The organism is Actinoplanes sp. HUAS TT8 (assembly GCF_051380535.1).
In the GTDB taxonomy this organism is placed as follows: domain Bacteria; phylum Actinomycetota; class Actinomycetes; order Mycobacteriales; family Micromonosporaceae; genus Actinoplanes.
In genome coordinates, this window is the sequence record NZ_CP195646.1 from 3,659,921 (window position 1) to 3,713,697 (window position 53,777).

A 53,777-nucleotide genomic window follows, 5' to 3' on the forward strand; every position below is an offset into this window, starting at 1 on the left:
TGTCCGGCAGCGCGGCCAGGATCAGCGCGGTGAACAGGGCCGCGGCCCCGGCGACCATCGCCTGGACGAGGATGTCGATGCCCAGCGCGATCGCCCGCGAGCCGAGCCGGGCCGGCCGCAGTTCGAGCGCCACGGCCTCGGCGGTGACCAGCTCCGCGGCGGTCGTCGCGTCGGAGGCCGCGCCCGGGCCGGTGGCCGTCACCGGGGCCGGGGCCGCGGCGGGAGTGGTCACCGGATCCACGGGAGCAGCGTTCACCCGGACAGTGAACACCACCGGGGCCGAGCCGCATACACCGCGTCCACTACGCTTCCGGGCAACGGATTCGGCGGGGGCAGAACGATGATGGATCTCGACGCGTATCTCGCGGAGCGCGGTGGCGAGTGGCACCGCCTGGAGGTGCTGGCCAACCGGCCCAACCTGCTCAGCCCGGCCGAGATCGACGAGCTCGTGGTCCTCTACCAGCGGGCCGCCACCCACCTGTCGGTGCTGCGCACCCGCAACCCCGACCCGGTGATGCTGGCCGATCTGTCCCGCCTGGTCCTGGCCGGCCGGGCCGCGGTCACCCGCAGCAGCGGCGGCTTCTCGTGGCGGCCGCTCGGCGAGTTCTTCGCGTACCGGTTGCCCGCCGCGCTCTACCGGACCCGCCGCTGGTGGGGCACCCTGGCCGTGCTGCTGGTCACGGCCACCGCGGTCCTGGTCTGGTACATGGCCTCGCACCCCGAGGTGCTGTCGCTGTTCGTCGACGACGCGGACATCGACAAGGTCGTCAACCAGGAGTTCGTGGGGTACTACAGCGAGTACCGGGCGCAGAACTTCGCGCTGCAGGTGTGGACGAACAACGCCCTGCTCACCGCCCAGTGCCTGGCCTCCGGTGTGCTGATCCTGCCGGTCTTCTACCTGCTCTGGTCGAACATGCTGAACACCGCGGTGGTCGGCGGCATCATGGTCAGCCGCGACGCCGGCGGCACCTTCCTCACCTACCTGGCCCCGCACGGCCTGCTGGAGATCACCTGCCTGTTCGTCGGGGCCGGGGTCGGGCTGCGGATCGGCTGGTCGTGGATCGCCCCGGGCCCGTTGCAGACGCGGCGTCAGGCGCTGGTCGCCTGGGTCCGCGAGGGCATGGTGGTGGCCGTCGGCCTGGTCCCGGCCCTGCTGGTGGCCGGTTGCCTGGAGGCGTTCGTGACGCCGTCGGCCCTGCCGCCCTTCGCCCGCATCGGGATCGGCGCCGCGGTCTGGCTCGGCTTCCTGTCCTACGCGCTGGTCTGGGGCCGCGAGGCCGACCGCCGCCGACCGGCCGGCCCGGACACGGCCGACCTGCCGGCCGCCTAGGCCGGGGCCCGCCGCGACTACAGGCGGCCGGTGGCCTTGAGCAGCAGATACACGTCGGCGACCTTGCTCGCGAAGGTGTCCGCGTCCGCGTCCACCACGGTCGCCCCGGAACGGTCGAGCACGTCCCGCACCCGGTCCCGCTCGAACAGCACCCGCTCGGCGGCCGCCGCCGTGTGCACGTCGGCCGCCGACAGCTTCTCCGGCAGCTCGGCCATCCGGGCCACCGCCGGGTCCCGCACCCCGGCCACGATCACCTTGTGCCGGGCGGCCAGCCGCGGCAGCACGGGCAGCAGCCCCTCGATCATCGGCGCGGTGTCCAGCGCCGTGAAGATGACCACCAGGGATCGTTTCCGGTCACGCCGTAGCAGCTCCCGGGCGAGCAGCGAGAAGTCGGTCTCGACCAGGGCCGGTTCGAGCGACGCCATCGCGTCGATCAGCCGGGGCAGCTGCACCCGGTGGCCGCCGCCGTCGACCCGGACCCGCACCGCTCCGTCCAGCGCGAGCAGGTCGACCTTGTCGTCGGCCCGCGCGGCCAGCACGGACAGCAGCAGCGCGGCGTCGATCGTGGCGTCCAGCCGGGGCGCGTCACCGACCCGGACCGCCGAGGTGCGGCCGGTGTCCAGCACGCAGTAGACGCGCCGGTCGCGTTCGGGCCGCCAGGTGCGCACGACCACGTCGTGGTGCCGGGCGCTGGCCCGCCAGTCGATCGACCGGACGTCGTCGCCGAACACGTACTCCCGCAGCACGTCGAACTCGGTCCCGTGCCCCCGCCCGCGGGTCACCACGCTCCCGTCGAGCACGCGGATCCGGGCCAGTTTCTCGGGCAGGATCCGGCGGGACGGGAAGCGGGGCAGCACACGCAGGTTCCACGCGGGCGTGACCTGCTCGTTCCACGCGCGGCGGCGCTGCCGGTAGGCGAACCCGAACGGCCCCATGGACCGCAACGTCACCCGCACCGCGGGCCGGTCCCCGTGCCGGGTCGGCGTCAGGCTGGTGACGATCTCGTGGGAGGCGCCCGGTTCGAGCAGGAACGCGTGGTGCACCGGCCCGGCCCCGGCCGACGGCACCCAGCTGTCGCGCAGGCTCAGCCGTACGTCGCGATCGGAGGTGTTGGAAACCGTCAGCGTGGTCGTGGCCGTGTGGCCGAGCCACACCGTCCGGTCCCCGGAGCGGCGCAGTTCGAGACCGGTGAGCGGCCCGGCCATGACCAGATCGGCCAGCGCGAGCAGGGCGGCCAGCGCCACCACGATCCCGGCGCCGAGCCACGGCGCGGGCAGCAGCGCCGGCAGCGGCAGCCCGATCAGGAGCAGCAGCGCGAAACGCCTGGTGATCATCAGCGCGGCGCCGGCACCGACGTCAGGACCGTGGCCAGCACCGACTCGACGGTCACGCCGTCCAGTTCGGCGTCGGCGCGCAGCCGGACGCGGTGGCGCAGGGTCGGCAGGGTGTAGCCCTTCACGTCGTCCGGGACGACGTAGTCGCGCCCGTTCAGCCAGGCGTGCGCCTTGGCCACGGCGAGCAGCGCGGTCGCGCCACGCGGGGAGGCCCCCAGTTCCAGGGCCGGGGCGACCCGGGTGGCCCGGCAGATGTCCACGATGTAGGCCAGCACCGGGTCGGCCACCTGGACGCGCTGCACCGCGGCCCGCCCGGCGGCCAGGTCGGCGGCACCGGCGACCGCGGTCACACCGGCCGCCTTGAGGTCGCGCGGGTCGAACCCGTTGTGGTGGGCGCGCAGCACGTTGAGCTCGGCGTCGCGCTCGGGCAGCGGCACGCTCAGCTTGAGCAGGAACCGGTCGAGCTGCGCCTCGGGCAGCGGGTACGTCCCCTCGTACTCGATCGGGTTCTGGGTGGCCGCGACCAGGAACGGCTGCGGCAGCGGCCGGGGCGTCCCGTCGACGCTGACCTGCCGCTCCTCCATCGCTTCGAGCAGCGCGGCCTGGGTCTTCGGGGGCGTCCGGTTGATCTCGTCGGCGAGCAGCAGGTTGGTGAAGACCGGGCCGGCCCGGAAGTTGAACGCGGCCGTGCGCGAGTCGTAGACCAGCGAGCCGGTCACGTCGCCGGGCATCAGGTCGGGCGTGAACTGGACGCGCTTGGTGTCCAGGTCGAGCGCGGCCGACAGGGCCCGCACGAGCAGCGTCTTGGCGACCCCGGGCACGCCCTCGAGGAGGACGTGACCGCCGCAGAGCAGCGCGACGACGACCCCGCCGATCACCGCGTCCTGGCCGACGACGGCCTTGCCGACCTCGGTGCGCAGCCGGCCCAGGGCGAGGCGGGCCTGTTGTGCGTCGGGGGTGACGACGGCATCGGTGGTCACGGCTGGTCTCCTTCGAATCCGGTGATCTCGCGTACCAGGTGCTGTACGGCGTCGGCGGCCGAGATCAGCTCGGCGTCGTTCTCGGGGTGGAAATCGGCCAGGATCTCCCGCACGTCGTCCACCTCGTACCCCGCGGCCTCGGCGATGTCGGCGAGGGTCGCGCCGGCCGGCAGCCCGAGGTGGGCGATCAGCCGTCGCCGGGCGGCGGCCCGCAGGATGTCCAGGGACTCGTCCCGGGCATGAGCCCGCTGGTAGAGGCGGGCGTGCCCGAGCATGGTCTCGTTGGACGGGACCCGGGACGGCAGCGGCTCGCTGACCGGGGTGCCGAGCCGGCGCGCGGCGGCGACGGCCAGGGCCAGCAGGGCGAGCGCGAGCAGCGCGATCGACGCCCACACGGCCGGCGGGAACGCCTGGGCCAGCGGGTTCGGCTGGTTGTCGGCCTGCGCCGGCTGCCGCGGCGGCCGGGTCTCCTCGGGGTTCCCGGTGTCGGCCTCCCGCGGGGTCGCGCGGGAGGTCGGCCGGCTGACCGGCACCTGGCTGGGCCGGCTCGTCGGCGACGAGCTGACCTTCGGCACCGCCTCCCGGTGGTGCACGTCGAGCCAGATCACCCGAGGGGTCTGGGTGAGCAGCCCGGTGGCCAGGGTGAGGTTGCCGTTCTCGTTGATCCGGTCGTTGCGGAACGGGTCGGGAGCGCCGACCACGGTGACCGTCGCGCCGGCCGTGGTCACGCTCAGCACGGCACCGTCGTAGCAGGTGGTGGGCGCGACCGGCCCGTACGCCCGCTTGCCGACCGCGACCTTGCCGGCGGCCGTGGCCAGCGGGTCGGCACATTCCGGCAGCATCAGGCCGGTGGCCCAGCGCTCGTGGAACTGCGCGATCGGCCAGTTCGTCTCGGCCAGCGCCGACGAGTCGGGCGACACGACCACCAGCCGGGTGCCGGGCGGGACCGCGCCGGGACGGCCGAGCCGTTCCATGTCGGCCAGGTCGGGCGTGGTGACCAGCAGCGTCACCGCCTCGCCGCGCACCGCGGCCAGCGCCCCGGCGGTCGACGTCTCCCGATCCACGGTCACGCCGCGTTCCGTCAGCTCGCCGGCGAGCAGCGCCGAGCCGATGCCGGCCGGGCTGACCGGGGACAGGTAGTCGCTGTCGTCCTGGTCCGGCTGCTCGATCGCGTGCACGATCAGGGTGCCGGTGATCAGCGCGATCAGCAGTGTGAACGGGATCGCCACGCGGAGCCAGCGGCGTTTCCGGACCGGCGCGGTCACTGGGGCCCTCCCTGCGGCGGTGCGGTGAGAGAGGACCGGACCTCGGCGGTGAGCGAACGCATCCGGTCGTCGTGCCCGGAGGACGCCTCGCGTCTGCCGTACCAGATCTCCGAGAAGATCGCGGTCGCGCCGCCCAGCGGTGCCCCGACGACCGGGCGCCGGGCGGCGGCGTCGGCCGCGAGCTCCAGGGCGGTGGTGCCCGGCTCGGGCGCGATCACGCCGGCCCGGGTCAGATCAGAAACGGTCTCGCGCAGCCGCTCGCGGATCGCCTCGGCGTAGCGCCCCTCGGCCGCCAGCCGGTCGGCCAGCGACAGACCGACGGCCGGCCTGGGCGCCTCCACGACGGCCGGCTCGGCCGCCGCGACGACCGGCTTCGCCGTGGGCTGGGCTTTCGCTTTCGGCTTGCGGCGCCATCGGGGAAAACGCCAATGCAGCCGTACGCGGGGAAGCCGCCACCGGGGCAGCCGCAGGCGCGGAAACCGGAACTTCAGACGGGGGAACCGCCGTGGGACCCAGGCCGGGAACCAGTACCACAACGCGGCCACCAGGCCGGTCAGCGCGAGCAGGATCAGCAGGGTGAGCTGCGGGGACAACGCGTCGAAGATCCGCGCGACGAGCGAGTCGTAGAACCTCATCGGATCGCCACCAGGGTCTGCGCCTCGTCCTCGCCGCGCGACCGGCTCCGGTTCAGCGCGATGTCCAGGCCCTCGGTGCGGATCCGCGCCTCGACCAGCAGCACCGCGTCCAGGCAGGCCAGCGCCGCGTAGGCCACCGTGTTGGCCACCGCCCAGGCGGCCGGGACCGCCCAGTCCAGCCAGCTCGCGCCGGTCACGTTGTAGGCCAGCAGGTCGGCGACCGCGATCCAGCCCAGCCCGAGCGCACCCCGGATCCCCAGCCAGGTCAGATAGCCCAGGATCCGGATCCGGCCGACACGCAGCCCGCCGCGCGCCGACAGCTGGATCGACCGGGTCAGCGCCGCGAACGGGTTGCCCGGACGGTCCAGCGTCAGGATCGGGCCGGTCAGGCCGGTGAACGCGTAAAGCACGATCGCGGCGACCAGCGCGAAGTAGGCGGCCGGCCAGGCCAGTGCGGCCAGAAGGACCGCGAGCAGCAGGGCCCAGCCCACCCTCGTACGCCGAAGAATGTCGACGTGTGAGGCGAAGCGCCCGATCAACGCGGGCCCGGCCGCCGCACCCGCGAACGCGCCGAGCAGCGTGATGATCCCGACCTCGATCGCCACCCCGGTCGCCACGATCTGCCACCACGCGCCGAGGTCCCACTTGTCGGGGAAGTAGAACGGCGGGGTCAGCGACGGGACGGCCGCCCGCATCCGGGTGAGCAGCACCTGCTCCCCGGCCGCCAGCACGGCCGCCACGATCAGCAACGGCAGTGCGCGCTGCCGCAGCAGCGCCACGCCGGCGTCCAGCGACTCCCCCGCGGTCGTCGCCCGCAACGGCAGGATCGCCGTTGACCGGCGCGATCCCGCCGCCTCTCCCCGCATGGCGGGCATCCTATGAGATCGCTACGACAACAAATCTCATAGACCCCCTTGAAGACCCTTTTCCCGTACGGCCTTGAGCGCGCCCGCCCAGCTCTCCAGCTGATCGAAGAGCGTGTCGGCCGACGTCTTGTGCATGTCGGCCGGCGTGAACGCCGAGAAGTTCTCGAAGTCGCTGAAGATCGAGAAGCTGAGCTGCTGCTGGACGTGGGCGACCTGCAGCTCGCTCATCACACCGCGCAGGTGCTCGATCGCCCGGGCACCGCCGACCACGCCGTAGCTGACGAACGCGGCTGCCTTGTTGTTCCACTCCTCGTACAGGAAGTCGACGGCGTTCTTCAGCACGCCGGAAGTGGAGTGATTGTACTCGGGCGTGACCAGGACGAACCCGTCGTAGGAGCCGATGGTCGCGGCCCACGCCTTGGTGTGCTCCTGCGAGTAGAGGCCGGAGCCGGCCTTGGCCGAGACCGGCTCGTCGAGGTGCGGCAGCGGGTAGTCGACCAGGTCGACCAGGTCGTAGGTGACGCCGGGACGGCCCGCGGCCTGGGCCAGCACCCAGTCGGCGACGCCCTTGCCGTTGCGGCCGGGCCGGGTGCTGCCCAGGATCACGGCGATCTTCAACTCGGACATGGAAGTCCCTCCAGAACCAGTCACATGAACGTTCACGTGAAAAGCTAGCACCGGTTTACGTGAACGTTCATGTGACCCTGGACTCGCCTAGAATCGCTCGGGTGAGCACCCCGGAACCCACCTGGCTGACCCCGCCGGAACTGCGCGTCTGGCAGTCCCTGCACACCGTTCTGGTGCTGCTCCCGATCGCCCTGGACCGCCAGTTGCAGCAGGACTCCCAGGTGAGCTATCTGGAGTACTACGTGCTGGCCGCCCTCTCCGAACGCGACACCGGCACGGCCCGCCTCAGCGAGTTGGCGGTGCTCACCAACGCCGAACTGTCCCGGATCTCGCACCTGGTCGCCCGCCTGGAACGGCGCGGGCTGCTGCACCGGCGCCCCGACCCGGACGACGGCCGCTACACCAACGCGGTCCTCACCGACCAGGGCTGGACCCTGATCCGCGCGGCCGCCCCCGGGCACGTCGACACCGTGCGCAAGCTGGTCTTCGAGGGCCTGACCGACACCGACCGCGCCGAGCTCGCCCACACCGTCGACCGCCTCGTCGCCACCCTCAGCAAGTCCGGCATCGCCGTCCCACCCCGCGCCGCGCCATAAGTCAGGCCAGTCCCCGGTGGACGACTCGACACCAGCCGATCCCGCGCCCGACGGAACGTCCGGCGGACGTTCTCCCCACCGCCTCGATCGTGGACAGGGCGGCCGGCCGGCTCGCGAGTCAGGCGGTCCAATAGGCGTGCAGGCGCACGCCGGCCCGCGGCCACCCCCGCTCGTGAATCAGGTGCGCCCGCACCTTCTGACACGTGCGCGCCTCTCCGGCGACGTAGGCAACCCCCGGCTCGTCCGGCAGCCGCAACGTTTTCAGCGCACCGAGCAGCGCCGGTGACGATGCCGCGCCGGCCCCGTTGCGGTACGCCCACTGCAATTCCTCGCCGCGCGGCAGGTCCGGCCGGTCGTCGGGCGTGTCCACTTCGATCACGCCGTAGACCGCCGATCCGGCGGGCAGGGCCCGGATGATCGCCCCCATCGCGACCGAGCCCGTCTCCTCCCCCACCACGAGGTGGTAGGGCGCCTCCGGCCGTACCGTCAATCGCCCTTCCGGCGGGGTGACCGCGACCTCGTCGCCCACCCGGACCGACGTCGCCCATCGCGTCCCCGGCCCTTCGTGACCATGCGTCACCACGCGCAGTTCCAGCGACCCGGCCGGGTCGTAGTCCCACACCGTGTAGCTGCGCCACCCTTTCCGCAACGCCTCGATCAGCCCGGACGGCGAGCCCGGCAGCACGTTGAGGTGCTGGCCCGGCGTCCACGTGAGATCCCGCAGGGCGGGCCCGCTCAGGCCGATCTGCACCATCGACGGCGTCACCGGCGTGATCGCCCGGACCGGCGCGCGCCGCACCATCCGATCAAGTAGTCCCGGCACACCGATCACCTCGAATTTCCGCAGCTCATGGCATTATTATGAGCAATTGCTCACATCCTCCGCTACTCGCTTTCACCGCTCCCGGGAGCCTCGATGACGCCCGATGACAAACACCTTCAACCTCGGAAAACGCCCCGGCAGATCCGCGCCGAGCTGACCCGGCAGCGCATTCTGGCGGCGGCTGCTCACGTTTTCACCGAGCACGGGTACGCCGCCGGCACCACCAACCGCATCGCCGAGCGTGCCGGCGTGTCGATCGGCTCGCTCTACCAGTACTTCCCGGGCAAGGACGCGATCCTGGTCGCCCTGGTCACCGACCACCTGGCCCGCGAGACCCCGGACCTGGACGAGCTCGCCGCGCTGCCGCTGGCCGACGCGGTCCGCGCGCTGGTCCACGCCGCCGTCCACAACCACAACGACGATCCCGAGCTGCTCAGCGTCATGATGCAGCAGGCCATCCGCTGGCCGGAGGTGATGCCGCTGATGGCCGAGCAGCAGCGCGACCGGGCCACGGAGATCCGCTCCTTCCTGGACCGGCACCCGCAGGTCGACGTCGCCGACACCACCACCGCCGCGAATCTGGTCGTGACCACGGTCGGTGTGGTCGCCCACTGGCTGACCGCCGCGCCGGCCGCTCTCGACCCGAAGTCCCTGGAGGACGAGATGACCGCGATGCTGACCCGTTATCTCACCGGCTCGGCGGATGGGCCGTCTCAATCGGACCCGCCACCGCCGGGGATCCGCTGACGCTCCGCACGACGCGGAAGCCGACGCACCCGACCCGCAGGCCGGGATGGCTGCGGCCTCGCTTCGACGGTTCCACCGTTCCGGCCGGCACCCCGATCATGTCTTCCCCCTGCTTTCCGGTCCCCCGTCCTTGCATGGTCAGACGCCGCGGCCGCCGGACCGATTGTCGATGGACCAATTGTGGCGTGGGTAACACCGCGCGATAGGCTGCCCGGAATTCGTGACGGGTTGGGGTGGGATGGAACCGCGGCTGGTACTGCTCGATCTGGACGGCACGCTGCACGAACGCGGAAAGGCGCTGCCGGGCGCGGCTCGGGCCGTGGTCGAGCTGCGGCGGGCCGGGCACGTGGTCCGGGTGTTCACCAACACGGATTCGGAGTCCGAGTCCGGCCTGGTCGAACGCATCCGCGCCTCGGGCATCCCGGTCGCGCTGGGCGAGGTCTTCACCCCGGTCGTCGCGGCCAAGCGTGTCCTGCCGCCGGACGCGCGCCTGCTGGTCCTGGCCGACGAGCCGGTCCGCGACGACCTGGCCGCGCACGCGCCGCTGGCCGGCCCGCGCGACGCCACCCACGTGGTGATCGCCGACTGCCGCGAGACCCTGGACTACCGGGCGCTGGACGCCGCGTTCCGGGCCGTGCGGGCCGGGGCCGAGCTGGTCGCCCTGCAGTGTGGCCCGTACTTCCGGGCCGCCGACGGCGACCATCTGGACACCGGCGCGATCGTCGCCGCCGTCGAGTTCGCCACCGGCACCACGGCCCGCGTCCTGGGCAAGCCCAGCCAGGACTTCTTCCGGCTGGCCGCCCGGGACGCCCCGTCCGGTGTCTGGGTCGTCGGCGACGACCGGACCACGGACATCCTGATGGCCAACACCGCCGGCGCCACCTCGGTCCAGGTCCGCACCGGCAAGCACCACGACCAGCTTCACCTGGTCGACCTGCCTCATCCCACCCACACCATCAACTCGGTCGTGGATCTGCCGGCCCTGCTCGCCCCGGCCTGAGCGGACGAGACCGATCAGTCCGCGAGCGCGGCGGTGAGGTCGACCTCGACGAGCTGGTTCTCGTAGCCGAGCGAGGCCACGCCCAGCAGCGTGCTCGCCGTGGTGAAGGCCGGCCCGAGCGGTGACGCGTTGAGCTGGTGCCAGACCGCGGACAGGACCGCGTGGTCCGGGCTGACCACGTAGATCACCGACCGGACCACCTGGTCCGGACCGGCCCCGGCGGCCGCGAGCACGGCCAGGCAGTTGGCGATCACCTGGGCGGTCTGCGCCGCGTAGTCGCCCGGTTCGCCGACCACCCGGCCGGCGAGATCGAGCGGGCACTGCCCGGCCAGGTGAGCCAGTCGCCCGGCCGTGGAGATCGTCACGTGGTGATATCCGGCGGTCGCGTGGACCGTGTCCGGGCTGAACCTGGTGATCATCGTTCGAGGGCTCCCGATGCGAATCGCGGCAGCGGCCAGCCCGGGTCGGGCCGGAAACCGGTGTGCGTATCGTCGAACGGGAACTCGCCGGTGTCGATCAGTTTTGTCAGCCGGTCGGCCTCGGCCCGGATCCCGGCCGCCGCGGCCTCGTCGAAGTAGAGCGGGTGCCCGACGAACTCGGCGAACTCGTCGGTGTCCTTCCACTCCCAGGTCCGGTCGGGCGTCGCCACGATGTCCAGCACGAGATCGGTCGTCTCGACGCCGTCGTCCTGCCGCACGTAGGGCTTCTCCAGGTTGACGTACCACCCGGAGAACACGCCGCTCTTGAAGAACCACCACACCGAGTACCCGGCGCCGGGCGGCATCAGAATCAGGACGTCGTTGCCCTGCCACGTGTGGAGCTTGAGTTTCGGATCCTGCATCCGGTCCGGGCTGATGTCGTGGGTGGTCCGGCCGTCCACGTCGACCAGCCGGGCGAACTCGCCGCCCTCGGGCGCCCACAGGAGCAGCCCGGCGTCGTCGTCCCGGACCACCCGCATCGGCTGGGCCCAGGTCCGCCACGGTCCCCGCCGGTACCGCCGGACCACGATCTGCCCCGTCTCGAATCGCATCGCCGCAGACTACTTCTCCGGCCCGCGGCCCCTCCGGCGGACCGGCGTCACAAGATCACTGATGTCGACCGGTGACCACGCGGCGGCCTGGGCGGCGACCGGGCCGGCGCCGCCGATCCGGGCCAGGGCCAGCCGTTCCAGCTCGGTGTCGCCGATGCGCCGGGCGATGATGACGGCCGCGACGGTCCCCATCGGATCGCCGCCGAGCCGCCGGGCGGTGATGTCGTCGCGGGTCCACTCCCCGGCGATCAGCAGGCGGCCCAGCTCGGCCCGGTCGGCCAGGCACCACAGCAGCCGGCCGGCGAAGAGCAGGCCGTCGACGACGAGACGGTTCTCGGCCGGCCGACCGACCTCGGGCCAGCGGTACTCCCCGTGGAAGAAGACCGGCGGGCTACCCTCGGCGACCAGCGGCTCGTCGGCCCGGAACACCCAGGCCGTGAAGAAGTCGGTGTCGACCAGCGGCGCGAGTTCGTCGTCGAAGACCAGCACGTTCCAGCGCAGCCGCCCGTGGGTCCCGGGCAGCAGCCGCAGGTGGCGGCGCAGCCCACCGCCGCGGTAGACGGCCTCGGCGGCCTGCCGCCCGCGCCGGATCTCGTCCGGCTCGGGCAGGTGCCAGGCGGCCATCAGCTCACGGAACACCTGCTCGCGGGGCCGCCGGGTCATCGCGGCGACCCGCGGCCCTGGCGGGGATCGGCCCGAGGAGCGGTCATGCGGGCCATTCTGCCCGGCCCCGGCACCCCATGGCCGGGCATCGATGGGACGGGCCGAGGTCAGCGGCAGCCGGCGAGCAGGGTGTCGCTGAGCTCGCACTGATACGGCGACCCTTCCGGGCTGCCCTCCAGCCGGTTGGTCAGGTAGACCATGACCAGGTCGCGCTCCGGGTCGGCCCAGCCCAGGCAGGCATTCGACCCGTTGTGCCCGAATGCCCGCCGGCTGCTGAGCCGGCCCATCGGCCGCGGACGATCCGGATCGTTCTCGTGCCCGCCCAGCTGGAACCCCTCCGACCAGCGGATCCGGTTCCCGAGCACCTGATCCACCTCGCCGCTGGTCGAGGGTGCGCAGGCCCCGGCGACCGTGTCCGCCGAGAGCAGCCGCGACCCGAGCATCGCCTGGTAGAAAACGGCCAGGTCGCGGGCGGTGCTGGAGACCGTGGCGGCCGGGATGACCGCCTTGCGGGCGATGCCCAGGTTGGCCGCCCACTGCAGGGTCCGGGGGCCGCCGCTGGGGGCGTGGCGCATCGGCACGCGCCGCGGCGGTGCGTTCAGGTGGGTGTCGCGCAGGGCCAGGGGCTGCAGGATCAGCCGGTGCAGGACCTCGCGCAGGGACATCCCGGTGACCCGCTGGATCAGCTCGCCGAGCAGGAATCCGTAGCTCAGGGTGTGGTAGGCGGGACGCTGGCCGGGCGCGTGGTGGGCGCGGGCGCCGGCCAGGGCGCGCACTGATCGGTTCCAGTCAGGAGCGAGGAGGGCGTCCCGATAGATGCTCTTCACGTAGGGCAGTCCGGACCGGTGCTGGAGCACCTGCCGTACGGTAATCGTGTCTTTTCCGTTGAATTCAAATTCCGGCCAGTACGAGGCCAGAGGCGCGTCGAGCGACAGGAGTCCCTGCTCGGCGAGCCGATGCACGAGCGTCGCGACCAGCGGCTTCCCGGCCGAGAAGAGCAGGAACGGCACATCCCGGGGCACACCGAACGACCAGTCGAGCAGGACCTCGCCGTGCCGCATCACCACAAGCTGGGCCGCCGCGCCGCGGGCCGCCACCATTCTGATCATGGTCTGCACGGCGCGCGGGGCGATGCCCAACTCCTCGGCGGGCAGTTCGTCCCACGTCCGCCGGATCTCTGATTCGATCGTCACGCTGCCTCCCACGCCGGAGGCTAGCGATCGTCGGAGCGCGTGCGTCGCACAACGCGTGAACCCGGCAACCTGAAAAACCTTTCCGGTACGCGCCCGAAAGGTTAACGGTTATCAAATACGTCGATGCCACCGGGCCTGGACGGGGCCGGGTAGGCTGTCGGGAACGCGCCGTGCGTCCCGAGGTCTTTCAGGTTCGTCGCCGGGCGTCCACGTTGGTGGTCATCGCCGCGAGCACGCCCGGCAGCATCGCGACGGTCGCCGCGTCCAGGCCGTCGACGGTCTCCTCGGCCAGCCCGGACCAGAGCTGTTTGACCTTCTCGGTGAGGGCTCGCCCGGAGTCGGTGAGCTCGACCACTGTCGCTCTTTTGTCAGAGGCCGCGGGGGTACGGCGGATGTGGCCGGACGCCTCCAACTTGCGCGCCATGAGGGTCACACTCGGCGGCTCGCAGCCCAGTGCCTCGCTGAGCTGCGCCTGGATCCGCGGTCCGGTCCGGTCCAGTTCGAGCAGCAGCGCCTCCTGCCCGGGGTGCAGCCCGAGCGGCGCGAGCAGCGCGGACGCCCGGGCTCGATGCCGCAGGCTCAGCAGCCGGATCGCCTGGTTGAGCGCGTCGGCCCGCTCGAAGTCCATCGTCCGCTCCTTGACAGAAATAGTTATGCACATAACGTTATGCGCGTAACTAAAACCTATCATCGGAAGGAGTCACATGCCGGCGCTGCTCCTGCCCCTGGTGTGCGCGTGCCAGTTCATGATCATCCTGGACGCGGCGATCGTGAACCTGGCGCTGCCGTCGGTCGAACGCGATCTCGGCTTCTCCGCGACCGGCCTGGCCTGGGTCGTCAACGGCTACCTGCTGACGTTCGCCGGGCTGATGCTGCTCGGCGGGCGCGCGGCCGACCTGTTCGGACAGCGGCGCCTGACCATTTCCGGACTCGCCGTGTTCTCGGCCGCGAGCCTGCTCGCCGGCCTGTCCAGCACCGCGACCATGCTCGTCGCGGCCCGCGCGGCCCAGGGCGTCGGGGCCGCGATGCTGGCCCCGGCCACGCTGGCCGTGGTCAACACCGCGTTCACCGAACCGGCCGTCCGAGCCCGGGCGTTCGCCGCGTGGTCGGCCTCGGGCGGCGTCGGCGGCATGGCCGGCGCGATCGTCGGTGGCGCGCTCACCACCGGCCTGTCCTGGCGCTGGATCTTCCTGATCAACGTCCCGATCGGCGCCGCCCTGATCGCGGTCGCGGCGACGTCGCTGCCCCGCTCGGTCCCGGAGCGCCGCGACCGGCTCGACCTCGCCGGGGCGGCCACCGGGACGGCCGGGCTGGGCGCGCTGGTCTACGGCGTCATGTACGGCTCGGTGCTGCCGATCGTCGCCGGTGTCCTGCTGCTCGGCACGTTCGTGCTGGTGGAAGCCCGGTTCGCGCGGAGCCCGATGGTGCCGCTGCGACTGTTCCGGACGGCCGGGGTGGCGCCCGGCGCGACCATGCTGCTGCTGTTCGGCGGCATCGCGACCGCCATGTGGTACTTCACCTCCCTGCTGCTGCAGAACACGTTCGGCTGCGACGCGCTCCGAGCCGGGCTGGCCCAGACCCCCGCCGCGGTCACGTTCGTACTGGTCGCGCGATGGGTGGCGCCACGGCTGCCCCGGGCCGGGCGGCCCCTCGGATGCGCGTGCTTCATCGCCGGATTCGGCTGGCTGTCCCAGGCCGGCGGAGTCGCCGCCGTGATCGGGGCCACACTCATCGTCGCCACCGGCATCGGCCTGACCTTCCCTACGCTGATGGCGCTGGCCACGGCCCGGGTCCCGGACGCCGACGCGGGTGTCGCCGGCGGGCTGGCCACCACGTTCAACCAGGTCGGCAGCGCGATCAGCCTGGCCGTCTTCGCGACGTTCACCGGCTACGACCGGGTTTTCCTGGCCGCGGCCGGGATCGCGGTGGTCATCGCGGCGATCAGCCTCGGTTCGGGGCGCCGGTCGGATCGCCGACAACTCGTAACCGACCTCGCGTAGTGGTGGATGTCGTACATCTGCCGTTAGCGTGGCCGGGCTAGGGTGCGCTGTTTCTTTCGATCCCTGGTATTCGATCCTTAGTAGAGGCGACGATGCGGATCACGGTGCTCGGTGGATGCGGTGCGTGGCCGTTACGCGGCGAGGCCTGCAGCGGCTTCCTCGTCGAACAGGACGGCTATCGGCTGGCCATCGACCTGGGGTACGGAACGATGCCCCGCCTGCCCAGCCCCGACGTCGACGCCGTGATCATCAGCCACGGCCACCCCGACCACTGCGCCGACCTGAACCCGCTGCTGCGCGCCCGCGTCCTCCGCGACCGACCGGCTCGTCCACTACCCGTCTTCGCCCCGGGCGGATCCCTCGACGCGGTCCTCGCCCTGGACCGCCCGGGCATGCTCGACAGCGGCCTCGACCTGCGCGAATTCACACCGGGCGACCGTTTCGAGGCGGGGCCGTTCCGGGTCGAGACCGCGCTGCTGCCCCACTGGGTGCCCAACGCCGGGCTGCGGTTGAGCGCGGGCGGGCAGGTCCTCGCGTACACCGGGGACAGCGGACCCAGCCCGGACGTGGCCCGGCTGGCCCGCAACGCGGACGTCTTCCTGGCCGAGGCATCGTATGTGGATGCCGTACCGGAAGAAGCAGTTGGTTTTCTTTCGAGTGCGACGATTGCCGGCGGGTCGGCGGCTCAGGCCGCGGCCGGGCATCTGGTCCTGACCCATCTGCTCGCCGAGACGGAGCCGGCCGCGGCCGTCGACGCAGCCCGGAGCCGATTCCGGGGTGAGGTGACGGCGGCGCGGTCCGGGCTGGTGCTGCGCCTCTGAGGCATCGGCCCGGAACACGACGAACGGCCCTTCTCGTGGAGAAGGACCGTGTGTGGTCGCGGGGTCAGCCGTGGCCGGCCGGGGTCGTGATCGGTGTCCTCGTCGCGACGGAAGTCGCGGCCCTGCTAATGGTCTTGACCGAGGTCGCGGGTCTGCTGGAGTTTGCGGTTCTGTTCGAGGGCCTCTTCGAGCTGGTCCTCGAGGATGATGATCCGGCAGGCGGCCTCCAGAGCGGTGCCCTGGTCGACCATCTCCCGGGCCCGGGCGGCCAGGCGCAGCTGGTAGCGGGAGTAGCGGCGGTGCCCGCCGGCCGAACGGAACGGGGTGAACAGCTTCTCCTCGTCGAGCCGTCTCAGGAAATCCTGCGACGTGCCCACGATCTCCGCGGCGCGGCCCATCGTGTAGGCGGGATAGTCGTCGTCACCGAACATGTCGTCAGGTGGGGCCATACACAAAACCTCCATGGCGAGAGCCCCGGCGCTCGCGCGCCGGGGCTCAGGGTTAATAGGACTGAAAACACCATCTACCGACAGGTACGTCGGGTTGTCGTATCCGAATCTTCCGCCGTCAACGGCGCGAGATTCAGGGATCGCATAAGCGTGACCGGAGACCACCTCACTTCGAAGGGAACTGCGGTGTCCACCACCGGCCTTGAGACAACGGCCTGACGGCGGGCGATCCAACGGTGTTCCGTGCCCTCCCTTTCCTCTGTCTTCCCTGCACTGTCGTGCTGCTCGCCGGCATCGAAGCCCCACGCAACTTCCTGGGCTCCTCGCGCGTCCGGCGAGAGTGCTTCCTCAGGTGGAGCCCCGAACCTGCCTCGGCCCCACCTGCTCACACGGCGATGACGCGCATCGCAGAGGTCGAGCGAGCCACGACGTGCGTCGGGCCCTGCTGTAGCTCGGCCTTCTCATCTGCGTCTTTCACAGATCTTCGCTGTCAACAACAAGAACATTAGCCGACAGCCACCAACAAGTCTAGGTTTTGCGGCACAGATTTTCTGAGCCGCCCATGGCACATTTCCGTGATACTTCGATGACTGTCAGTCCATGACCGCCGGGCCGAGCACCCAGGCGAACGCGACCGAGGGAGCCCGACGGGGCCGGGCGCTGAGCGGCAGATCGCGCGGAGGCCGGGCGGTCAGCGGCTGAAGACCGCGCGCCAGCGGATCAGGAGGCGGGAACCGGGGGCCGGCAGCTCCTCGACGGACACCGGCCGCAGACCCGGACCGGCGAAAGCGTCGACCTCGGCGCGGCTCAACGGCCACGGCGGGCCCTCGCCCGGCGAGTCGGTGGCCGCGGCGGCCAGGACCAGCAGGGTTCCCCCGGGCGCCACGAAGTCACCGATCGTGGCGATCGCGCGGGCGCGGATCTCGACCGGCAGCGCCTGGACGTTGTTGCTCTCCAGGACGAGATCGAACGTACGGTTCCACTCCGGTGGCGGATTCAGCAGGTCGGCCACGCGGTAGTCGACCGCCGACTCCGGATGCCGGGAACGGGCCAGCTCGATCGCCGTCGCCGAGATGTCAAAAGCGGTCACGGAGTAGCCCAGCGCCGCGACATGTTCCGCATCCCGGCCGTTGCCGCATCCGACGACCAGCGCCCGTCGGCCGTCGCCGGGCGCCAGCGCGAACTCGCGAAGGTTCACGCCGGCCGCCGGAACATCCCACGGTACGGTCGCGTGCCCGTCCCGGGCCTCGGCGTAGAGCCGCTCGAACCACCCGGTCGGGTCCCCGGCCGCCAGCGACGCCGCCGCGAACCGCCGAGCATCCGCGGTACCGGAGTCGGCAACCGAACGGTTCGCCCGGTCCGGCTCGGAACCTCCCGAAGCCGCAGCCACACCGGAGTCACCGGACGGCGCAGCGGCAGCGGACTCACCGGAGTCGGCCGCCGAGCCCGGGTCACCGGAGGCGGCAACCGGGGCGGGCTCGGGCGGCTCGGGCGCGATCATCGCGGGACGACGCGGCGGAGTTCGCGAAGGGCCTGACGGCGTACGTCTCCGGTCAGGGTGTCGATGTAGAGGCGCCCGTCCAGATGGTCGGTCTCGTGCTGCAACGCCCGCGCCAGAAACCCGGTGCCGTGGATGACCAGCGGCTCGCCGTTGAGGTCGAAACCGCGAGCGGTGACCGATTCGGCCCGCTTGGTGGAGTAGCCCAGGCCGGGCAACGACAGGCAGCCCTCCTCGTCCTCCTGCTCGCCGGCAAAATCCGACAGAACCGGGTTGACCATGTGCCCGATCTGCCCGGCCACGTTGTACGAGAACACCCGCAGGCTGACGCCGATCTGGGGTCCGGCCACGCCGGCGCGGCCGGGCTCGCGGACGGTGTCCTCCAGGTCACGGACGATCTCGCGCAGGCTGGCGTCGAAGTCGGTGACCGGATCGGCGGGCGTGCGCAGGACCGGGTCACCGTAGAGCCGAATCGGCCTCACTGTCATGCCCGAAATCCTATCCACTCGTTACCGTCCGCAGCCCACCGGCCGCCGGGCCGTGGACAACGCCGGCGAACCACGAAGGCACAGGCGGCGAGCGAAGGCGGCCTCAGGCGGCCCGGGACAGAACCGGCACCACCACCGGACGCGACTGAACCAGGTGCAGACCGTCGAATCGGATGGCGGTCAGAGCCGCCGCCCCCGGCCGGTCGATGATCGTGATGGTCGCCACGTCCTGATGGATCCGATGGGCCGGGTCAGCCACGTCCGTGAGCAGCCCCCGCCACTTACGCACATGTGTGGCGAACGCCGACCGCCGCACTCGCCGCCGCCGCGCCTCCTGCCCGGCCAGCGCCTCGGACGGTTCCACATCGAGGAGCAGCAGATGGGTGCGCCGTCCGGCCCGCCGCGCCGCCCTCGTGATCAGCCGGGTGGCCCACTTCCGGGTGCCCGATTCGTGCACCACGACCGATTCCGTCCCCCGCAACGCCCGGAACAGCCGCACGTAGTGGGCCACGTGCACGAGCGGCCGCCAGTACTTGTACGGCACCGCCCCGAGGATCGGCGAGAGTGCGATCCGTGCCTGCTCGGAGTCGAGCAACCGCACCCCGGGCTGCGGGAAGAGCCGCTTGAGCAGCGTCGTCTTCCCGGCTCCGGGCACACCGGCCACGATCAGCAGCGCCCCGGCCGGGTAGTTCAGTTCCGGAGCCCGGAGTCCGCGCAGATCCTGCCCAGTCGCCATGGTCGTTTCCTCTCCCGCCGAGGCAGGAGACCGACCCCCGGTGAGCGACCGAGACCCCGGCCCCTGTCCGCGGCAACTCACGTCACCTGCAGGGCCGAAGGTCTGGTCCACCTCGGAGGATCTCCGAGGCCCGGGCGCCGGGAGCCCGAGGGCTCCAGGATGTCGAACGACCGGCGAAGGACTACTCCCCTTCAGCGCGAAACACTACCGCCCCGGCGCAAGGCCCGAAAAAATCAGGCGGCGAGCAGCGACGACCGGTCGCGCGACAACATGTGCTTGAGCTTGATCAACGACCGGCGGGTCTGGCTCTTCACCACGGTGATCGGCACGTCGAGTTCGGCCGCGACCTGCTCCACGCTGTGGTCGGCGAAGTAGCGCAGCACCACGATGGCCCGGTCCCGATCGGGCAGCCGCCGCAGGGCCCCCATCATGGTGATCCGCAGGTCGACGTCGATCGAGTACTCCGGTTCCCGCAGTTCGCCGGGTGTCGACTCGGTCGAACTGCGACGCCGCCGATGGTCGACGTACGTCCGGAACAGGACTTTCTGGGCGTACGCGGAAAGGTTTTCGCTCTCGGCGGCCCGATCCCAGCTCAGATACATCTTGGTCAGCGTGGCCTGCGTCAGGTCCTGCGCGAGGTGCCAGTCGCGGCACAGCTGGTACGCGCTGCTGTGCAGTCGCTGCCGGCAGTCCCGCGCGAATCGCGCGAACTCCTCCGTGACCGGCGGGGATGAGAGCATGACCTGGTCGCCTTCTCTGTGGACCGTCCGGGAAACGCGTGCGTCAAGGTACGCGCTCCTCCCCGGTGGATGGGGGCGGACGATGAGAGTGGCACGCAATAGGTAGAGAACCCTCGGAAGCCACTATGCGAAAGCTGTGAGCGCCCTCCGGATCGGCCCGACCTTGGCCGCGGCCTCGTCGACCTCGGCGATCGGCTCGCTGTCGGCGGTGATCCCGCCGCCGGCCCAGGTGTGCACGCGGGTGCCGTCGACGGCCACGGTGCGGATGCTCAGCCCCAGGTCGAGGTGGTCGGGCCCGATCCAGCCGAGTGCGCCCATGCTGACGCCGCGGCCGACCGGTTCGAGGGCGGCGATCTCGGCCAGCGCGGCGATCTTGGGCGCGCCGGTGACGCTTCCGCCCGGGCAGACGGCCCGCAGGAGATCGGCCAGGCCGACGTCCCCCGAGATCGCGGCCGACACGACCGACTCCGCCTGCCACAGACCGGACCATTCGCGTATGGCGAAGAGCTCCTCCACCCGCACCGGCCCGGTCCCGGGGAGTCGCGCCAGGTCGTTGCGCTCCAGGTCGACGATCATCACGTGTTCGGCCCGTTCCTTGGCCGAGGCGAGAAGTTCCCGGCGGCCCTCGGCGGTGGCCGGCCGGGTCCCCTTGATCGGCCGGGTGATGATCCGCCCGTCGCGGACCTCGACGAGGGTTTCCGGTGAGGCCGTCGCGATGGCCCAGGATCCGTCGGCCGGTCCCAGGATCCCGCCGTAGCGGGCACCGGCCAGCCTCGCGACCCGCCCGAGGGCGTTTGTCGGGTTTCCGACGTACGGCGCCGACCCGTGCCCGACCACATTGACCTGGTAGACGTCGCCGCGCCCGATCGCGTCGCGCACATCCTGCACGGCGGCGGCGTGATCGGCCCGCGTCCAGCTCTCCGTCCAGGCGCCGAGTTCCCAGTCCACCGTCGAAGGCCACGACCCGAGTTCCCAGTACGGCGTTGAACCGCACGTGGTGTGACCCCAGACGACGGCGTATATGTCCGGTATCGACGGTACCGGGCTGGCGCTGCCGGGAGTGACGTTGATCATCACGGATCCGGCATCCGCGGATACGTAGAGCGACGCTCCGCAAATGGCGCTATGGCTGTTCGTCCGGTATTTGTCATCCGAACGGCCGAGGTTGCGCACCGGCAGTCCGTTGCCGGCCAGGAACTCGGTCAGAAGCTCGGCAGGGTCACCGGAATCACCCCGATGCCACGAAAACGAACGTAACGCATGGTGACGGGCGTTGCAGGCGGCCGGTGCGGCCGGCGGAGCCCCGGGAGGAGGTACCGGAGAGTGGCCGACGGACCCCTGCGCGTGGACCATCGGAACCGTGGAAACAGGGTCGGACGCCGTCACTCGGTTGAACCGTTGTCGTTCGATGTGAGGTAACGTTCGAGCCCGACTTTGTGAACCTTCACACAGCCCCCTACCGGAGAAAACCCGCGATGTGCCAGCACCTGAATCAATGCCCTCCAGCCGACGCTATCGACCGGGAGGCCGCCCGCACCGTGGCGACCTTCTGCGAACAGGGTTGGAGCCTGCTCTGCAACGGTGTCATCGTCTTCGAGGACACCGGTGAGCTCCTGCCGGACGGTACGACGATTGCGCCGCACCGCGGTCCGGCCCGCCACGCCCTCGCCGCTTAATCACTGAGGGTAACGATACGGCCGCCCTGTTTGGCGGAAGTTTCGATGCCCCCGGCCGGCCCCGATGTGGTGGCCCGCCGGACGATCGCCGCTTGCCCGATGGGACAACCGGCGGAAAGACGGCGCAGGCCGCGATCCGTAGACCGCGACCTGCGCAACAACCCTAGGGGTCAGCTCTCGAAGGCCTCCGGCGAGGGGCACGAGCAGACCAGGTTGCGGTCGCCGTAGGCCCCGTCGATACGGCGCACCGGCGGCCAGTACTTCGCCGTCCGGTCGACGCCCTTCGGGAAGCCGGCGACCGACCGCGGGTACGGGTGCGACCACTCGTCGGCCGTCACCGCCGACGCCGTGTGCGGCGCGTTGGCCAGCGGATTGTCGTCCTTGGGCCAGACCCCGGCGGCCACCTGGTCGATCTCCGCCTTGATCGAGATCATGGCGTCGCAGAACCGGTCCAGCTCGGCCAGGTCCTCGCTCTCGGTCGGCTCGACCATGAGGGTGCCGGCGACCGGGAACGACATCGTCGGAGCGTGAAAACCGTAGTCGATGAGCCGCTTGGCGACGTCGTCCACGCTCACGCCGGTGGCCTTGGTGATCGGGCGCAGGTCGAGGATGCACTCGTGGGCGACCAGGCCGTTCTCCCCGGCGTAGAGCACCGGGTAGTGCTCGCGCAGCCGCGCCGCCACGTAGTTGGCGGTCAGGACGGCCGTGGCGGTGGCCTGGGCCAGTCCGTCCGGGCCCATCATCCGTACGTAGGCCCAGGAGATGGGCAGGATGCCGGCGGAACCGTGCGCGGCCGCGGAGACGGCGTGGTGGTCGCCCGATTCGAGGGGGTTGCCGGGCAGGAAGTCGGCCAGGTGGGCGCGGACCGCGACCGGGCCGACACCGGGGCCGCCACCGCCGTGCGGGATGCAGAACGTCTTGTGCAGGTTGAGGTGCGACACGTCGGCGCCGAACTTGCCCGGCCGGGCGAAGCCGACCAGCGCGTTCAGGTTGGCCCCGTCCACGTAGACCTGGCCGCCGGCCTCGTGCACCTTGGCGCACAGCTCGGCGATCGAGGTCTCGTACACCCCGTGGGTCGACGGGTAGGTCACCATGATCGCCGACAGCGCCGAGGCGTGCTTCTCGATCTTGGCGGCGAGGTCGGTGAGGTCGACGTTGCCGTTCTCGTCGCAGGCGACCACGACGACCCGCATGCCGGCCATGACCGCGCTGGCCGCGTTGGTGCCGTGGGCCGAGGACGGGATCAGGCAGACGTCACGGTGGGTCTCGCCGCGCGAGCGGTGGTAGCCCCGGATGGCCAGCAGACCGGCCAGCTCGCCCTGGGAGCCCGCGTTCGGCTGGACGCTCACGGCGTCGTAGCCGGTGATCTCGGCCAGCCAGGCTTCCAGCTGGGCGACCAGATCCTCGTACCCCCGCGTCTGGTCGGACGGCGCGAAGGGGTGGATGTCGGCGAACTCGGGCCAGGTGACCGCCTCCATCTCGGTGGTGGCGTTCAGCTTCATCGTGCACGACCCCAGCGGGATCATGCCGCGATCCAGCGCGTAGTCGCGGTCCGAGAGTTTGCGCAGGTAGCGCAGCATGCTCGTCTCGGAGTGGTGGGTGTTGAAGACCGGGTGGTCCAGGTAGTCGCTGGTGCGGCCCAGGGGCTTGGCACCGCAGACGGCCGGCTCGGCCACGGTCGCGCCGAACGCGGCCAGCACGGTCGCGACGTGCGCGCTCGTGGTGGTCTCGTCGGTCGAGATCGACACCCGGTCGGCGTCGACCAGGCGCAGGTCGACACCGTGCTCGGCGGCGGCCGCCACGATCGAGGCGGCGCGGCCGGGCACGATCGCGGTGACGGTGTCGAAGAACGCGGTGTGCGCGACCTCGACGCCGGCCGCGGTCAGGCTGCCGGAGATCGTCAGGGCGTGGTCGTGGGTCCGCTTGGCGATCGCGCGCAGGCCGGCCGGGCCGTGGTAGACCGCGTACATGCCGGCCATGACGGCCAGGAGCACCTGCGCGGTACAGATGTTGCTGGTCGCCTTCTCGCGGCGGATGTGCTGCTCGCGGGTCTGCAGGGCGAGCCGGTAGGCCGGGGCGCCGTCCGCGTCCTTGGAGACGCCGACGAGACGGCCGGGCAGGCTGCGCTCCAGGCCGGCGCGGACGGCCAGGTAACCGGCGTGCGGGCCGCCGAAGCCGAGCGGCACGCCGAAGCGCTGGGTCGTGCCGGCCGCGATGTCGGCGCCGATCTCGCCCGGGGCGCGCAGCAGGGTCAGCGCGAGCAGGTCGGCCGCGACCGTGACCAGGGCACCCTTGGCGTGGGCGGCCTCGACCAGGGCGGCGTGGTCGCGGACGGCACCGGACGCGCCCGGGTACTGCAGGTGCAGGCCGAAGAACTCCTCCGGCAGGTCGTCGCCGGCGTCCAGGTCGACGAGCTCGACCCGGATGCCGAGCGGTTCGGCCCGGGTGCGCAGGACGGCGAGCGTCTGCGGGAACGTGTCGGCGTCCACGACGTACGTCGAAGATTTCGATTTTGACGCTCGTCGCGCGAGGGTCATCGCCTCGGCGACGGCGGTGGCCTCGTCCAGCATCGACGCGTTGGCCGTGGTCAGTCCGGTCAGATCGGTGACCATGGTCTGGAAGTTGAGCAGTGCCTCCAGGCGGCCCTGGCTGATCTCCGGCTGGTACGGCGTGTACGCCGTGTACCAGGCCGGGCTCTCCAGCACGTTCCGCTTGATCACCGCGGGCGTGTGCGTCCCGTAGTAGCCCAGGCCGATCATCGGGGTCGCGACGACGTTGCGGGCGGCGATCGCGCGCAGCTCGGCGATCGTCTCCTCCTCGGAGGCCCCGGCCGGCAGGTCGAGCTCCCCGTGGAACCGGATCGACTCCGGGATGGCGGCGTCCATCAGCTCACCGAGCGACTCGTACCCGACGGTCTTGAGCATCTCGGCCTGCTCATCGGCCTGCGGACCGATGTGGCGGTGGGTGAATGACGACGTCATGGGCGACTCCCGGGGCATGAGAAGGCTGACAAAGCCCTCCCCCTCTGTCATACCCACAAAAGGGGACTTCAGAGTCGCCTGCCCGCGCGGTCCGTTTGCCTGTAGAGATTCCGGGGAGGAGTTGCCCCTTCGGCGCCCGTGCTTTCACCAGGAAAGACCAGGTCTCTCCCGCGCGGCTGGCAACCAACCTACCAGTGGACATGACCATGATCGGAACTCCTAGGGTGGGGGTGTGACCTACACCCCTGCAGTTGATCGCTACGAGTCCATGACGTACCGCCGCGCGGGCCGCAGCGGTCTCAAGCTGCCCGCCATCTCCCTGGGTCTCTGGCACAACTTCGGTGACACCCGCCCGGCCGACCGCCAGCGGGACATCGTGCGCCGCGCCTTCGACCTCGGGGTCACCCACTTCGACCTGGCCAACAACTACGGCCCGCCGCCGGGCAGCGCGGAGACCAACTTCGGCCGGATCCTCGCGGCCGACTTCAAGGCCCACCGCGACGAGATGATCATCTCCAGCAAGGCCGGCTACACCATGTGGGACGGCCCCTACGGCGACTTCGGCTCGCGCAAGTACCTGGTCAGCTCGCTGGACCAGTCGCTGCAGCGGCTCGGCATCGACTACGTGGACGTTTTCTACCACCACCGGCCGGACCCGGAGACTCCCCTTGAGGAGACGATGTCCGCTCTCGATCACATCGTGCGCTCGGGCAAGGCGCTCTACGTCGGCCTGAGCAACTACAAGTCCGAGCAGACCGCGCAGGCCGCCGCGATCCTCCGCGAGCTCGGCACGCCGCTGCTGATCCACCAGCCGTCCTACTCGATCCTCAACCGCTGGATCGAGCACGACAACCTGCTCGACACCCTGGAGGAGGCGGGCGCCGGCTGCATCGCGTTCAGCCCGCTGCAGCAGGGCCTGCTCACCGACCGCTACCTCGACGGGATCCCGGACGACTCGCGGATCCGGACCAGCGTGTTCCTCAACGAGAGCGCCCTGGACTCCAAGACCCTGGGCCGGCTGCACGCGCTCAACGACATCGCCAAGCGGCGCGGCCAGTCCCTGGCCCAGCTGGCCCTGGCCTGGGCGCTGCGCGACCAGCGCATGACCAGCCTGATCATCGGCGCCTCCAGCGTCCAGCAGCTGGAGAACAACATCGCCGCCCTCGACAACCCGGAGCTGACCCAGGCCGAGATCGACGAGATCGACGGCACCGTTCTCGACCTTTAGATCAAAACCGATTATTCGGTACGGCCATAAATTGCCGCGCGTGCCCCGGGGCGGTTCGTTACCGTCCCGAGGCATGACGGACCTGGTCGAGAAGCACACGATCCTCGCCGTCGTGGTCGGCTCCCGCGCCTACGGGCTGGACGGGCCGGGCAGCGACCACGACCGGCGGGGTGTCTACGCGGCCCCGACCAGGGACTTCTGGCGCCTCGACAAGCCGCCCACGCACCTGGACGGGCCGGCCGAGGAACAGTTCTCGTGGGAGATCGAACGGTTCTGCACCCTCGCGCTGCAGGCCAACCCGACAGTCCTGGAAGTGCTCTGGTCCCCGCTGACCGAGCGGATCACGCCCGCCGGTGAACACCTGCGGGCGGTCCGGTCGGCGTTCCTGTCCCGGCGGGTCCACGAGACGTACGGCAACTACGCCCGCGATCAGCTCGACCGCGTCGCCGCCCGCCGCGCCCGCACCGGTGAGGTCAACCACAAGCAGGCCATGCACATGATCCGGCTGCTCACCGCCGGCGCCCACGTGCTGCGCACCGGCGAGGTCCTGGTCGACGTGCGTCACCTGCGGGACCGGCTGCTCGCCGTCAAGCACGACGAGGTCCCGTGGGACGAGGTCGCCGCGTGGGCGGCCACCCTGATGGCCGACCTCGACCGGGCGGCCGGCGAGACCCGGCTGCCCGAACGGCCGGATCGCGATCGGGTCGACGAGCTGCTCATCGCCGTACGGGAAGAGGGTTTGACATGACCATCGACGTGCCCGAGTGGGCGGCCGAGGCCGCCCGGCAACTCCCCTATCCCCTGGTGTTCGGCACGGTCAGCGGCGCCCACCTGTACGGGTTCGCGTCGGTCGACTCCGACCTCGACCTGCGCGCCGCCCACATCCTGCCCGCCGCCGAGGTCGTCGGCCTGCACACCGGCCCGGCCACCCTGCAGCGCGGCGGGGTCCGCGACGGCGTCGAGCTGGACCTGGTCTCGCACGACCTGCTGAAGTTCGCCAAGCTGCTGACCAGCCGCAACGGCTACGTCCTGGAGCAGCTGCTGTCCCCGCTGGTGGTCGTCACCACCCCGCTGCACACCGCCCTGCTCGGCCTGGTGGGCGGGTTGATCACCCGCAATCACGCCTATCACTACCTGGGTTTCTCGCACAGCCAGGAGAAGCTGTACGCGAAGACCGGCGAGCTGAAGCCGGCCCTCTACACGCTGCGGGTCCTGCTGACCGGAATCCATCTGATGAGAACCGGTCAGCTGGAGACCGACCTGGGCGTGCTCGACGGCGCCCCGGACTACGTGCCCGAGCTGATCGCGGCCAAGCGCGAGGCCGAACACGGCCCGTTCCCGCCCGGCGTCGCGACCCGGCTGGCCGCCGACATCCCCCGGCTGCGCGCCGACCTGGAGACCGCCAAGGACGAGTCGAACCTCCCTGACCGCCCCTCGGACGACGCGCTCGCCTCCTTGCACGACCTGATCGTCCGCACCCGCCTCGGCTAGCGTCAGGTCAGGGACGACGGCCGATCCACAGGTCCCGCGTCGCGCGAACGTTCAGATCGTCACGATCGGGGACAGCCTCGGCGTACGCCGTCAGTTGCGCGAGATCGTCGGCCGAGAGCCGATCGGCCAGGCGCTGAGCGCTGCGCCGCAGCGTGACCTGCGCATACTCGACCGCCTGGGGCGACAGCGGCCCCGGGATCTCGATCTCGAACCGGCGCTCGCCCGCCGGCGTGAACCCGGCCGCCGTCAGCCGCGCACCCCAGTCCTCGCCCATGTGCAGGCCGCCCTCAAGGCGCATCCGGGCCATCTCGGCGTGCGCCCGCTCCTCGACGGCCGCCCCGGCCGGATCGGTCAGGAAACGCGGGAAGCCGTCCAACTCGGTGATCATGAACACGCCGCCGGGCCGGAGCACGCCGAAGACCTGGGCCAGGGTGCGCGCCGGGTCGGCCAGGTGGTGCATCGACGCCGACGCCCACACCAGGTCGGCCGGGCCGAGCGCGGGCCAGTCCCCGTCAAGATCGGCCCGGACCGTGCTGACGCGGTCGCCCAGACCGGCCGCGGCCGCGCGTTCCCGCAGGTGGGCGAGCATCTCCTCGTCCATGTCGACCGCGGTCAGGGTGGCGGCCGGGAGGTGTCGCGCGAGGGCCAGCGTTCCCGTTCCGGTGCCGGCGCCGAGATCGACGATCAGAGGCTTCTCCGGTACGAGGGAGCCGGCCCAGCCGATGACCTCGCTGTAGTAGTCCTGAAGCACCTCGGCGTCCAGGTCGAGCATCTGCGCCAACCCGTCCCCGTGACCGTGCTGCCCGCCGTGGCCGGCCTCGTGGCCGTGATTCGCGTGCTGGTGACCGTGACCGTGTTCGTGTGCCATGCCACGACCGTAGCGCCGTCTTGCGCCTCTGACATACAGTCTTGCGTATGACGCAAGACGGCGAGCTCGACGTCCTGGTCCGCCAGCGCATCCGGGGCCTGCGGGTCGCCCGCGGCTGGACCCTCGACGAGCTGGCCACCCGCGCCTACCTCACCCCGTCCACCCTGAGCCGCATCGAGACCGGCCACCGCCGCATCGCCCTGGACCAGCTCGCCCCGATCGCCCGCGCCCTCGGCACCACGCTCGACCAGCTCGTCGAGTCGGGCCGCGACGAGGACGTGGTGATCCGCCCGCACCACGACGACGCCCGCGGCATGACGACCTGGTTGCTGAACCGGGAGGGCACCCCGGCCGGCATGACCGTCGCCAAGCTCCGCGTCGACCGCACCGTCCCGCAGGATCTGCGCGTGCACCCCGGCCGTGACTGGTTCGTCGTGCTCTCCGGCACGGTGATCCTCCGCCTGGCCGAGCGCACCATCGTCGTCAAGGCGGGCGAGGCCGCCGAGTTCTCCACGATGGTCCCGCACGCGTTCGGCTCGGCCGGCGGCCCGGCCGAGGTCCTCTGCATCCTCGACCACGACGGCGAGCGCTCCCACCTGCGGCCCGACCGCCCTTAGCCGACCGGCGGCGCCCAGTGCGGGCGCGGGATCAGGCAGAACGGGTGGCCGGCCGGGTCGGCGAAGACGTGGTCCCCGGGCAGCCGGACCGCGCCGAGGGCGAGCACGGCCGCGGATGCCGTGTCGAGGTCGTCGACCATCACGTCGTGGTGCGCCTGCTGCGGGACCTCCGGCGCCGGCCAGGTCGGGGCCCGGTGGTCCGCGGCCCGCTGGAAGGCCAGCCCGGACGTGACCGGGTCCGCCGACACCACCGCGAAGTCGCCGTCGTCGTAGGTGATCGGCCGCCCCAGCACCGCGCTCCAGAAACGAGCCGCGGCCGCCGGATCGGGGCAGTCGAAGATCAGGTGGTGCAGGCGCCCGATGCTCATCCCTCAGTGTCGGCCGGGGTCCGGCCTGTGATCAAGCACGCACCCGGCGCCCTGACCAGGGGTGACCGATTGAGGTCAGCAATGCGACAGGGCGGTGGCGTGCGCCTCCGGCGACCGGCGGGTTCAATCGACAGTCGTAGTCGTGGGGGGAATCATGGACTATTACCTGCTCGCCGGGGACGCGATACTGGTCGAGGAGTTCGCCTACGGCGAGGATCACGTCACCGTGGGCCTGGCCGGCGCGATGTGGGCTGCCGGGGACGGTGGCTGGCTCGGCACGGGATCGTTCGGCCGTTCTCTGCGTACGAACGAGGACCTTCTCGCCGTGCTCACCCCGATCCGCCGGGACCGCGCGGCCCGGGTGTTCCGGGATCTCGACGGCGGTGCGCTGCCCAGCGAGCTCGAACTGCGCGCCCGTTTCGGCGAGTGGGTCCGCTTCACGAACGCGGCCCCGCTGCGTCTCGGCCCGGACGAGACTCCCCAGGGTTACACCGAGCGGCGTGTCTACCGCGTCCTGTTCGCCAAGGAGCCCCGCGCCGCCCAGCTGGCCGGCCTGAGCGCGGCCTGGCGCGGCACGACCCCGGGCGGCATGCCGTCGGGCGAAGGCCGCGCGGGCAACCACATGTTCACGTGGAACCTGCGCCGTGTCGGTCGTGGCATCGCCTGGGGCCTCGACGTCACGATGCTGCTGGGCGGCGACAGCCCCGACGTCGCCGGCGCCGTGCTCCGCAAACTCACCGCCGACGTCCGCGAACGCGGCCTGATCCCGGTGACCACCGAGCGCTTCGCCTGAACGGTCGACCACGGGGCACGCAGGCCTGGACTGCGTTAGGGCTGCGGGCCGAGCACCGCCGCCGTGTGTTCTCCCGGCGCCTCCTTCAACTCGACGAAGAAGCTGTGCGTGGGAGTGTCACCCACGTTCGCCCCGGAGTGCTGCTGCGCGCCGATCCAACGCACCGCACCCGCCGGCAGTGAGACCTCGACCGACCGCTCTCCGTCACTGACGCGACGGCGGAAAGCACTGAGCGTGACCATGACGGTGTCCGGATGTCGGTGCGCATGAGTGCGGTCCCCCGGCTGGTCCCGATACTCCAGCACGCGAACCCGCTCGTTCTCGAAGACCACCGTGTAGAGCTGCGGATCGGTGAAGGCCGGATCCTGATCACTCATGGCACCCCCTCTGGCTTCGTGGGATTACGGTACCATGATGGTGATGCCGATGCCATATGAGACAACCGGGCGGACGAACCAGAAGTCCCGCACCCGGCAAGCCTTGATCGACGCCGCCCACGAGCTCCTGACCCGCGGGCTCACCCCCCGCGTGGAGGACGCGGCCGCCCACAGCGGAATCTCCCGCACCACCGCCTACCGTTACTTCCCTAATCAGCGCTCCCTGCTGCTCGCCGCCCAGCCGCAGCTCCAGCCGGATACCCTGCTCGGCGACGACGCCCCGGTCGAGCCCCGCGCCCGGCTGGCCACCTTCATGGCCGCCTTCACCGACTACAACCTGCGCTATGAGCAGCAGCTCCGCTCGGCCCTGCGCTTGTCGCTGGAGCACCCCGGCCCCGATCTGCCGGAACCCGAGAACAGCGAGCTGACGGGCGCCGGCGACGAGCAGCCGGCGAGCCGCGACGACGCGCGACCGCTGCTACGACGCGGGCGCGCGATCGGCTGGGTCGAGGACGCACTGCGCCCGCTCGCGGAGAGCCATCCGCTGGTCGACCGCCACCGCCTGGCCGTCGCCATCCGCTCGGCGACCGGCATCGAGTCGCTCGTCTGGCTGCTCGACATCGCGGGCCAGAGCCACGAGCAGGCCGCCGAGACCGTACGGGAGACCGCCCTTGCCCTTCTTGACGCGGCCGTGCGGGAGTCGGCGCACGAGCGGGCCTGGCGCCGGGCCACCACGCCCGAGAGCTGACCCCGGAAATCAATCGGGGCGAATTCGCGGAATGATTCGGGCGGCGGCGCTTCCACCCTCGTCCGGGAAAATCGGCCGTGACAAAACGCCGAACGGTGAACAACGCGCTTGCTATTCGGTAGGGATGCCGGTTTAGGCTGAGCGTATGTCCGCGAGCGCCGCCCCCGTTGTCCATCTCGCCCGGCCGCATCGGCCGGTGGTCGTGGCCGGCACGCTCGCCGAATTGCGGGGTCCGACCTGCGGTCTTGTCGAGTTGCCGTTGCGACTCTGGTGGCATCCGCAGCGCGCGTTCGATCTGTCGCAGCGCACGATGATGCTGTGGATGTATGAGAATGTGCTGCGCGAATCGATCCGGGTCGACGAGTTGCGGGCCTATCTCGACGGCGCGACACTGGTCCGGGCCTGGCCGGAGCTGAATCTGCCGCGCGGTGTCCGGGCCGCGTGGGAGGCCCGGCATCCCCGGCTGCGGCAGCGGCCGGAACAGGCCGCGGCGGCCTGAGAATCAAAAAGAAATGACGGTCGACGACTTCTATCGTGATGTCGCCAGAATCGCCCTGGCCGTTGCCGACAAACACGGTTTCGTGCTCGGTGGTGGTGTCGCCTGGCTGGTGAACGGCCTGGTGGCGCGACCGACCGAGGACATCGATCTGTTCACCGACACGGCCGACGGGGTGACCGCGGCGGCCGGTGAGGTGACGGCCGCGCTGACCGGGGCCGGTTATCGCGTGGTCCGGGAAGAGGGCGACGAATTGTTCGCCGGAATGGACCAGGACATCCAGGAGTTCCTGGTCGCCGGGGAGAGCCGGGCGTTGCGGCTGACCCTGTGCCGCCTGGACCGCAGCCGCGCGCCGGTGGTGATGGATCTCGGCCCGGTCATGCACCTGGACGATCTGGTCGCCACCAAGGTCGCCGCCCTGGTCAACCGGCGTGAGGTGCGGGACTACATCGACGTCGCGGCCGCGTTGGAGCGCTATCCGCTGGATCGGATCCTGGAGCTGGCCTACGCCGCCGATCCGGCCCTGGATCCGGAGGACATCGCGGACGCCGGTCGCTACCTGGACCGCCTCGACGACGTCCGCTTCACCCTCTATGGCCTGGATGCCGAAATGATCGCCCAGCTCAGAGATCGACTGGCGGCCTGGCCAAGGGGCTAGTACGCGGTGCGAAACCGGCCTAGCGTGTCCGGGTGCCCGCGAACACGTGGAACTTCCGCTCGGTACGCGATCTGCGCCGTGCCCACGTCGACGCCGTCGTCGAGGTCGACTTCGGTGCCGGCCCCCACCGGCTGACGCCGTGGACGACGGCGCTCGACCTGCGCGCCGTGGTGCCCCCGCACGGCCCGGTGGACTGGGCTCAGCTGGACAAGTTGCCGAATCTGAGCACGGTGTCCTGGTCCGGCCCGGATCGTGGCCTGGCCGAGGCGATCGCCGCTCACCCGCAGATCCAGTACGCCGAGTGGTTCGCCGCCGAGGGTGACCTCGACCTGCGGCAGACCGCGATCATCCGGCTGTGGATCGACTGTGCCCGCCTGGATTGCCTGCTGCTGCCCGACACGGTGGTGACCCTGCTGCTGCGCAATCCGGGCGAGGGTGTCCTGGTGCAGCCACAGGACGACGCGCACCGCCTCACCCTGCACATGTCGTTCGGCGGCGGGGGCGTCGTCATCCCGGCCGGGCTGCGGCGGACGGCCGGGGTCCGGCTGAACCTCGGCGGCGAGTTCTCGATCAAGGAGCTTGAGCCGTTCACCGGTTTGCGTGATCTGACCCTCGACTTCGAGGGGCCTCCCGGGCGACTGATCGACCTTCCGCTGCTAGCCCAGCATCCGGGCCTGGAACGGCTGTGCCTGATCAACGCGTATGACATGAACCCCGCCACCATTCCGGAGATGCCGGATCTGGCCGGCGTGGAGGTGGTCGGGACGCGGGCCGAGATCGCCGCCGGGCTGCAGCAACGGTTCCACGGCCGGGCCCGGCCGGAGGTGTCGATCCGGTACGCCCGCCCGTTCGGGAACCAGGAGGGCTCCGGATCCGTCGAAGCGCCATGAGGAAGCTGCTGATCCTGGGTGTGCTCGCACTGGCCGGCTGTGGCGGCGGCACCGCGACGGCGAGCCCGGCGCCGTCCGCGCACGACCGCTGGGAGTCCTGCGACCGGGCGATGACCGGCAACGCCGCCCCGACCCGCCTCGACGACACGTTCCCGGCGACGGCCGCGATCGTCTGCCCGCACCGGACGTTCTACAACCGTCCGACGCCGAGCGTCCAGCCGGCCGGGCCGGGTCTGCGCGCCACCGCCATCACCGACCTGGTCGCGGCCCTGCGCCTGCCCGACGAGCCACCCACCAAGGGCGCCTGCACGATGGTCATGATCGACCCGCCGTGGATCGCCCTGCTCGACGCCCAGGACCGCTGGATCCACCCCGGCGTTCCGGTCGACGCGTGCGGGCATCCGCGGGCCGAGGTGCTCACCGCCGTCGGGAAGCTGCTGCCAGGCTGACGACCGCCGCCACGCACAGCACTCCCCCGCTGACCAGCGCGACCGGCCCGGAGAAGGCGCCGGCGACCAGTCCGGCGCGCAGGTTGCCGAGGTCGGGCCCGGCCGAGCCGACGATCTGCTCGGCCGCCGCGACCCGGCCCATCAGCGCGTCCGGCGTGTGCAGTTGGACGACGGTGGCGCGGGAGACCACCGCGATGGTGTCGGCCGCGCCGGCCAGGACCAGGGCGCCGAATCCGAGCCACGGGTGGGTGGCCAGCCCGAACAGCGCCAGCGCGACACCCCACACGGTCGACGCCGCGAACATCACCGGCCCGGGCCGCCCGAGGCGGGTGAACGTGCCGGACAGCACCGAGGCGAGGACACCGCCGACCGCGATCGACGTCAGGAACAGGCCCAGCGTCCGCGGGTCGCCGTGGAACCAGGCGGCGTTGACCAGCGGGAACAGGCTGATCGGCATGGCCAGGAAGGTCGCCGCGAGGTCGGTCAGCAGCGCCGCCCGTACGGCGGAATTCCGGCTCATGAAGGTCAACCCTTCACCGACCGCGCGGAAGCCGGGGACGAGTCCCCCACCGGCCGCGGGCAGCCGGGGCAGCCCGATCACGCCGTACAGAGCGGCCAGGAAGGTGACCGTGTCGACCAGGTAGCAGCCGCTGACCCCGATCCAGCCCAGGAGCAGCCCGCCCAGTGCCGGGCCGACGAGCATCGAGGTCTGGAACGAGATGTGGTTGAGCGCCAGGCCGGCCGCCCGCTGTGACGGGGGCAACAGGTGCGGCAGGTACGTGCGCCCGACCGGCCCGGCGACCGCCCCGAGCAGCGATTGCACGGCGACCAGAGCCAGCAGCCCGATCACCGGCGCCCCGCCGAGCAGGCCCTGCGCGGCCAGCGCGGCCGAGGTGGCGGCCGATCCGAGGGTCGTGGCCAGGTAGAGCCGGCGGCGGTCGGCCCGGTCGGCCAGGGCGCCCGCGAACAGTCCGAACACCACGACCGGGAGCGCCTGGGCGAGCCCGACCGCGCCCGTCCAGACCGCGCTGTGGGTCTGCTCCCACACCTGGAACATGACCGCGACCATGGTCATCTGCGCGCCGAACCCGGACAGGGTGCGGCCGAGCCACCAGCGGCGGAACACCGGGGACGTCCGCACGGGGCCGAGGTCGATCAGGGCCGCGGTCACTCCCACGCCGGGTCCTCGGCCAGCTTCTCGGCGATACGGTCGCGGAAACTCGTGCGGCTCAGCACCGCTTCGATGTCCCGGACGACGCGGAGCATCCCGTACGGGAGCTGGTCCTCGATCTCCTGAACCACCGCCTCGGTCGCTCGCCATTCAGCGGCCAGCCGAACAACAACATGCCGCGATTTTTCGGTTAAATCGACTTCTTTCGCCCGCCCATCGGCCCCTACCGATGTCGCCACCCACCCCGCGGCCCGCATCGCCGCGACCTTCTGACTCAACGCCGAGTGTGTCCGCCCGACCGACGCCGCCAGCTCGGTGATCGTCATCGGACCGTGCACATGCAGCTTGATCAGCTCTTTCACCCAGGCCGCCTTGAGCCCCTCGATGCGCGCGTCGGCGTAGACCCGCGCGATCTCGGCGTCCAGCCGCGCCTGCAGGTCCCACAGTGGACGCCAGACGGCGTGATCAGTCGGATCGATGAAGTCGGTCACCGGGAGAATGTAACAGCACTTATATAACCGCGTGTGATTTGACATCTACAACGAAATAGAAGAATGATGCCGTTAAGAACTTAGGGTTGGCTAACCTTTGGAGCACCATGACCGCCATCTACCTCATCGGCCTGCGTGAGGGACTGGAGATCACTCTCGTGGTCTCGATCCTCGTGGCGTTCCTGGTCAAGAGCGACCGCCGTCCGCTGCTGCGCCTGGTCTGGGCCGGCGTCGCCGTGGCCGCCGTGATCTCCATCGGATTCGCCGTGCTGCTGCAGGTCGGGATCGCGCGGCTCAGCTCGACGCACCAGGAGCTGTTCGAGGCGATCGCGTCGTTCGTGGCGGTCACCTTCGTCACCTGGATGATCTTCTGGATGCGCCGGATGGCCCGCCACCTCGGCAAGGAGCTGCGCGGCCGGATGGAGGACGCCATCGCGGTCGGCCCGATCGCGGTCGCCGGTGTGGCCTTCCTCGCGGTGATCCGGGAGGGCCTGGAGACCTCGATCCTGTTCTACGCCGCCGCGCAGGGCGCCACCGACGCCAAGCCGCTGATCGGCATCAGCCTCGGCCTGCTCACGGCCATCGTGCTGGGCTGGCTGCTCTACGTCAGCGCGGTCCGGATCAACCTGTCCACGTTCTTCACCTGGACCGGCGCGCTGCTGGTGCTGGTCGCCGCCGGCATCTTCAAGTACGGCTTCCACGACCTGCAGGAGTCCAACGTCCTGGGTGGCCTGGACAAACTCGCGTTCGACGTGACGCCGAGCTTCCCGCCCACCGCGTGGTACGCCGAACTCCTGCGCGGAATGATCAACTTCACGCCCGCGCCGACCGTCGTCGAGACGATCGCCTGGGTCGCGTACGGGATTCCCGTCCTCGTTCTCTTCCTCTGGCCGGCCCGCAAGCCGGCGCCCACCCCCGCCACCACCGCTTCATAGGAGAACGATGAACACCGCACGACTGCTCACCGCAGGCGCGGCAGCCGCGCTGCTCTTCACGGCCGGTTGCGCCGACAAGGCCACCGGCGACAAGGCCGGCGACGCCGCCACCGGCAAGATCGCCGTGGCCGCCTCCGACACCGAGTGCAAGGTGGAGCGGACCTCCTCGGCCGCGGGCACGGTCACGTTCGCGATCGCCAACAAGGGCACGAAGATCAACGAGTTCTACGTGTACGCCACCGGCGACCGGATCATGGGCGAGGTCGAGAACATCGCCCCCGGCCTGTCCCGCGAGCTCATCGTCGAGCTGCCGGCCGGCGCGTACGAGACCGCCTGCAAGCCCGGCATGATCGGCAAGGGCATCCGCAACGCGTTCCAGGTCTCCGGCTCGGCCGCGCCCCTGACCGAGGACGCCAAGCTGGCCCAGGCCACCGCCGACTACCAGCGCTACGTCAAGTCGCAGACCGGCGCCCTGATCGAGCAGACCACCGCGTTCGTCACCGCGGTCAAGGCCGGCGACGTCGAGAAGGCCAAGTCGCTCTTCCCGATCGCCCGCACCTACTGGGAGCGCATCGAGCCGGTCGCCGAGAGCTTCGGCGACCTCGACCCGAAGATCGACGCCCGCGACGGCGACCTGGAGCCCGGCCAGGAGTGGACCGGCTTCCACAAGATCGAGAAGGACCTCTGGGTCACCAAGGACATCAGCAAGGACGGCCCGGTCGCCGACCAGCTGCTCAAGGACGTCCAGACGATCGTCACCAAGGCCGAGTCCGTGACGTTCTCCCCGGTCGAGCTGGCCAACGGCGCCAAGGGCCTGCTCGACGAGGTCGCCACCGGCAAGATCACCGGCGAGGAGGACCGCTACTCGCACACCGACCTGTGGGACTTCGCCGCCAACATCGAGGGCTCCCAGGGCGCCATCCAGGCGCTCCGCCCGGCCCTTGAGGACCGCGACCCGGCCCTGGTCAAGACCCTCGACGAGAACTTCGCCAAGGTCGAGGCGGCCCTGGAGAAGCACCGCGACGGCGACGGCTGGAAGCTGCACAACACGCTCTCCCAGGCCGACCTGAAGGAACTCTCCGACGACATCAACGCCCTGGCCGAGCCGATCAGCAAGGTCGCCGCGATCGTCGCCAAGAAGTAATCGATCTCGGACAGCCGGGGGCGGGCATCTCGCCCCCGGCTTCCCCCTTACATTCAAAATCTTCATTGCCTATCTCCGCCGGGGTACAGACCGTCGCTCCCGCGGGGACCCTTCCGATCCGAGCAGGCCGCTGGCGCGGCCAGAACGCTCAGATCGCAAGGGCGGCGTGGTCGGCCGGGCACGGTCAGAGCAACAAACCCGTTCACGGGTGGCAGCAGTCGACATTCGCAAGAGAGGTTCGTGAGATGCAGCGGCGCAAGGTTCTCGGATTGGCCGGGGCAGGCGCGGCCGGTGTGGCCGCCGTCGGCGCGGGCGCGCTGGCGTTGACTCACCGCGACCCGGAGTTGACCGCGTCGGAGACGTCCACCGACGCCGCCGGGGCGATCGCGTTCTACGGCGCGAAGCAGGGTGGCATCGTCACCCCGGCGCAGGACCGGCTGCACTTCTGCGCGTTCGACGTGATCACCGACGACAAGGCCGCCCTGGTCGACATGCTGCAGGACTGGACCGCGGCCGCCGCCCGGATGACCCAGGGGCAGGACGCGGGCACGTTCGGCGCGGTCGGCGGATCCCTGGAGGCGCCGCCGGACGACACCGGCGAAGCCCTCGGGCTGCCCGCGGCCGGTCTCACCCTGACCATCGGGTTCGGCCCGACCCTGTTCCGCAACGCCCAGGGCAAGGACCGCTTCGGGATCGCCGCCAAGCGCCCGGCCGCCCTGGCCGACCTGCCGAGCTTCCCGCGCGACACCCTCGAAGCGGCGATCTCCGGCGGCGACATCGGCGTCCAGGCCTGCGCCCACGACCCGCAGGTCGCCGTGCACGCCATCCGCAACCTGGCCCGCATCGGCATGGGCAAGGTGAGCGTCCGCTGGTCTCAGCTCGGCTTCGGCCGCACCTCGTCCACGTCCCGCACCCAGGCCACCCCGCGCAACCTGTTCGGCTTCAAGGACGGCACCCGCAACCTCAAGGCCGAGGACACCCCGCTGCTCGACGAACACCTGTGGGTCCAGCCGGGCGACGGCCCGGACTGGATGACCGGCGGCTCCTACCTGGTCACCCGCAAGATCCGCATGCTCGTCGAGACCTGGGACCGGTCCCCGCTGGCCGAACAGCAGACGATCATCGGCCGGGACAAGGGCGAGGGTGCCCCGCTCACCGGCCGCCTGGAGCACGACGAACCGGACTTCGCCGCCAGGGACGGCGAGGACCAGCCGGTCATCCCGGTCGACTCGCACCTGCGCCTGGCCCACCCCGACCAGAACGGCGGCGCCCGCCTGCTGCGCCGCGGCTACAACTTCGTGGACGGCTCGGACGGGCTCGGGCGGTTGAACGCGGGACTGTTCTTCATGGCGTACCAGCGCAACCCGCACAAGCAGTTCGTCCCGGTCCAGAACAGCCTGGCCAAGCAGGACGCCCTCAACGAGTACATCCGGCACGTCTCCAGCGGCCTGTTCGCCTGCCCGCCGGGCCTGCTCGCCGCCGACGACTACTGGGGCCGCGCCCTGTTCGCCTGACGCTTCCCGGCCCCGGCCGGACCGCGCCGATCGTGTGCGGCCGGCCCGCCGGGGACGGGCCGCGCTGATCGTTCCCGGTCACCGGGGGCGGGCGGTGTCCGTCAGGGTGATCCCGTGGTCACGCCCACAGCTGATGATGAACTGGTCGTCCCACTGGCGGGCCCACACCTGCCGGCCGGTGCGCGGGTCCACGGCCACCACGCCCAGCGCGACGATCTCCCCGACGGCGGCCACCCGGACCTGGCCCTGGTCGTTCCCCGAGCGCCGCAGCCGATGGGACACCCACATGTCGGGGGCCTGCCGGAACTGGTCCCAGGTGGCGTATCCGCCCGGCCGGTTGTGCTTGAGGTGCACCTGGACGTCGTATCGGCCGTCACGGTAGTTCAGGCGGACATGGGCCCGGCCGGTCCGGCAATGGTTCGGATCGCCGCCGCCGGGAAGCCCGTCCGCGAACACGCGCACGGCATCGCCGGCCAACGCCTCACAGCAGATGCCGGATATCCACTGGTACTGGGCGTCGTCGGGCTGGTCGCCGGGACCACCACCCGGAGCGCCCAGTGCGGGTTCGCCCGCGAACCCGGTGGCGGCGATCAGGCACGCCACCAGCGCCAACTTCTTCATCATCGGTAGCCCTCCTCCCGGAAAGGACAGCACCGGTGATCGCCGGGACGGGCGGCATTCGCCGATCTCCGACCCGTTCGGCCGAATCATCCACCCGGGCGTTCCGGGAAACGGCGATGCGGCCCGCGCCGGTGCCGGCCGTGAGCCGGCGGAGGTGGGTCAGCGCCAGGCGGCGGTCATCAGCTGGATGAGGTCGAGGGTGGCTTCGCCGGTCCAGATGACCGAGCTCAGGGCGACCAGGACCGGGAGCAGCACGAACACCGCCGGGGCGACCTGGGGCCGGGGGCGCAGCAGCAGGGCGACCCGGCGCGGGACGACGCCGCCCGGGACCGCGGCGTGCAGGGCGGCGGCGAAGGGGCTGCCGGCGCCGGCCAGGGCGGCGACGCCGATGGCGTGGGCCAGGGTGCGGCGGTTGCCCAGGTGGGCCGCGGCGCGTTCGTCGGCGGCGCGCTCGATCAAATAGTCGACGTGTTTGCCGACCCACCACAGCGCCGGGTGGGCGGCGACCGCCAGTTCGGCCGCGCGGGCCAGGCGGTGGTGGTGTTCGGCCAGGTGGGCGTTCTCGTGGGCCAGCAGCGCCTCGAACTGGTCGTCGGTGAGCAGGCCGCGCATGCCGGTGGTGACCACGACGTGGCCGGGGTCGCCCGGGACGGCGAACGCACGCGGGGCGTCGTCGGGCAGCATGACCAGGCCGCCCGGGCCGTCCGGCGGGACCAGGGCCAGGACCCGGCGCTGCCGGCGCCACCGCCAGGCCACCGAGGTCAGGCCGCCGGTCAGCAGGGCCAGGCTCAGCCACGGCACCCATTCGACCCCGGCCGTGTCCCGGGCGACGACCGCGGCCGACCAGCCGAACAGGCGCCCGATCGCCGGGACCTGGGCGAGCGCGTGGGCCGAGAGCAGCAGCAGGTTGATCGTGCTGGTCGCGGCGACGGTGACCGCCGACCAGGCGACCACCGCGGCGGCCGGGCCCGGAGGCAGCCGGTCGGCCAGCAGCCGGACCACGATCACGGCCAGCGGTGGCACGATCACCACCGACCACAAGAAATGATCGAACATCTGCGTCGCCCCTCCGCCGGTTCCCCGGCCATGCTCTCACTCCGCGGCCCGGGCGCCGAGCCCGGATCTTGCCGGGGCCGCCCGTATGGTGATCCCTGTGCGAGAGGACGAGCAGGTGGAGTGCACGGTGACGGTGTGCCGGGACTGTTGCTGCGGAAGCGTGAGCAAACATCCGGACGTCGACCACGCCGGGCAGATCGAGCGGTTGCGGGCCGCGCTCGGGCCGGAGTTCCGGGTGCGTACGAGTCTCTGCCTGGACGTCTGCGCACAGTCGAACGTGCTGGTGGTGCAGCCGGCGCCGGAGGCGCGACGGTCGGGGGCGCGGCCGGTGTGGTTCGGGCTCGTGCTCGACGATCTGGTGCTCGACGACATCGCGGGCTGGGTCAAGGCCGGCGGCCCGGGTCGCGCCGATCTGTCCGCGGCGCTCGAACTGTCCGTGATCACCCCGCCGGCGCCGGCCCGCGGACAGAACTGACACGCACACGACGATGCCGCGGTGTGCGGAAGCAGCTTCGGCCGTCGACCGGTTTGTTGCTCTGACCGCGACCAACCGACCACGTCGCCCTTGCGGGCCGAGCGTTCTGGGCGCGCCAGCGCCCTGCTCGGACCGGAAGGGTCCCCGCGGGAGCGACGGTCTGTACCCCGGCGGAGATAGGCAAAAAGGAATTTGATCTTCAGCGGTTGGCGCGATGCCTTATTTCACAGGGTCGATCGATAGAGTCGCTGCGTGAGCAGACGGCGGCCGGGCCAGTTGGAGACGGAGATCATGACCGTGCTGGGTGAGGCCGACCGGCCGATGACTCCCGGTGAGGTTCGTGATCGGCTGGATCCGTCCGGCGAGCTGTCCTACAGCACCGTCGTGACGACGCTGACCAGGCTTTACGAGAAGGGTTCGGCGTCGCGGCATCGGGACGGGCGGGCTTTTCGTTACGGTGCGCCACATGGGCCGGCCGGGCTGGTCGCCGATCGGATGACGCGGCTGCTGTCCGACGAGGCCGATCGGGCGTCGGTGCTGCGGCGGTTCGTGGGCAATCTGGACGCCACCGACGAGCAGCTGCTGCGGGATCTGCTCAGCGAGTGATCTCGGGCGGTCGCGAGACCACCGACATCGACGAGAACCAGGTGCTGACCGTGATGCGCACCTCGGGTGTGCCGGGCACGCGGGGCACCGGCGCCAGTTTCAGGTCACGGGAGCTGAACGCGTTGGTGCCGGAGAAGTCGACCTCGACGCCCTCGGGAACGATCACGGTCAGGTCGCCGAACCAGCTGGAACCGGTGATCTCGATGACGTCCGAGCCGGTCAGGACGGCGCGCAGGTCAAGCACGGTGGAGCCGAAGACGGTCTTCACCCGGACCCCGCCGTCCCGCAGCCGCCAGCGGCCGCGACGCGTGGCCGAGCTGAACACGGTGACGATCTTGTCGACCGTGGTGGCCGAACCGACGATCGGCTGCGGGGCCAGGCCGTCGGTGGCGCGGGCCAGCTCGACGTCGGTCTCGGCGGCCCAGACGGCGCCGACGCGGACGCTGAACTCCTCCAGGGTCAGGCGGCCCTCGCCGCAGGCCCGTTGAAGCAGCTCGGCGACGCGTTCGCGGTCGCCGTCGGAGGCCGGCGCCGGCACAGGAAGTCCCACGGCGCCGACCCTACAACGATCGCGCTCACTCCCGCCCGCCCGGAACCTCCCCTTGGCGCGGTGCCGGGTGACGACCTGGCAAACTTGCAGGATCATGACGCTGACCGATCGCCTTCCCGGCAATGCCGAGCCCGACGCCGTCTTCCTCGCCTTCCAAGCCTGGGTGGAGGAGCAGGGCATCACCCTGTATCCGCATCAGGAGGAGGCGCTGATCGAGATCGCGACCGGTGCCAACGTCATCCTGAACACCCCGACCGGCTCGGGCAAGAGCCTGGTCGCGGCCGGCGCGCACTTCGCGGCCCTGGCCGACGGGCGCACCACGTTCTACACCGCGCCGATCAAAGCGCTGGTCAGCGAGAAGTTCTTCGCCTTGTGCGCGATCTTCGGGGCGCACAACGTGGGCATGCTGACCGGTGACGCCAGCGTGAACGCGGACGCCCCGATCATCTGCTGCACCGCCGAGATCCTGGCCAACCTGGCGTTGCGCGAGGGCGCCCAGGCCGACGTCGGCCAGGTCGTGATGGACGAGTTCCACTTCTACGCCGAGCCGGACCGTGGCTGGGCCTGGCAGGTGCCGCTCATCGAGCTGTCGCAGGCCCAGTTCCTGCTGATGTCGGCCACGCTCGGCGACACCACCCGGTTCGTCGACGACCTGTCCCGGCGCACCGGCCGGACCACCGCCGTGGTCAGCAACGCCGAGCGGCCCGTCCCACTGATCTTCAGCTGGGCGATGACACCGCTGCACGAGACGATCGAGGAGCTGCTGGCGACCAAGCAGGCGCCGGTCTACATCGTGCACTTCACGCAGGCCGCGGCGCTGGAACGCGCGCAGTCGCTGATGAGCATCAACATGAGCACCCGCGAGGAGAAGGACGCGATCGCCGCCGCGATCGGCAGTTTCCGATTCACGGCCGGATTCGGGCGTACGTTGTCGCGCCTGGTCCGCCACGGCATCGGCGTCCACCACGCGGGCATGCTGCCGAAGTACCGGCGGCTCGTCGAGACCCTGGCCCAGGCCGGCCTGCTGAAGGTGATCTGCGGGACGGACACGCTCGGCGTCGGCATCAACGTCCCGATCCGCACGGTGCTGTTCACCGGCCTGTCGAAGTATGACGGGATCAAGACCCGGCTGCTCAAGGCCCGCGAGTTCCACCAGATCGCCGGCCGGGCCGGTCGCGCCGGGTTCGACACCCTGGGCAACGTGATCGTCCAGGCCCCCGAGCACGTGATCGACAACGAGCGGGCCCTGGCCAAGGCCGGCGACGACCCGAAGAAGCGGCGCAAGGTCGTGCGCAAGAAGCCGCCGGAGGGTCAGGTCGGGTACGGGCGGCCCACGTTCGACCGGCTGATCGACGCCGAGCCGGAACCGCTGACCTCGTCGTTCCAGGTCTCGCACGCCATGCTGCTGAACGTGCTGGCCCGCGGTGGCGACCCCTACGAGGCGATGAAGCACCTGCTCACCGACAACCACGAGGACCCGGCCGCGCAGCGCCGGCACATCCGTCGCGCCGTCGCGATCGCCCGCGCGCTGATCGCCGGCGGCGTCATCGAGCGCACCGACGCCGGGGTGTACAAGCTGGTCGACGACCTGCAGCTGGACTTCGCGCTGAACCAGGCGCTGTCGCCGTTCGCGCTGGCCTGCCTGGAACTGCTCGACAAGGAGGCCCCGGAGTACCCCCTGGACGTCGTCTCGGTGATCGAGGCGACGCTGGAGGACCCGCGGCAGGTGCTGTCGGCGCAGCGGCAGAAGGCGCGCGGCGAGGCGGTCAACGCCATGAAGGCCGAGGGCATCGAGTACGAGCAGCGCATGGAACTGCTCGAAGAGGTCACCTGGCCGCGCCCGCTGCTGGAGCTGCTGGAGGGGGCGTACGAGACGTATCGGCGCGGTCACCCGTACGTCGCCGACTACGAGATCAAGCCGAAGTCGGTGGTCCGCGACATGTACGAGCGGGCCATGACGTTCACCGAGTACGTGTCGTTCTACGGCCTGTCCCGCTCCGAGGGCCTGGTCCTGCGCTACCTGGCCGACGCGTTCCGCGCGCTGCGGCAGACGGTGCCCGAGGACGCCCGGACCGAGGAGCTGGGTGACCTGATCGAGTGGCTCGGCGAGCTGGTCCGCCAGGTCGACTCCAGCCTGCTCGACGAGTGGGAACGGCTGCGCAACCCGGGCGCCGACGTCGAAGAGGTCCGGATCGACGACAAGCCGCCGGCGGTCACCCGTAACGTGCGGGCGTTCAAGGTCCTGGTCCGCAACGCGATGTTCCGGCGGGTCGAACTGGCCGCGCTGGGCCGCTACGACGAGCTGGGCGAGCTCGACGCCGAGCACGGCTGGACCGCGGAACGCTGGCGCAAGGCGATCGACGAGTACTTCGACGAGTACGACGAGCTGGGCACCGGCCCGGCCGCCCGCGGCCCGCAGCTGCTGCAGCTCGACCAGGGCCCGCAGGTGTGGACGGTCCGGCAGGTCTTCGAGGACCCGGCCGGCGACCACGACTGGGGCATCGACGCCACCATCGACCTGGCCGAGTCCGACGAGATCGGCGGCGCGGCCATCACCATCGTGGCGGTCGGGCCGCACTGACCGGTACGGGCATGTACCACCACCGGTACATGCCCGGCCTAGCGTCGGGGTATGACGCCACGACCCACCGCCGACCCGACGATCGGCGAGCGTATCCGGGACCGCCGCCTGCGCCGCGGGTGGAGCATCCGGTTCGCCGCCAGTCGCGCCGGGGTCTCGCACGCCACCTGGAGCCGGATCGAGCGCGGGCTGCAGGCCGCCGACAACCGGTTCACGCTCGCCGACCTGGCCGGGGCGCTCGACTGCACGCCCGGTGAACTGGCCGGGACCGCGGTGCCGGCCGGGAACCGGGACGCGGTCGCCGCGCACGCCGCGGTGCACGCGATCCGGCAGGCCCTGGTCGAGCTGGACCTGTCCGATCTGTCGGCTTCGGCGGCGCCGGTGACGGCTGATCTGACCCGGCGGCTGACGCTCGTCGACTCGCTGCGGCAGTCCTGCGACTATGCGGGCGCCGGGCGGCTGCTGCCCGAGCTGCTGCGCGGGCTGTACGCCGCGCGGGAACTGCGGATGCTGTGCGACGCCACCTTCATCGCCTCCTCGGTGCTGCGCAACCTCGGCCACCCGGCGGAATCCTGGCTGGGCGCGGAACGCTGCCGCGACGCCGCCGACGCGGCCGAGGATCCGATCCTTCAGGGGTACGCGGCGTATGCGCGAGCCAGTGCGGCGAGCGCCTGCGGTTCCTACGACCGCGCGTACGCCCTGGCCTCTCAAGCGATCGACGCCCTGGACCGTCACCGATCCCGCCCGGGAGGACCGGAAATGATCGGCTCACTGCAGCTGATCTGCGCCGACGCGAGCCGCGGCCGCAAACGCCCCGACGACAGCCGCGCCTGGTCGGCCGAGGCCGCCGCGCTGGCCGCCCGCACCGGCGAGACCACGACCCTGGGCCTGTTCTTCGGCCCGGCCAACGTCAACATCTGGCGCATCGGCATCGAAGCCGACGGCGACGAGCCCGCACTGGCCGCCGCGATCGCCCGCGAGACCGACCCGGCGATCCTGCCGTACGGATTCCGGCAGGTCTTCTTCTACGCCGACACCGCCCGCGCGCTGGCCCGCCTGCGCAACCGCGACCGCGAGGCGATCCGGTTCCTGCTCACCGCCGAGCGGGTCGCGCCCCAGCACGTGCACACGTCGTCGCTGGTCCAGGAGACGGCCCGGGCCCTGCTGGACCGCTCCCGGCGGATGGCCGGCGGCACCGAACTGCGCGCCTTCTGCGAACGCCTCCAGATCGGCTGATCCGGTTCCGGTGCGCTCCGCCGGCGACGGCGGTCCGTGGGTTCGCCGATCTCACCAAGGGGTGAGGAGGACCGCCGGCGACCGGGACCAGGTGTAGAGGAAGTGGCCGACCAGGATCAGGCCGATGACCAGCTGGATGGCGGCCTGTTTGGACAGGTGGTCGCGGCGGGCGGGCTCGGTGGCTCGCCGGGCACGGATCGTGTTCCACACGGCCTGTCCGAAGGCGATCACCGGCACCGCCAGCCACGCCCAGGCGAAGAGGGTGAACGGGACCGCGACCGCCGCCGGCACGAGCGCCACCAGGTACGCGGCGAGCAGCACCCAGGCGGTCCGTTCCACCGGCCGCGTCCAGTCCATCGACGTCTCCGCTCACTCCCGGGGTCTGTTCCCGGGTGTACGCCGCGTCACCGCCCGCGGTTCACAGCGCGGTGAGCCAGCGGCGGACGGCGAGGGTGGCCCGTACATCGTCCTCGTTGTAGTCCAGCAGGCGCCGGGCGGCCGCCGGGTCGCCGGCGCGGGCGGCCCGATGCCAGTCCTGGGACTGGCGTCCGCCCGGGTCGTCGTCGCGCCACCGGAATCCGGCGCCGTGCACGGCGACCGTCTTCAGGCCGAGGCCGGCGCGGGACTCGACGGCCGCCCGGACCAGTGGGAACACGTCGATCCACCGATCAGGGTGGAGGGTGCCGCCGGGCAGCGGGCTGAAGCGGCGGGCCCGGACCCGTTCCGGCGATGTGTAGTGGAAGACCAGCGTCCCCTCCGGGAGTGCGCCGAGCCGGGTCAGGCAGCGCGCGGCCAGCTCGGTCTCGGCGGCGTCGCTGTCCACCGACGGGTCGAAGAACGCCTCGTAGCGGCTGGTGCCGTCGGTGGTGATCAGCAGGCCCCAGAGGTAGACGCGATCGTCCTCGCCCCACTCGGCGTCGATGTCGACCTCGACGGTGGCGTGCGGCACCGGCGGGCGCGGGCCGTCCTTCAGGCGCAGGGTGAGGCCGTCGCGGGACAGCTGGGCGGCGACGGTCGCCTTGTGCAGGCGGTGGCGCCGCTGGGTCAGGTGGGCGACCTCGGTGCCGTAGGGGCCGGCCAGGACGGTGGCGGGATCGCTGTCGGCCAGGGATGCGACGGTACGGATCCCGCTGCCCCGCAGAGCGAGGTACTCCCGCACGCTCAGGGTTCCGCGCAGTTCCCGGCTCAGGTCGGCCGCCGGGAGTTCGTCGACGCAGACCGGCGCCCACCGGCACGTGGTGCATTCGGCCTGCCCGACCGGGGCGACGAGCGGGACGGGGTCGTCCGGGGCGCCGGTGCGCTGCCGGGCGACGGCGGCGATCCGTACGCGGAAATCGTGTTCGAAGTCGTAACGGTCGAGCGCGCTGCGCTTGGCCTTGCCGAGACTGCGGGAGAACGTGACGAAGCGCGGCAGTGCGAGGTCGTACCAGGCCAGACCGTCGGTCCCGACGATCGCGCCCCACGGCGAATCGGCCTGGTGCCCGCAGGCGACCAGCATCCGCCAGTAGTGGGCGAGCTGCAGCAGATCGTTCTCGTGGGCCTTGACGCCCGCGTCGGTGAGCCGGACGGCGTCGGCCCGGGCGGGCGCCTCCAGGGTCGCGACCAGGGCATCGGTCCCGCGGGTGAGCACCTGGTGGGCCTTGATGTCGCCGGGATGGTAGCCGCCGCCCGCGCGCAGCAGCAGATCCGGCTTGCCGGTCCGGTGGCCGGGCACGTCGTCGGGGAGCCGGCCGCCGACGATCACCGACGCGCCGGCCCGCATCGCGCCGATCGTGGCGCCGATGTGTCCGCGCCGGTCGTCCTCGAAGTCGTTGAGGTCGACGTATCCGGGCAGGTCCAGGGCGACCCACTCGGCCAGCACGGACGCCTCGAAGGTGATCCCGGCGTCGAACAGCTGCTGCAACGCGGGTGGCACGACCTCGGGCGGCCGGGGCACGGTGACGTCGTGCGCGTTGTGCACGGCCCGCGGGCACGACTTGGCTGCGTATCCGCCGAGGAGCAGCGGCGCGTTGATCATGACCCATCCTATGCCGGGTCGATCGCCACCACACGCAGGCGGATCCCGGCCGCCGCGGCCCGCGACACCAGTTCCTCCCCCAGCCGCTCGTCCAGACCGGCCGGGCAGTGCCACCAGCCGGTCACCCGGTCGTCGCCCGGGAAGAGCATGTCGCAGTTGGTCCAGCCGCCCTCGAACGGGAACGAGAACAGCACCTTGGTCAGCCGGTCGACGAGCGCCGCGGTGACCGGCCCGGCCAGAGCGATCGCGACCCGCCGCTTCTCCGGCAGGTCGTCGTAGGTGTCGGTGACGTCCAGCGCCTCCTGCTTGCTGAGCAGGGCGGCGGCGATCCGGTGCAGGCCGTTGAGCACGTCCCGCTCCTGCGGCTCGACCACGATCGGCTCGCGGAAGTCCCCGTGCGCGACCAGTTCGGCGCGGAGCAGGTCGACGATCCGGGCGTCGTCCGGGTCGGCCAGCAGGTCGGGGATGGCGCGTTTCCACGTGTCGCCGCCGGCCGGGGGCCGGTACGTCGCGAGGATCTCGGTGAGCGGCATCCGGCGTACGGTCACGCAAAAAGGCTTCCACAGCCGTGAGTGAATTGCCTATTCACCAAAAGGAGAACAGAAATGTCACCGATAGGAGGACGGGCACACACACCGAAGTGGTGAGGAAGATGGCGTCCCGGGCCAGGACCAGGCCGGTATCGAACCGCTGACCATACAGGTAGACATTTTGCGCGGTGGGCAGCCCGGCGAGCACCGTCACGGCGTACACCTCGGTGTGGGGTAAACGTAAGCTGATCGCCAGCAGAAAGGCGATCAACGGCATCCCGATCGTTTTCAGCCCGACCGCGACGATTGTCGGAATGCGGTCCGGGCCGGGCGCGAGCACGCGGCGACCGGAGAGCGACATGCCGAACGCGAGGAGCACCATCGGCACCGCCGCGTGGCCGACGGTGACCAGCGGATCGAGCACGGGAGCGGGCAGCCGCAGGCCGGTCAGCGCGACGACCGCGCCCAGCAGGGTGGCCACGATCATCGGATTGCGCAGCGGGACGACAAGCGTGGACCTCAGCGAGGTACGGCCGGTGGAGCCGAGTTCGAGCAGCGTGAGCGCCACCGGCGTGATGATCAGCAGCTGCAGCATGATGATCGGGATCACCAGGGCGGCGTCGCCGAGCACGTACGTCGCGATCGGGATCCCGATGTAGTTCGCGTTGACGTATCCGGCGGCCAGGGACCCGACCACCCCGCCCCGGCGCGCGAGGAGCGGGTAGAGCCCGAAACAGATCAGCGCGGCACCGGCCGAGACCAGCAGCGGCTCGCTGAACAACACGGACACGTCGGCGGCGGCCACCCCGGTGAACAGCAGGCACGGGTTGAGCACCAGCCAGACCACCCGGGCCAGCACCGTCTCGGCGCTGTCGGGCAGCCCGCCCCAGCGCCGCAGGCCCCACCCGGCGAGCACGATCACGCCGATCAGCAGGAAACCGGAGAGCGCCGCGACCATGATCGGCCACGCTATCGGGCGAGCCTCGATCGAATCGACTCCCCCACCCGGTCACGGAACGTACGGTGACCGGGTGGGGGACGAGGCGGCCGAGTACTACGACCGGATGTTGGTGGACGCGGAGTGGGGCGAGGCGTTCTGCCTCACCCTGGTGCGCGGCCTCGACGAATCCGCCCTGTTCACAGCGTTCGGCGGCGATCCGGCGGCAACCATGTCGCCGGCCGATCTGGCCCAGGTCCTCGACGGTTTCCGGTACGGCGACGAACCGGCCACCCTCGTCGTCGCCACGGTGGGTGACTGGCGGGTCGGCATCGAGATCAACGGGAGCCAGGGCAACCGTCCCGAGGTGCTGCGCCGGGCCGCCGCGGCCGGCGACGGTGCCGCGGTGAGCGTGTTCCGCGACGTCAACGGGCGGTCCGAGCTCACCTACGTGACCGGGGATCAGGTCCAGGTGGTGATCGACCACATGCGGCCGGACAAGCGTTCGGGCACGTCCCCGGAGGTGCTGAACGCGCTGATGGCCGGGCTGCCGTTCGGCTACGAGGACGACGTCATCCCCGAGGCGGCCGGGCTGGCGCTGGCCGAGCGGATCACCGGCGTACGCCTGCCCTTTGATCTTCTGGAGCAGGATCTGCCCGGGGCGGTGCTCACCGTCGTCCCGGACGATCTCGTCCCGGAGGGCGGGCGGGGGCTGGCCGCGCTCGACCACCCGTTCATCCAGCGGATGCTGGCCGCGCCGATCCGGGAGAACGTGCCCGCGATGGTGGCGTACCGCACCCGGCTGATCGCCGAGGACGCCGGGCTGCTCGGCGAACCGGTCATCGCCGAGGTGCTGACCGCGCTCGACGAGGAGCGGACACCCGGCCCGGAAGTGCGGGTGCGGCTGCGGGAACTGCACGAACGCCTCGCCGCGGACCTGCCGCGGTTGAACGCCGTGCACGACGTCGCCGCGGCGGCGTTCGACGGGGAGGATCCGGCGGAACGGTTCGGCACGACGTACACGATCCGGGACACCGACCGCAGTCTGCAGGCCGTCGTCCTGCGGCGGTGCGCGCTGCGGGCCCTGCCGCCGGCGGCCAGGATCGCGAAACCCGTCGATCCGGCTCCGGTCACGGCCACTCCCCGCACGGCCGCCAATTCTTCCGCGTACGAGGTGGTGGCCAAGGAGTTCGCCGCATGGCGACCGGAGAAGCAACGCACAGTGACGCGCTGGCTGGCCCGGCGCGCCTTCGAGGTGGCCGGTCTCGACACGCTCGAATGGGCCCGCCCGGCCCTGGACGCCCTCGATCGTGGCGATCCGCTGCCGTTCCCGGACCGGCGCGCGGTGTTCCGGCTGATCTCGGCGGCCGCGCTGGTGACCGCCACCACCGGGCTGCCACTCGATCAGCTGGAGAACCGGCTCAGCGACCACCAGCGCGCTGAGCTGCGGGAACGTATCGATCGGGCGCCGATGGCGGTGATCACGATCTTCAACACGGCGCATCCGGATCCGGCCAAGGCCCTGGCCGACACGTTCACGACGGCCCTGGAGACGTTCGACGGTCGGACCGAGGATCTGATCACCGAGCTGCGCGCCGCGTTCTGCTGATCCCGAAGGCTGGGTGCTGTCCACTGCGGACGCGCCCCCGCATATTACGATGCGTGCGGATCTTCGGCTCGGCTTGAGGAGGCGTCGGTGGCTGACCGGCGGAACGCATTGGACCGGATCGACACGACCGTGGCGCATCCGGCCCGGCGGTACAACTACCTGCTCGGCGGGAAGGACAACTTCGCGGCCGACCGGGCCTCGGCCGACGCCATCGAGAAGGGCATGCCGACCATCCGGCTGGCCGCGACGGAGAACCGGTACTTCCTGCAGCGGGCCGTGAACTACCTGGCCGAGCAGGGCATCCGCCAGTTCCTGGACATCGGCACCGGCATCCCCACCGCGGACAACACCCACCAGGTCGCGCAGCGGATCGACCCGGCCGCCCGGATCGTCTACGTCGACAACGACCCGATCGTGCTCACCCACGCCCGGGCGCTGCTGACCAGCACGCCCGAGGGCGTGACGGCGTACATCGACGCCGACCTGCGCGAGCCGCGGACGATCCTGGACGACCCGGAGGTCCGCTCGGCGCTCGACTGGACCAAGCCGATCGCGGTGATGCTGGTCGCGGTCCTGCACTTCGTCCGCGACGACGAGGACCCGCAGGGCATCGTCGACACCATCCTGGACGCGCTGCCCCCGGGCAGTTACGTGGTCGCCTCCCACTCCACGTGGGAGTACCTGCCGGCCGCGGCGATCGAGCAGCTGGAAGCCGCGAACCCCGACGGGCGGTTCCGCGCCCGGACCGGGGAGCAGCTGGGCAAGCTGTTCTCCCGGCTCGACCTGCTGGAGCCGGGCGTGCAGTCGGTGGCCCAGTGGTGGCCGGAGCAGGCCTCGCAGCCGCGGCCGTCCATCGAGGACGTCGCGTTCAACGCGATCGTGGGGCGGGTCCGCGCCACGGAGTAGGGACGCGATCACGCGCCATGGGGTGATCCGTATTGGCGCGGCGCCAACGAAACGGTACCGTCCTCGGGGATCACGACACCGCCCCCGAGGAGACGCGTGTGGAGCCGGCCGGCTCGGATGAGACTCGCCTGCGCATCGCGAGGTACCTGGACACCCCGCCGAAGTCCGGCACCCCGGCCCAGCCGGGGATCGTCCTGCCCAACATCGCCGACTACTGGCCGGACGCGCCGCATCGCCAGCGGGCCCTGGGCTGGCGGGCGTTCGTACCGCACGGCCCGGAGTCACCGCGGCCCGGGGAACCGGCGGCGCGGCGGTGGCGGCAGCGGCCGGTCGTGCTCACCGGAGTCCTCGCGCTCGTCGTGATCGGCGGCTCGGTGTTCCTGGCCCGGCCGTTGACCGACGCGGACATCCGGCGGCACGAGGCCCGCCCGGTGCCGGTCGTCCCGGCCGAGTCGACCCAGGTGGTCATCCCGCTGGAGCCGAGCCCGTCATCGTCCCCCTCGGCGACCACCCCGGCCCCGCCGGTCTTCTCCACCACGCCGGTGAAGGCCTCCCCCACGGCCCCCTTGAAGGGCGGCTTCGAGCTGGTCACCGGCGTCGGCGATCTGGTCGTGCGCACGGCCGACCTGGACGGTACGGACTTCGCGGTCAGCGGCCCGGGCGCCGGCACGTTCAGCGGCGGTGTGCTGCGGCTGACCGCGAAACCGGACGCGGGCTCCGGCCCGGTCGAGGTCCGGCTCAGTGCCGCGCGGATCTGGCAGCTGCGCGTCGGCGCCGGAACGAAATCGGTCACGCTGGACCTCGGGGCCGGCACGGTCAGCCGCATCGACCTGGACGGCGGCGCCGAGCGGATCGACATCACCCTGGGCCGGCTGAACCGGACCCTGCCGATCCGGATGGGCGGCGGCGTGAGCAGCTGGCAGATCCGGACGGGCGCCCAGGTGCCGGTAAAGGTCCTGGTCGGCAGCGGGGCGGGCGACGTCGTCCTCTACGGACAGCACTCGGGTGGCATCGGGGCCGGGACCACGCTGCACTCCGGTGAGTTCGGCGAGACGCCGGGGCTGGACGTGACCGCGACCGGTGGACTGGGGAACCTGGAGGTCAGCCGGGGCTGATCGCCCGCTCGGCAGCGTCGAAGGCCGATCGGTACTCGTCGGGCAGGCTGTCCCGTACCTCAAGGAAATCGGCTCCGGAAAGGAGCCTTGACGCGGCCGTCATGTAGACCGATCGGTAGGCGGCGACGGTCACCGCCGCTGCCAGCCGGGCGCGGGGCGAATCCGGCGGGACGCCCTCGGCCTCGGCGAACAGGCCGGCCAGCAGATCCTCCAGCTCCTGCAGGAACTCGCGCACGCGCGCCTGCAACGCCGGGGAGTCGACCACCACGCGGTAGAACGCGGCGTGGCTCTGCTCGGTGTATCCACTGAGCGGATGCCCGGTCTCGAGCAGCGAGAACACCATGCCGCGGACGGCAGCTGGCACCGACGTGCCCTCGCGGCGCCCTCGCACCGCATGCGTGACCAGGTCGATCAGCTCCGGGAAGCGGTCGAGGAACAGGTCCTCCTTGCGCGGGAAGTAGTTGAACACCGTCTTCGGCGAGACGCCGGCCGCGGCGGCCACCTCGGCGACGGTCACCGGGTCGAAGCCGCGCTGCAGGAACAGCATGGTCGCGATGCCGGAGATCAACTCGCGGGTCTGGCGCTTCTTGCGCTCCCGCAGCCCCATTTCGGTCACGGCAAAAGTTTACTTGGCCGATTCTTACACTCGACGTATGTTTTTAGTGAGAGCACCAAACGGGGGAGGACGAGCGATGACGGACGTCGTGGTGGCGGGTGCCGGGCCGGTGGGGCTGATGCTCGCCGGTGAGCTGCGGCTGGGCGGGGCCGCGGTGGTGGTCCTGGAGCGCAACACGGAGATCGACCCGACGATCAAGGCGGGCT

General features: G+C 71.2%; 61 protein-coding genes and 1 riboswitch (2 of these 62 running past the window's edge). Of the genes, 28 read left to right on the plus strand and 33 right to left on the minus strand.

Translation table 11 applies throughout. From position 1 onward, the window contains the following. A protein-coding gene (locus ACSHV8_RS16570; RefSeq protein ID WP_436533995.1) for an RDD family protein crosses the window boundary here: on the minus strand, nt 1-256 show its beginning. It extends 707 nt beyond the left edge of the window; 256 of the gene's 963 nt are visible here — the first part of the coding sequence; the start codon lies at nt 254-256; its stop codon lies off the left edge, out of view. Between the two features lie 87 nt (nt 257-343). Here ACSHV8_RS16570 and ACSHV8_RS16575 point away from each other — a divergent pair, with 87 nt between their 5' ends. Next, on the plus strand, nt 344-1,330 hold the full coding sequence (locus ACSHV8_RS16575) for a stage II sporulation protein M (RefSeq protein WP_436533997.1): 987 nt from the start codon (nt 344-346) through the stop codon (nt 1,328-1,330). A 17-nt stretch (nt 1,331-1,347) separates the two neighbouring features. On the opposite strand, the gene ACSHV8_RS16580 is transcribed toward ACSHV8_RS16575, so the two are convergent. From ACSHV8_RS16580 to ACSHV8_RS16605, 6 genes are read right to left on the minus strand one after another with little or no spacing between them, the layout of a single operon-like run. Then, nucleotides 1,348-2,664 (minus strand): DUF58 domain-containing protein, encoded by a 1,317-nt coding sequence (locus tag ACSHV8_RS16580; RefSeq protein ID WP_436533999.1) that lies wholly within the window; start codon nt 2,662-2,664, stop codon nt 1,348-1,350. Next, nucleotides 2,664-3,644 (minus strand): AAA family ATPase, encoded by a 981-nt coding sequence (locus ACSHV8_RS16585; RefSeq protein ID WP_436534001.1) that lies wholly within the window; start codon nt 3,642-3,644, stop codon nt 2,664-2,666. The genes ACSHV8_RS16580 and ACSHV8_RS16585 overlap by 1 nt, the downstream gene beginning before the upstream one ends. Further along, complete coding sequence (locus tag ACSHV8_RS16590) at nt 3,641-4,909, minus strand: DUF4350 domain-containing protein (protein ID WP_436534002.1); 1,269 nt, start codon at nt 4,907-4,909, stop codon at nt 3,641-3,643. Before ACSHV8_RS16590 ends, ACSHV8_RS16585 begins: the two co-directional genes overlap by 4 nt. Next, a complete protein-coding gene (locus ACSHV8_RS16595) occupies nt 4,906-5,544 on the minus strand; it encodes a DUF4129 domain-containing protein (protein ID WP_436534003.1) in 639 nt (212 codons plus the stop codon). The genes ACSHV8_RS16590 and ACSHV8_RS16595 overlap by 4 nt, the downstream gene beginning before the upstream one ends. Then, nucleotides 5,541-6,410 (minus strand): hypothetical protein, encoded by an 870-nt coding sequence (locus ACSHV8_RS16600; protein ID WP_436534005.1) that lies wholly within the window; start codon nt 6,408-6,410, stop codon nt 5,541-5,543. Before ACSHV8_RS16600 ends, ACSHV8_RS16595 begins: the two co-directional genes overlap by 4 nt. Nucleotides 6,411-6,446: 36 nt before the next feature. Continuing rightward, entirely contained in the window at nt 6,447-7,037 is a 591-nt protein-coding gene (locus ACSHV8_RS16605) for an NADPH-dependent FMN reductase (RefSeq protein ID WP_436534007.1), read from the minus strand. 101 nt (nt 7,038-7,138) lie between these two features. Between ACSHV8_RS16605 and ACSHV8_RS16610 the strand changes: the two genes are divergently transcribed. After that, on the plus strand, nt 7,139-7,633 hold the full coding sequence (locus ACSHV8_RS16610) for a MarR family winged helix-turn-helix transcriptional regulator (protein ID WP_436534009.1): 495 nt from the start codon (nt 7,139-7,141) through the stop codon (nt 7,631-7,633). A gap of 118 nt (nt 7,634-7,751) precedes the next feature. Here the strand turns inward: ACSHV8_RS16610 and ACSHV8_RS16615 are convergent, their stop codons facing one another. After that, complete coding sequence (locus ACSHV8_RS16615; RefSeq protein WP_436534010.1) at nt 7,752-8,456, minus strand: siderophore-interacting protein; 705 nt, start codon at nt 8,454-8,456, stop codon at nt 7,752-7,754. A 93-nt stretch (nt 8,457-8,549) separates the two neighbouring features. On the opposite strand from ACSHV8_RS16615, the gene ACSHV8_RS16620 reads away from it, so the two are divergent. Then, a complete protein-coding gene (locus ACSHV8_RS16620; protein ID WP_436534012.1) occupies nt 8,550-9,203 on the plus strand; it encodes a TetR/AcrR family transcriptional regulator in 654 nt (217 codons plus the stop codon). Nucleotides 9,204-9,441: 238 nt separating this feature from the next. Further along, a complete protein-coding gene (locus ACSHV8_RS16625; RefSeq protein WP_436534014.1) occupies nt 9,442-10,203 on the plus strand; it encodes an HAD-IIA family hydrolase in 762 nt (253 codons plus the stop codon). A gap of 14 nt (nt 10,204-10,217) precedes the next feature. Here ACSHV8_RS16625 and ACSHV8_RS16630 read toward each other — a convergent pair whose 3' ends face one another. The 5 genes from ACSHV8_RS16630 to ACSHV8_RS16650 form a co-directional block, all read right to left on the minus strand. Beyond that, the gene (locus ACSHV8_RS16630) at nt 10,218-10,622 is read right to left on the minus strand and encodes a RidA family protein (protein ID WP_436534016.1); all 405 of its coding nucleotides are present in this window, start codon (nt 10,620-10,622) and stop codon (nt 10,218-10,220) included. Next, nucleotides 10,619-11,233 (minus strand): DUF402 domain-containing protein, encoded by a 615-nt coding sequence (locus tag ACSHV8_RS16635; RefSeq protein WP_436534018.1) that lies wholly within the window; start codon nt 11,231-11,233, stop codon nt 10,619-10,621. Before ACSHV8_RS16635 ends, ACSHV8_RS16630 begins: the two co-directional genes overlap by 4 nt. A gap of 9 nt (nt 11,234-11,242) precedes the next feature. Continuing rightward, on the minus strand, nt 11,243-11,896 hold the full coding sequence (locus ACSHV8_RS16640; RefSeq protein WP_436534020.1) for a hypothetical protein: 654 nt from the start codon (nt 11,894-11,896) through the stop codon (nt 11,243-11,245). A 107-nt stretch (nt 11,897-12,003) separates the two neighbouring features. After that, a complete protein-coding gene (locus ACSHV8_RS16645) occupies nt 12,004-13,089 on the minus strand; it encodes a serine hydrolase domain-containing protein (protein WP_436534022.1) in 1,086 nt (361 codons plus the stop codon). A gap of 187 nt (nt 13,090-13,276) precedes the next feature. Then, nucleotides 13,277-13,717, minus strand: coding sequence for a MarR family winged helix-turn-helix transcriptional regulator (locus tag ACSHV8_RS16650; protein WP_436534024.1), 441 nt, complete (start codon nt 13,715-13,717; stop codon nt 13,277-13,279). 76 nt (nt 13,718-13,793) lie between these two features. On the opposite strand from ACSHV8_RS16650, the gene ACSHV8_RS16655 reads away from it, so the two are divergent. Continuing rightward, entirely contained in the window at nt 13,794-15,089 is a 1,296-nt protein-coding gene (locus ACSHV8_RS16655) for an MFS transporter (RefSeq protein WP_436534026.1), read from the plus strand. A 92-nt stretch (nt 15,090-15,181) separates the two neighbouring features. Then, a complete protein-coding gene (locus ACSHV8_RS16660; protein WP_436534028.1) occupies nt 15,182-15,910 on the plus strand; it encodes an MBL fold metallo-hydrolase in 729 nt (242 codons plus the stop codon). A 125-nt stretch (nt 15,911-16,035) separates the two neighbouring features. On the opposite strand, the gene ACSHV8_RS16665 is transcribed toward ACSHV8_RS16660, so the two are convergent. The 6 genes from ACSHV8_RS16665 to ACSHV8_RS16690 all read right to left on the minus strand — a co-directional run bounded on the left by ACSHV8_RS16665 (nt 16,036) and on the right by ACSHV8_RS16690 (nt 21,174). Then, nucleotides 16,036-16,359 carry a MerR family transcriptional regulator gene (locus ACSHV8_RS16665; protein WP_436534030.1) on the minus strand — a complete coding sequence of 108 codons (324 nt, stop codon included), beginning with the start codon at nt 16,357-16,359 and terminating at the stop codon, nt 16,036-16,038. A gap of 691 nt (nt 16,360-17,050) precedes the next feature. After that, the gene (locus ACSHV8_RS16670) at nt 17,051-17,860 is read right to left on the minus strand and encodes a class I SAM-dependent methyltransferase (protein ID WP_436534032.1); all 810 of its coding nucleotides are present in this window, start codon (nt 17,858-17,860) and stop codon (nt 17,051-17,053) included. Continuing rightward, nucleotides 17,857-18,345, minus strand: a complete 489-nt coding sequence (locus ACSHV8_RS16675) for a peptide deformylase (protein WP_436534033.1) — start codon at nt 18,343-18,345, stop codon at nt 17,857-17,859. Before ACSHV8_RS16675 ends, ACSHV8_RS16670 begins: the two co-directional genes overlap by 4 nt. 103 nt (nt 18,346-18,448) lie before the next feature. Further along, entirely contained in the window at nt 18,449-19,081 is a 633-nt protein-coding gene (locus ACSHV8_RS16680; protein WP_436534035.1) for an AAA family ATPase, read from the minus strand. A gap of 233 nt (nt 19,082-19,314) precedes the next feature. Beyond that, complete coding sequence (locus tag ACSHV8_RS16685) at nt 19,315-19,821, minus strand: SigE family RNA polymerase sigma factor (protein WP_436534036.1); 507 nt, start codon at nt 19,819-19,821, stop codon at nt 19,315-19,317. A 123-nt stretch (nt 19,822-19,944) separates the two neighbouring features. Beyond that, complete coding sequence (locus tag ACSHV8_RS16690) at nt 19,945-21,174, minus strand: chorismate-binding protein (RefSeq protein WP_436536790.1); 1,230 nt, start codon at nt 21,172-21,174, stop codon at nt 19,945-19,947. 122 nt (nt 21,175-21,296) lie between these two features. Between ACSHV8_RS16690 and ACSHV8_RS16695 the strand changes: the two genes are divergently transcribed. Beyond that, a complete protein-coding gene (locus tag ACSHV8_RS16695) occupies nt 21,297-21,497 on the plus strand; it encodes a DUF5999 family protein (RefSeq protein WP_436534038.1) in 201 nt (66 codons plus the stop codon). A 170-nt stretch (nt 21,498-21,667) separates the two neighbouring features. Here ACSHV8_RS16695 and gcvP read toward each other — a convergent pair whose 3' ends face one another. Then, nucleotides 21,668-24,478, minus strand: coding sequence for an aminomethyl-transferring glycine dehydrogenase (gene gcvP, locus ACSHV8_RS16700; RefSeq protein WP_436534039.1), 2,811 nt, complete (start codon nt 24,476-24,478; stop codon nt 21,668-21,670). Between the two features lie 77 nt (nt 24,479-24,555). Continuing rightward, a riboswitch (glycine riboswitch) is annotated at nt 24,556-24,659 on the minus strand. 51 nt (nt 24,660-24,710) lie between these two features. On the opposite strand from gcvP, the gene mgrA reads away from it, so the two are divergent. The 3 genes from mgrA to ACSHV8_RS16715 all read left to right on the plus strand — a co-directional run bounded on the left by mgrA (nt 24,711) and on the right by ACSHV8_RS16715 (nt 27,197). Then, a complete protein-coding gene (gene mgrA / locus ACSHV8_RS16705) occupies nt 24,711-25,706 on the plus strand; it encodes an L-glyceraldehyde 3-phosphate reductase (protein WP_436534040.1) in 996 nt (331 codons plus the stop codon). A 73-nt stretch (nt 25,707-25,779) separates the two neighbouring features. Then, entirely contained in the window at nt 25,780-26,454 is a 675-nt protein-coding gene (locus ACSHV8_RS16710) for a nucleotidyltransferase domain-containing protein (RefSeq protein ID WP_436534042.1), read from the plus strand. Further along, on the plus strand, nt 26,451-27,197 hold the full coding sequence (locus ACSHV8_RS16715; protein ID WP_436534044.1) for a nucleotidyltransferase domain-containing protein: 747 nt from the start codon (nt 26,451-26,453) through the stop codon (nt 27,195-27,197). The genes ACSHV8_RS16710 and ACSHV8_RS16715 overlap by 4 nt, the downstream gene beginning before the upstream one ends. 7 nt (nt 27,198-27,204) lie before the next feature. Here the strand turns inward: ACSHV8_RS16715 and ACSHV8_RS16720 are convergent, their stop codons facing one another. Next, nucleotides 27,205-28,065, minus strand: coding sequence for a class I SAM-dependent methyltransferase (locus ACSHV8_RS16720; RefSeq protein ID WP_436534046.1), 861 nt, complete (start codon nt 28,063-28,065; stop codon nt 27,205-27,207). Between the two features lie 47 nt (nt 28,066-28,112). Here ACSHV8_RS16720 and ACSHV8_RS16725 point away from each other — a divergent pair, with 47 nt between their 5' ends. Continuing rightward, entirely contained in the window at nt 28,113-28,682 is a 570-nt protein-coding gene (locus ACSHV8_RS16725) for a helix-turn-helix domain-containing protein (RefSeq protein WP_436534048.1), read from the plus strand. On the opposite strand, the gene ACSHV8_RS16730 is transcribed toward ACSHV8_RS16725, so the two are convergent. Next, nucleotides 28,679-29,050, minus strand: a complete 372-nt coding sequence (locus ACSHV8_RS16730) for a VOC family protein (protein ID WP_436534049.1) — start codon at nt 29,048-29,050, stop codon at nt 28,679-28,681. The genes ACSHV8_RS16725 and ACSHV8_RS16730 overlap by 4 nt on opposite strands. Nucleotides 29,051-29,192: 142 nt before the next feature. Here ACSHV8_RS16730 and ACSHV8_RS16735 point away from each other — a divergent pair, with 142 nt between their 5' ends. Further along, complete coding sequence (locus ACSHV8_RS16735) at nt 29,193-29,843, plus strand: hypothetical protein (protein WP_436534051.1); 651 nt, start codon at nt 29,193-29,195, stop codon at nt 29,841-29,843. A 35-nt stretch (nt 29,844-29,878) separates the two neighbouring features. Here ACSHV8_RS16735 and ACSHV8_RS16740 read toward each other — a convergent pair whose 3' ends face one another. Then, nucleotides 29,879-30,220, minus strand: a complete 342-nt coding sequence (locus tag ACSHV8_RS16740; RefSeq protein ID WP_436534053.1) for a cupin domain-containing protein — start codon at nt 30,218-30,220, stop codon at nt 29,879-29,881. Nucleotides 30,221-30,269: 49 nt separating this feature from the next. Between ACSHV8_RS16740 and ACSHV8_RS16745 the strand changes: the two genes are divergently transcribed. The 5 genes from ACSHV8_RS16745 to ACSHV8_RS16765 all read left to right on the plus strand — a co-directional run bounded on the left by ACSHV8_RS16745 (nt 30,270) and on the right by ACSHV8_RS16765 (nt 33,461). Further along, the gene (locus ACSHV8_RS16745) at nt 30,270-30,968 is read left to right on the plus strand and encodes a TetR/AcrR family transcriptional regulator (RefSeq protein ID WP_436534055.1); all 699 of its coding nucleotides are present in this window, start codon (nt 30,270-30,272) and stop codon (nt 30,966-30,968) included. A gap of 145 nt (nt 30,969-31,113) precedes the next feature. Next, entirely contained in the window at nt 31,114-31,467 is a 354-nt protein-coding gene (locus ACSHV8_RS16750) for a hypothetical protein (protein WP_436534057.1), read from the plus strand. A 13-nt stretch (nt 31,468-31,480) separates the two neighbouring features. After that, nucleotides 31,481-32,122: a nucleotidyl transferase AbiEii/AbiGii toxin family protein gene (locus ACSHV8_RS16755; RefSeq protein ID WP_436534059.1), complete on the plus strand. Its 642-nt coding sequence runs from the start codon at nt 31,481-31,483 to the stop codon at nt 32,120-32,122. Between the two features lie 32 nt (nt 32,123-32,154). After that, entirely contained in the window at nt 32,155-33,012 is an 858-nt protein-coding gene (locus ACSHV8_RS16760) for a hypothetical protein (RefSeq protein ID WP_436534061.1), read from the plus strand. Beyond that, the gene (locus ACSHV8_RS16765) at nt 33,009-33,461 is read left to right on the plus strand and encodes a hypothetical protein (protein WP_436534063.1); all 453 of its coding nucleotides are present in this window, start codon (nt 33,009-33,011) and stop codon (nt 33,459-33,461) included. Before ACSHV8_RS16760 ends, ACSHV8_RS16765 begins: the two co-directional genes overlap by 4 nt. Here ACSHV8_RS16765 and ACSHV8_RS16770 read toward each other — a convergent pair. Then, nucleotides 33,430-34,638, minus strand: a complete 1,209-nt coding sequence (locus ACSHV8_RS16770; RefSeq protein WP_436534065.1) for an MFS transporter — start codon at nt 34,636-34,638, stop codon at nt 33,430-33,432. The genes ACSHV8_RS16765 and ACSHV8_RS16770 overlap by 32 nt on opposite strands. Then, the gene (locus ACSHV8_RS16775) at nt 34,629-35,123 is read right to left on the minus strand and encodes a MarR family winged helix-turn-helix transcriptional regulator (protein WP_436534067.1); all 495 of its coding nucleotides are present in this window, start codon (nt 35,121-35,123) and stop codon (nt 34,629-34,631) included. The genes ACSHV8_RS16770 and ACSHV8_RS16775 overlap by 10 nt, the downstream gene beginning before the upstream one ends. Before the next feature lie 107 nt (nt 35,124-35,230). On the opposite strand from ACSHV8_RS16775, the gene efeU reads away from it, so the two are divergent. The 3 genes from efeU (at nt 35,231) to efeB (ending at nt 38,716) form a co-directional block, all read left to right on the plus strand. Next, nucleotides 35,231-36,058 carry an iron uptake transporter permease EfeU gene (gene efeU, locus ACSHV8_RS16780; RefSeq protein ID WP_436534069.1) on the plus strand — a complete coding sequence of 276 codons (828 nt, stop codon included), beginning with the start codon at nt 35,231-35,233 and terminating at the stop codon, nt 36,056-36,058. Between the two features lie 7 nt (nt 36,059-36,065). After that, on the plus strand, nt 36,066-37,202 hold the full coding sequence (gene efeO, locus ACSHV8_RS16785) for an iron uptake system protein EfeO (protein WP_436534071.1): 1,137 nt from the start codon (nt 36,066-36,068) through the stop codon (nt 37,200-37,202). Nucleotides 37,203-37,447: 245 nt separating this feature from the next. Further along, nucleotides 37,448-38,716 carry an iron uptake transporter deferrochelatase/peroxidase subunit gene (gene efeB, locus ACSHV8_RS16790; RefSeq protein WP_436534073.1) on the plus strand — a complete coding sequence of 423 codons (1,269 nt, stop codon included), beginning with the start codon at nt 37,448-37,450 and terminating at the stop codon, nt 38,714-38,716. Nucleotides 38,717-38,794: 78 nt separating this feature from the next. On the opposite strand, the gene ACSHV8_RS16795 is transcribed toward efeB, so the two are convergent. Both ACSHV8_RS16795 and ACSHV8_RS16800 read right to left on the minus strand, forming a co-directional pair. Next, nucleotides 38,795-39,340: a hypothetical protein gene (locus ACSHV8_RS16795; RefSeq protein ID WP_436534075.1), complete on the minus strand. Its 546-nt coding sequence runs from the start codon at nt 39,338-39,340 to the stop codon at nt 38,795-38,797. A gap of 156 nt (nt 39,341-39,496) precedes the next feature. Next, on the minus strand, nt 39,497-40,393 hold the full coding sequence (locus ACSHV8_RS16800; protein WP_436534077.1) for a M48 family metalloprotease: 897 nt from the start codon (nt 40,391-40,393) through the stop codon (nt 39,497-39,499). Between the two features lie 127 nt (nt 40,394-40,520). Here ACSHV8_RS16800 and ACSHV8_RS16805 point away from each other — a divergent pair, with 127 nt between their 5' ends. Beyond that, nucleotides 40,521-40,868 carry a hypothetical protein gene (locus tag ACSHV8_RS16805; protein WP_436536792.1) on the plus strand — a complete coding sequence of 116 codons (348 nt, stop codon included), beginning with the start codon at nt 40,521-40,523 and terminating at the stop codon, nt 40,866-40,868. Between the two features lie 252 nt (nt 40,869-41,120). Then, the gene (locus ACSHV8_RS16810) at nt 41,121-41,474 is read left to right on the plus strand and encodes a BlaI/MecI/CopY family transcriptional regulator (RefSeq protein WP_436534079.1); all 354 of its coding nucleotides are present in this window, start codon (nt 41,121-41,123) and stop codon (nt 41,472-41,474) included. Here the strand turns inward: ACSHV8_RS16810 and ACSHV8_RS16815 are convergent. Beyond that, nucleotides 41,464-42,024 (minus strand): DUF1707 SHOCT-like domain-containing protein, encoded by a 561-nt coding sequence (locus ACSHV8_RS16815; protein ID WP_436534081.1) that lies wholly within the window; start codon nt 42,022-42,024, stop codon nt 41,464-41,466. The two genes, ACSHV8_RS16810 and ACSHV8_RS16815, sit on opposite strands and share 11 nt — an antisense overlap. Before the next feature lie 94 nt (nt 42,025-42,118). Between ACSHV8_RS16815 and ACSHV8_RS16820 the strand changes: the two genes are divergently transcribed. Continuing rightward, nucleotides 42,119-44,605, plus strand: a complete 2,487-nt coding sequence (locus tag ACSHV8_RS16820) for a DEAD/DEAH box helicase (protein ID WP_436534083.1) — start codon at nt 42,119-42,121, stop codon at nt 44,603-44,605. A 51-nt stretch (nt 44,606-44,656) separates the two neighbouring features. Then, on the plus strand, nt 44,657-45,841 hold the full coding sequence (locus tag ACSHV8_RS16825; protein ID WP_436534085.1) for a helix-turn-helix domain-containing protein: 1,185 nt from the start codon (nt 44,657-44,659) through the stop codon (nt 45,839-45,841). 51 nt (nt 45,842-45,892) lie between these two features. Here the strand turns inward: ACSHV8_RS16825 and ACSHV8_RS16830 are convergent, their stop codons facing one another. The 4 genes from ACSHV8_RS16830 to ACSHV8_RS16845 form a co-directional block, all read right to left on the minus strand. Further along, on the minus strand, nt 45,893-46,198 hold the full coding sequence (locus ACSHV8_RS16830; RefSeq protein ID WP_436534087.1) for a hypothetical protein: 306 nt from the start codon (nt 46,196-46,198) through the stop codon (nt 45,893-45,895). Between the two features lie 61 nt (nt 46,199-46,259). After that, nucleotides 46,260-47,858: a TM0106 family RecB-like putative nuclease gene (locus tag ACSHV8_RS16835; RefSeq protein ID WP_436534089.1), complete on the minus strand. Its 1,599-nt coding sequence runs from the start codon at nt 47,856-47,858 to the stop codon at nt 46,260-46,262. Between the two features lie 8 nt (nt 47,859-47,866). Beyond that, nucleotides 47,867-48,406 (minus strand): hypothetical protein, encoded by a 540-nt coding sequence (locus tag ACSHV8_RS16840; RefSeq protein WP_436534092.1) that lies wholly within the window; start codon nt 48,404-48,406, stop codon nt 47,867-47,869. A gap of 37 nt (nt 48,407-48,443) precedes the next feature. Continuing rightward, nucleotides 48,444-49,346, minus strand: a complete 903-nt coding sequence (locus ACSHV8_RS16845) for an AEC family transporter (RefSeq protein WP_436534093.1) — start codon at nt 49,344-49,346, stop codon at nt 48,444-48,446. Nucleotides 49,347-49,419: 73 nt separating this feature from the next. Between ACSHV8_RS16845 and ACSHV8_RS16850 the strand changes: the two genes are divergently transcribed. The 3 genes from ACSHV8_RS16850 to ACSHV8_RS16860 all read left to right on the plus strand — a co-directional run bounded on the left by ACSHV8_RS16850 (nt 49,420) and on the right by ACSHV8_RS16860 (nt 52,955). Continuing rightward, nucleotides 49,420-50,934 (plus strand): DUF6461 domain-containing protein, encoded by a 1,515-nt coding sequence (locus tag ACSHV8_RS16850; RefSeq protein WP_436534095.1) that lies wholly within the window; start codon nt 49,420-49,422, stop codon nt 50,932-50,934. Between the two features lie 87 nt (nt 50,935-51,021). Beyond that, nucleotides 51,022-51,840, plus strand: a complete 819-nt coding sequence (locus ACSHV8_RS16855; protein WP_436534097.1) for an SAM-dependent methyltransferase — start codon at nt 51,022-51,024, stop codon at nt 51,838-51,840. Nucleotides 51,841-51,938: 98 nt separating this feature from the next. Continuing rightward, nucleotides 51,939-52,955 carry a hypothetical protein gene (locus ACSHV8_RS16860; RefSeq protein ID WP_436534099.1) on the plus strand — a complete coding sequence of 339 codons (1,017 nt, stop codon included), beginning with the start codon at nt 51,939-51,941 and terminating at the stop codon, nt 52,953-52,955. Here the strand turns inward: ACSHV8_RS16860 and ACSHV8_RS16865 are convergent. Continuing rightward, nucleotides 52,942-53,562 carry a TetR/AcrR family transcriptional regulator gene (locus ACSHV8_RS16865; RefSeq protein WP_436536794.1) on the minus strand — a complete coding sequence of 207 codons (621 nt, stop codon included), beginning with the start codon at nt 53,560-53,562 and terminating at the stop codon, nt 52,942-52,944. The genes ACSHV8_RS16860 and ACSHV8_RS16865 overlap by 14 nt on opposite strands. Before the next feature lie 85 nt (nt 53,563-53,647). On the opposite strand from ACSHV8_RS16865, the gene ACSHV8_RS16870 reads away from it, so the two are divergent. Then, nucleotides 53,648-53,777: the 5' portion of an FAD-dependent oxidoreductase gene (locus tag ACSHV8_RS16870; protein WP_436534101.1), read on the plus strand. Its footprint extends 1,358 nt past the window's final position; 130 of the gene's 1,488 nt are visible here — the first part of the coding sequence; it begins with the start codon at nt 53,648-53,650; its stop codon lies beyond the right edge, outside the window.

Bases quoted from the DNA above. Each gene is read 5' to 3' on its own strand.
- ACSHV8_RS16575 (WP_436533997.1), top strand. From the start codon at position 344: ATGGATCTCGACGCGTATCTCGCGGAGCGCGGTGGCGAGTGGCACCGC.
- ACSHV8_RS16580 (WP_436533999.1), bottom strand. From the start codon at position 2,664: ATGATCACCAGGCGTTTCGCGCTGCTGCTCCTGATCGGGCTGCCGCTG.
- ACSHV8_RS16595 (WP_436534003.1), bottom strand. From the start codon at position 5,544: ATGAGGTTCTACGACTCGCTCGTCGCGCGGATCTTCGACGCGTTGTCC.
- ACSHV8_RS16600 (WP_436534005.1), bottom strand. From the start codon at position 6,410: ATGCGGGGAGAGGCGGCGGGATCGCGCCGGTCAACGGCGATCCTGCCG.
- ACSHV8_RS16605 (WP_436534007.1), bottom strand. From the start codon at position 7,037: ATGTCCGAGTTGAAGATCGCCGTGATCCTGGGCAGCACCCGGCCCGGC.
- ACSHV8_RS16620 (WP_436534012.1), top strand. From the start codon at position 8,550: ATGACGCCCGATGACAAACACCTTCAACCTCGGAAAACGCCCCGGCAG.
- ACSHV8_RS16625 (WP_436534014.1), top strand. From the start codon at position 9,442: ATGGAACCGCGGCTGGTACTGCTCGATCTGGACGGCACGCTGCACGAA.
- ACSHV8_RS16630 (WP_436534016.1), bottom strand. From the start codon at position 10,622: ATGATCACCAGGTTCAGCCCGGACACGGTCCACGCGACCGCCGGATAT.
- ACSHV8_RS16635 (WP_436534018.1), bottom strand. From the start codon at position 11,233: ATGCGATTCGAGACGGGGCAGATCGTGGTCCGGCGGTACCGGCGGGGA.
- ACSHV8_RS16640 (WP_436534020.1), bottom strand. From the start codon at position 11,896: ATGACCCGGCGGCCCCGCGAGCAGGTGTTCCGTGAGCTGATGGCCGCC.
- ACSHV8_RS16650 (WP_436534024.1), bottom strand. From the start codon at position 13,717: ATGGACTTCGAGCGGGCCGACGCGCTCAACCAGGCGATCCGGCTGCTG.
- ACSHV8_RS16655 (WP_436534026.1), top strand. From the start codon at position 13,794: ATGCCGGCGCTGCTCCTGCCCCTGGTGTGCGCGTGCCAGTTCATGATC.
- ACSHV8_RS16660 (WP_436534028.1), top strand. From the start codon at position 15,182: ATGCGGATCACGGTGCTCGGTGGATGCGGTGCGTGGCCGTTACGCGGC.
- ACSHV8_RS16665 (WP_436534030.1), bottom strand. From the start codon at position 16,359: ATGGCCCCACCTGACGACATGTTCGGTGACGACGACTATCCCGCCTAC.
- ACSHV8_RS16670 (WP_436534032.1), bottom strand. From the start codon at position 17,860: ATGATCGCGCCCGAGCCGCCCGAGCCCGCCCCGGTTGCCGCCTCCGGT.
- ACSHV8_RS16675 (WP_436534033.1), bottom strand. From the start codon at position 18,345: ATGACAGTGAGGCCGATTCGGCTCTACGGTGACCCGGTCCTGCGCACG.
- ACSHV8_RS16680 (WP_436534035.1), bottom strand. From the start codon at position 19,081: ATGGCGACTGGGCAGGATCTGCGCGGACTCCGGGCTCCGGAACTGAAC.
- ACSHV8_RS16685 (WP_436534036.1), bottom strand. From the start codon at position 19,821: ATGCTCTCATCCCCGCCGGTCACGGAGGAGTTCGCGCGATTCGCGCGG.
- ACSHV8_RS16690 (WP_436536790.1), bottom strand. From the start codon at position 21,174: ATGGTCCACGCGCAGGGGTCCGTCGGCCACTCTCCGGTACCTCCTCCC.
- ACSHV8_RS16695 (WP_436534038.1), top strand. From the start codon at position 21,297: ATGTGCCAGCACCTGAATCAATGCCCTCCAGCCGACGCTATCGACCGG.
- gcvP (WP_436534039.1), bottom strand. From the start codon at position 24,478: ATGACGTCGTCATTCACCCACCGCCACATCGGTCCGCAGGCCGATGAG.
- ACSHV8_RS16710 (WP_436534042.1), top strand. From the start codon at position 25,780: ATGACGGACCTGGTCGAGAAGCACACGATCCTCGCCGTCGTGGTCGGC.
- ACSHV8_RS16715 (WP_436534044.1), top strand. From the start codon at position 26,451: ATGACCATCGACGTGCCCGAGTGGGCGGCCGAGGCCGCCCGGCAACTC.
- ACSHV8_RS16720 (WP_436534046.1), bottom strand. From the start codon at position 28,065: ATGGCACACGAACACGGTCACGGTCACCAGCACGCGAATCACGGCCAC.
- ACSHV8_RS16725 (WP_436534048.1), top strand. From the start codon at position 28,113: ATGACGCAAGACGGCGAGCTCGACGTCCTGGTCCGCCAGCGCATCCGG.
- ACSHV8_RS16730 (WP_436534049.1), bottom strand. From the start codon at position 29,050: ATGAGCATCGGGCGCCTGCACCACCTGATCTTCGACTGCCCCGATCCG.
- ACSHV8_RS16740 (WP_436534053.1), bottom strand. From the start codon at position 30,220: ATGAGTGATCAGGATCCGGCCTTCACCGATCCGCAGCTCTACACGGTG.
- ACSHV8_RS16745 (WP_436534055.1), top strand. From the start codon at position 30,270: ATGCCATATGAGACAACCGGGCGGACGAACCAGAAGTCCCGCACCCGG.
- ACSHV8_RS16750 (WP_436534057.1), top strand. From the start codon at position 31,114: ATGTCCGCGAGCGCCGCCCCCGTTGTCCATCTCGCCCGGCCGCATCGG.
- ACSHV8_RS16755 (WP_436534059.1), top strand. From the start codon at position 31,481: ATGACGGTCGACGACTTCTATCGTGATGTCGCCAGAATCGCCCTGGCC.
- ACSHV8_RS16765 (WP_436534063.1), top strand. From the start codon at position 33,009: ATGAGGAAGCTGCTGATCCTGGGTGTGCTCGCACTGGCCGGCTGTGGC.
- efeU (WP_436534069.1), top strand. From the start codon at position 35,231: ATGACCGCCATCTACCTCATCGGCCTGCGTGAGGGACTGGAGATCACT.
- efeO (WP_436534071.1), top strand. From the start codon at position 36,066: ATGAACACCGCACGACTGCTCACCGCAGGCGCGGCAGCCGCGCTGCTC.
- efeB (WP_436534073.1), top strand. From the start codon at position 37,448: ATGCAGCGGCGCAAGGTTCTCGGATTGGCCGGGGCAGGCGCGGCCGGT.
- ACSHV8_RS16795 (WP_436534075.1), bottom strand. From the start codon at position 39,340: ATGATGAAGAAGTTGGCGCTGGTGGCGTGCCTGATCGCCGCCACCGGG.
- ACSHV8_RS16800 (WP_436534077.1), bottom strand. From the start codon at position 40,393: ATGTTCGATCATTTCTTGTGGTCGGTGGTGATCGTGCCACCGCTGGCC.
- ACSHV8_RS16820 (WP_436534083.1), top strand. From the start codon at position 42,119: ATGACGCTGACCGATCGCCTTCCCGGCAATGCCGAGCCCGACGCCGTC.
- ACSHV8_RS16825 (WP_436534085.1), top strand. From the start codon at position 44,657: ATGACGCCACGACCCACCGCCGACCCGACGATCGGCGAGCGTATCCGG.
- ACSHV8_RS16830 (WP_436534087.1), bottom strand. From the start codon at position 46,198: ATGGACTGGACGCGGCCGGTGGAACGGACCGCCTGGGTGCTGCTCGCC.
- ACSHV8_RS16835 (WP_436534089.1), bottom strand. From the start codon at position 47,858: ATGATCAACGCGCCGCTGCTCCTCGGCGGATACGCAGCCAAGTCGTGC.
- ACSHV8_RS16845 (WP_436534093.1), bottom strand. From the start codon at position 49,346: ATGGTCGCGGCGCTCTCCGGTTTCCTGCTGATCGGCGTGATCGTGCTC.
- ACSHV8_RS16865 (WP_436536794.1), bottom strand. From the start codon at position 53,562: ATGGGGCTGCGGGAGCGCAAGAAGCGCCAGACCCGCGAGTTGATCTCC.